This is a genomic window from Pseudomonas sp. H3(2019) (assembly GCF_007713465.1).
In the GTDB taxonomy this organism is placed as follows: domain Bacteria; phylum Pseudomonadota; class Gammaproteobacteria; order Pseudomonadales; family Pseudomonadaceae; genus Aquipseudomonas.
Map to the genome: position 1 here is coordinate 57,672 of NZ_VMSG01000019.1, position 57,502 is coordinate 115,173.

Genomic DNA, 57,502 nt, shown 5'->3' on the forward strand with positions numbered 1-57,502 from the left:
AAGGGGATGCGCCTGCGAGCCATGTGGCGGCTGTATCAGTTTTGCCGAAAAGAAAAGTTTGATGTGGTCATCTGCAACCGCTTCAAACCGGTGAACATGCTGTTACAACTCAATCGCTGGCTGAAAATACCATTGTGTATCGGCATCTCCCATGGCTTCGGCGAGTACGACCGTTTTTACCGGCGGCGTCAGGCCCAGAGCCTGGTCGACGGTCACTGGCGTTTTGTCGGTGTGTCACCAGCGGTCAAGCAGTACTTGCTCGATTGTGATTGTGGCTTCACTGACCTCAATACCTATGCCATTACCAATGCCATCGATATCGAGCAGGCTGAAGGTTTGCAGCACTCCCGTGAGCGTTCGCGTGAGTTGTTGGGGCTTGATCCATCGGTACGCTTGATCGGCGCGCTTGGGCGTTTGGTGCCCGTTAAAGGTCATACCTACTTATTGCAGGCTTTTGCCACGCTCAAAGACAAATATCCCCAGACGCAGTTGGCGATCATCGGTGCCGGTCGCGAAGAAGCCCGTTTGGCCAGCGAAATTGAACGATTGGGTTTGAGCGGACGCGCACATCTTCTGGGGTTCAAGGAAAACGCCCTGCAGTATGTTCGCGCATTCGATATCTGGACCATGCCCTCGTTGGCCGAGGGATTGGGCCTGGCATTGCTCGAAGGCATGAGCGGCCATTTGCCGGTGATTGCCTCGAATGTGCCAGCCATGCTTCCGCTGGTTCAGGGCGCGGGTGGTCTTGCTGTCGAGCCGGCGAATGTCCCGTCTCTTGCCAAGGCGCTGGATACCTATCTGGGGCTTTCGGATGAGGAACTCAAAGCCAAAGGTGAGCAGGCCTACCGTTATTTGCAAGAACAGCACGATATCGACGTGTTCCGTCAGGAGTATCTGCAATTGATCGACTCAGGGCTGAATCAGGCGCACAAGGGGGAGGTATGAAAGACGATCAACCTGTGGTGACGGTGATCATCGCTTCTTATAACCACGGCCCGTACATTGAGCAGAGTATTCTCAGCGTCCTGAATCAGACCTATTCGAATATCGAATTGCTGGTCATCGATGATGGCTCCACAGATGACAGTGTCGAGCGTATCCAGCGACTGCAGGAACAGCACTCGTTCGATTTCCGGGTTCAGCAGAATCAGGGGCTGACCAACACGCTCAATGGTGCGATTGCTCGCTCCAAAGGCAGCTTGATCGTCCCGTTCGGTTCTGACGACATCATGTTGCCGGAGCGTATAGCGATTCAGGTCGCTTACATGGATGGCAAGCCCGAGGTTGGGATTTGCGCCGGCAACATCGAGCTGATCGACGCCGATGGAAACCTCTTTCCCGAGAAGCGTCAACGCCGGGATGTACCGTTCCGACGCCTCGACTTCGATGACATGTTCCTCGAGCGAAAACCCTATCCGCCGGCCCCGACACTGATGATTCGGCGTGAGGCGCTGGAGAAGGTAGGTGGTTTCGACCCGAACATTCGTCTGGAGGACCTGCTGATCGAGTTGAAGGTGACTCACGCCGGTTACTTCATCGATGGTCTGAATGTACTGATGGCGCGCTACCGCAAGCACGCGACCAACTCGTACAAGAATCATCGTTTCATGGTCGACAACATTCTGCGGTCCTACGCGCTGTTCAGCGATCATCCGTTGTATGACGAGGTGCGTTACAAGTTTCTCAACTCGATGTTCCTCAAAACAGCTAATCGCGATCGGGTGCTGGCTCGTGAGCTGCTGGCACAGATCCCTTTCAAAGCCTGGTCTGCAAAGACCTGGCGCGGATTGGGACGGTTGTATTTTTCCCCTCTGGAAAAAAACTGAGGGGCAATGCAATGGGCTGGATTCAACGCTTTCTGGAAAAGCGCGCCATTGGGGCTCGCTTGACGAAGGACTATGGTAACTGTCTATTGGGGGCGGCATGATCCCGGATGTTTCTGGCAACCGCTGGGCCGATAAGGCTCATGCCCTGGACCGCTATCGCTGGCGGCGATTGCGCGAGCGCCATTCCTGGTTGGGCAGCCTCTTGCGCTTTGGCCGGGATGCTTGCATAGACTGGTTGTTCGGCTGGAGGGCGCGGGCGCGCCTGGCGGTGGAGGTCGTGGCCGAGCCCTGCGATTTCCTGTTGCTGCAGTCAGCATCCAAAGTCATTCCCTTGCAGCGCAAGAAACTGCTGATTGCGGCCCTGCGCGCCAGCGGTCACTCACTGGTGGAAACCGCGCTGCAGGTGCCTGGGTCTATTCTTGCCCAGCGTCTGCTCAAGCATCCGCAGCAGGCGGTGCCACTGCGCTATTTTGGCTATGCCGCGCATGCCGAATGGCTGGTGGCTCGCCACCAGCCGAAGATTCTGCTCAACGACCGTAACGGTAGCCTGTATGCGCCTTTCCTGCGTCTGGCGCTGAACCGGCATCATCACCTGCTTGTGCATCTGGCGCACGCGACCACGGTAGAGTCTTCGAGTCGTCTGGGCATGAACGACTACGACTATTACTTCATGTTCGGCCGCAGTTCGCTGGAGGCTCTGCAGTCACGGCCGCTACGCTTCGGCAGTTCGAATGCGGTGCTGTCCGGTTCGCACATGATTGACGCAGCCTACGACCTGCCACCGCCCGATCCTGAGCGGCAGGTGCTGCTGGTCCTGGGCGTTGGCCCGGACAAAGAGAAGGAGCGCAGCTACCAGCGAACCTACGCTCTGCTGCGCGACTGGGCGGCGCAGCACCCTGAGTACCAGGTGCTGATCAAGGCGCATCCGCGTAGCGAGGTGTCGTTTTGGCACGGCGCGGCCGCGGTCCTGTCCAATGTGCAGGTTCTGGACCGTGGAGTCGGTCTGGCCGCTGCGCTGGGGCAGGCTTCGATCGTTGTGAGCATTATGTCTAACGCAGTTATCGAGGCGGCGCTGGCGCGGCGCCCGGTCATTTATGTCAATGTTGGTGAACATCACGACATTTTCTCTCAGGAGCGCTTCCTGGGCGAGCGCATCACCACGACTGCAGAACTGGCCGCGCGGGTAGTCTGGATTCAAGGCAACTATCTGCAGTGCCAGGAGCGGGCCCGGCAATTCGCCGAGTTTCACTTGGCGCACGGGGTAGAAGGGCTGGATACCACCGTCGGCTTGTTGGTTGACCTGTTGCAGGCAGAGCCTGTGCCTTCTCTGGTGCTTGACAGCACCGTCCAGTAGGGGCTGGCAGTCAGGCCTGGCACTTTAATAATCACGGTTGCGGTGGTGAACGGAAAATGATTTGGCCTTTTGCACATGCCTGCGTTATCAATCTCGACAGCAGGAAGGATCGCTGGGCTCGCATACAGGCACACTTGTACGGTCTGGGGCTGCAGGCCGAGCGTTTCAGTGCCGTGTCGATGCATCGGCTGGACGATGATCTGCCATCGCCGCAACTGCGCGAGTTTTTGCTGCGCGTCGATGGCGACAGCGACAGGTTCGAACACAAGTTGCGCGCTACTTGGGCCTGCATGCGCAGCCATCTTGCGGTGATTGCCATGGCCAAGGCTCGCGGCTGGCCGCAGGTGCTGGTCCTGGAGGACGATTGCGAGTTTGAGTCCTATGCGCCTGCGGTCTTGCGTCGGGTGCCGGCACAGTTGTTGTCACGGGATTGGACCCTGCTGTACCTGGGGGGCACGCTGAAAAAGGGCGGGCAGGCGCGCAAGGTTTCAGCCAATCTGGTGGCGGTGAATCGGGTGCGCCTGGCTCATGCTTACGTGGTCAAGGCAGAGCTCTATGATCGGATCCTGCAGGAGGCGCCTCTGAGTGGGCTGCCGCTCGACTGGTATTACTCGGAAAACCTCCTGCCCACGACTCGCGCGCTCCTTGTGCGCCCCCTGCTGGCCCGGCAGAGCCTGATGGTCATGAGTGATATCGAGCAGGTAGTACGCAAGCCCAAGCTCAAGACCCGACAACTCCTGGGCCGGCTGGCTGCGCGCCTTCGCTACGGCCTGCTCGGATAATGTGCCGGCAGTAGCTGGGGAGGCGCCGCAGGTTCCATCAGCTCGCCAAACCAAGGGAATGCACTTGCTTGTGCACGCATTTGACGGCGTTGTCTGGTGCCAGGAGGGCATAGCCCTGAAGCAGGTCGGTAAAGTGCGCGTCGAACAGCCAGCGTCGGTCTTCCGTATAGCGCTGCATATGGCGCAGGTTGCGTCGACGAAGCTCCAGGTTCAGAGGTGAGGGCAGGAGGCGCAAGTCGGCCAGATCAATCAGGCCGAACTCGCCGTCCTCCAGCAAAAGAACATTACCAAGGTGCAATGAGCGGAAATAGACCCCGCGTTCGTGCAATTCCGCCAGGAAGCGCCCAAAACGGTGCACCAGTGCCTGGCGCATACTCACGCTGGGCATGGCTTGCAGCACCTGGCGCAGGGTTCTGCCTGGCAGGGGTTGGTAGCGTACGGCGCTACTGCCATTGGGCATGCGGTACAGATCGAGGATCGGTGGAGTGTTCAGGCCTGTACGGGCCAGGCGTTGGCTGTTTTCGGCGAAGCGCTCGGAATAGGGATACAGGCTGCCATAGGTATGCCAACGGCGGGCACGGAACAGCTTCAGAAAACTGCCATCCTCGAGTTTGAGGACTTTGGGTCCAAGGCCGTCTTCTTCGACCACCTGAGCGTTGACGGTCATGCGTTGGGCGTCGTCGTCAGAGAGGCTGCGAACCGAAAGCTTCGACAGACGGTTTGTGCGCTGGGCAATGCTCAGCGCAGCCATCAGTGCCAGCGGTATCCACAGCAGGAACCAATGCTCCCGGGGGGTGTACAGGATGTCGCCACCCTCTGCCAGGCTGGCCCCTATACCGAATACCATCAGGGTCGACGCCAGGATAAACAGCGGTTGCGAGCGCTGGCGCCAGCAGTTGAACAGCCCTAGAAGCTGCATGGCCAGCCAGGGCAGGAACCCGATGATGCCGACATAGAAGAGCACGCCCAAGGCAAAGCTATGAGGTTCGCGGAAGGGATACCCAACCCCCGGATCGATGCTCAGCGTCGCGTCATAACCATGGCCAGTCCAGGGCGCATCAGCGATCAGATGCAGCGCCTGTTTCCAGATTTCGAAGCGGTAAGAGTCACCGCGGGCCAGGAGCATGTCCGGGAAGGCGGCCAGCAAGCTTGCGCCAAGGATGCCGATGATGGCCAGTAGCAACAATGAACGACGGTTCCAGCAAATGAATGCCAGCCAGAGGCCTGCCATGGCGATGGCAACCAGGGGCGTTCTGGAACTGGTTGCAAGGGCGGCCGCGAACATGATCAGAAAGGCCGGGAAAATGCCGAGCAGCAGCTTCGGATTGCGCACGGTCATGCCCAGAAAAAACCAGTAGGTGCAGAAAAAGCCGAACAGGTGGGAGCTGAGCAAGGGGTTGTCAAAGACACCCCCGCCAATCATTCGGTCGCCCGGTGCATAGTGCGACAGGAAAATATAAAGATTGAATACGCTGGCGACCAACGCTACCAGGGCTGCGGCCAGCAGGACGAGTTTGAAGCTTTCGGCACGGTAGCGCAGCAGCAGGCTGGCACCAGCAAAGAGCATGAAAATATACAGCGGTGGTTTTGTCAGGCTGAACAGGCTGTCTGGCGTAGGGCTCCAGTTCAGTGACAGCAGCGCCCAGCCGGAATAAAGCAGGAATACCTGAACCAGCGGCTCTCGCAGGACGTTCTTCAATTCACTGGGGCGAATGCACAGGGCTATCAGGGCGGGGGTGCTCACGAGGCCGTAAAACAGCTTTTGGTAGCTGCCGCGTGTAGGCAGAAAAAACAGTCCGCAAAGCAAAAGAAAAAAGCCCAGCGGCAGCATCCACAGGCAAATGAAATCGAAAACCCGGGTCGCTCTGGTATTGATGCTGCTGAATGGCATACTGAACTGTATTCCGATTAAGGGTCGGTAATACTATCGTATCCGTCTACCCTGGTCCTGTGGAATATTACCGCCGGGTAACTCGTTCGAACGATCCCGGCTGAGACCGGAAGAAGCTGTGATAAAGTCAGCATCCTTTTTTTGAATACTTCGCGTGATATGACCGACTCCAGTCTCTCCGCAGGCCCTTCGAGCTTGAAAATCTATTTCCGACTCCTTGGTTATGTGCGGCCATATATCGGCCTGTTCACTCTGAGTATTGTCGGGTTTCTGATTTTCGCGTCGACTCAGCCGATGCTTGGCTACGTGCTCAAGTATTTCGTTGATGGCTTGTCCAATCCCGAGGCCGTACTGTTCCCCTCGATACCTTATCTGCGCGATCTGTCATTAATGCATGCTGTCCCCTTGCTGATCATCCTGATCGCCGCGTGGCAGGGCGCCGGTTCATACCTGGGCAACTTCTTCCTGGCCAAAGTCTCGCTGGGCCTGGTACATGATTTGCGCGTGCAGCTGTTCAACAACCTGCTGGTGTTGCCGAATCGTTACTTCGATCAGCACAACTCCGGGCACCTGATCTCACGCATCACCTTCAACGTGACCATGGTCACGGGTGCTGCGACAGATGCGATCAAGGTCGTGTTCCGGGAGGGCATGACGGTTATTTTCCTGTTTGTCTCCCTGCTGATCATGAACTGGCGCCTGACGCTGGTGATGGTTGCCATCCTGCCGCTGATTGCATTCATGGTGAGTCGCGCCAGCTCCAAGTTCCGCAAGCAGAGCAAGAAGATCCAGGTGGCGATGGGCGACGTGACCCATGTGGCCTCCGAGACCATTCAGGGGTATCGCGTGGTCCGCAGCTTCGGCGGTGAAAGCTATGAGCGTGCGCGATTCAAACGCGCGAGCCAGAGCAACACCGACAAGCAACTGCGCATGACCCGTACCGGCGCCATCTACACACCGATGCTGCAGTTGGTGATCTACACCGCCATGGCGGTGTTGATGTTCCTGGTGTTGGCCCTGCGCGGTGATGCGTCGGCGGGCGACATGGTGGCGTACATCACCCTTGCCGGCTTGCTGCCTAAACCGATTCGGCAGCTTTCGGAAGTCAGTTCGACGATTCAGAAGGGCGTTGCCGGGGCCGAGAGCATTTTCGAACAGTTGGATGTGACACCCGAAGTCGACAGAGGCAGTGTCGAGCGTGACTCCGTTACGGGGCGACTCGAGGTGCGTCACCTTAGCTTCACCTACCCGGGGACCGACCGTCAGGTGCTCGATGACATCAGCTTTTCTGTCGAGCCCGGGCAAATGGTTGCCCTGGTGGGGCGTTCAGGAAGCGGAAAATCGACCCTGGCCAATCTGATTCCGCGTTTCTATCACCACGATAAAGGCGAGATTCTTCTCGATGGGCTTGAAGTCGAGGAGTACAAACTGCTGAACCTGCGTCGGCATATCGCTCAAGTGACGCAGCATGTCACCTTGTTCAGTGACACCGTCACCAACAACATTGCCTATGGCGACCTCGCTGGCGCTCCCCGTGAAGATGTCGAGAAAGCCGCGAAAGATGCCTATGCCATGGACTTTATTGCGCAGTTGCCTCAAGGCCTGGACACCCAGGTCGGCGAGAACGGCGTGCTGTTGTCCGGCGGCCAGCGTCAGCGTCTTGCGATTGCCCGGGCGCTGTTGAAAAACGCCCCGTTGTTGATTCTCGACGAAGCGACGTCGGCCCTTGATACCGAATCCGAGCGGCATATTCAGGCCGCCCTGGATCAGGTAATGAAAGGCCGTACAACGCTGGTGATAGCCCACCGTTTGTCGACCATCGAGAAGGCCGATCTGATCCTGGTCATGGATCACGGCCAGATTGTCGAGCGCGGTACCCATTCCGAACTCCTGGCGAAGAATGGCTATTACGCTCGATTGAATGCACTGGGCCTCGATGAGCCCGCACCGCAAGGTATCGTCTGATTCCCATTTCAGGGTGAGCCATGCTCACCCTGAAGCCGCCTCGGCGTGCAGTGCGCTCAGGGTGTTTGTGTCCAGATCTTTACAGTCTTGACTATGTCTAAATAAATTTCGGTATTTCGCCTGCTACGGTTCGAGCATGAATCATTGGCTTCGGGGTGGCTGTTCGCCTCGCGTGGGTACCGGAATGTTGCAGCGCTTTTTATGGAAGCTATTACCCAAACAGCAGCGAGCGTTCCTGCTGGGGCGTTTGTCGGTCAGGGATCGGCAAGTGGTGAACAAGGCGATGTCGGGCAATGTGCGCTTTCCTCAGGCCTTCCAGCAGCGCTCCTGTGTGTTCATCCACATCCCCAAGTGTGCCGGGAGCAGCGTGTGCTCCGCGTTATTCGACGGCTGGAAACCTGGGCATTTGCCGCTGTACTGGTACGAACAGCAATTTCCCGAGCAGTTTTCCAGCAGTTTCAAATTCACCTTCGTTCGTGACCCTTTGGAGCGGGCCTATTCGGCCTACGCTTTCCTGCGTGGCAACGAACTGGGGGCGCGCGACCGACAGGCCCAGGCGCTGGTCCGTCATTACCGTGACTTCGATGACTTCATCGGCGGCTGGCTGCATCCGGAGAACGTTCAGAAACAGATGCATTTCGTTCCCCAGACCGACTTCCTGGTCGACTCCATGGGGCATATGGCGATGGATTTCGTGGGGTATCAGGAACACCTGGGTCGTGACTTTCAAGTGCTTTGCGAGCATTTAGGGGTTGTCTCGTTATTACCCCATGTGAACAGCTCGCAGCATCGCCAATCGGCGCCCGCTCGTGATTTTTGCTCGGTACGCACTCGCCGTTTGGTGCGTCGGGTCTACCAACGTGACTATGAGATGCTCGGCTATGAGTAAATTGTCGTTTGTCTGCGAGCAGCCTCCACAGATCCGCCCTTACGCATTGTCGTTGTCACCCTCGGCCCGAGCAGCGCTCAAGCATCAACAACCGTGTTGCCTGTGGCTGACGGGGTTGTCCGGTGCCGGCAAGTCGACCTTGGCCAATGCGCTTGAGGTACAGCTCAATGAGCAGGGGCGCCACACCTTTGTGCTGGATGGCGACAACGTGCGCAACGGTTTGTGCAATGACCTGGGCATGGGAGCGGCAGCGCGCAAGGAAAACATCCGGCGTATTGCCGAAGTGGCGCGGTTGATGGTCGACGCGGGGCTGATTGTGATTGTCTCGGCAATTTCGCCGTTTCAGGCCGATCGAGCGTCGGCCAGAGCCTTGTTCCGCGAGGGCGAGTTTCTTGAGGTGTATGTCAGCACGCCGTTCGACATCTGCGCCCGGCGCGATCCCAAGGGTTTGTATCAAGCTGCACTGCAAGGGCGAATCAAGGACTTCACCGGTCTCGACAGCCCTTATGAAGCACCGCAGCAGGCGGACTGCGAAATCAATACCGACGAGGTCGAACTGACCGGCGCCGTGCAGCACGTCCTGAGTGTTTTGTTTAAAAAATGAACAATATAGCGGCGTGATACACACCTGTTGAAGCTGTCGAACTAGGCAGCGTTCACGCTGTGCTAATATCGCGCCCCTGTTCATTTTGTATGTGGGTTGCACCATGAAGTTGTCCATGCCGCGATTCGATCAAGCCCCTGTCTTGGTGGTCGGCGATGTCATGCTCGACCGTTACTGGCATGGTGGTACCTCACGGATTTCTCCTGAGGCACCGGTGCCGGTGGTCAAGGTCGAGCAAATCGAAGACCGCCCGGGCGGTGCTGCCAACGTTGCCTTGAACATTGCCGCGCTCGGCGCGCCGGCGTCCCTGGTCGGTGTGACCGGTGATGACGAGGCCGCCGACAGCCTGACCAATAGCCTCAAAGGCGCCGGTGTGCGTGCGTTGTTTCAGCGCATCGCGCATCAACCGACCATCGTCAAGCTGCGGGTCATGAGTCGTCACCAGCAATTGCTGCGTATCGACTTCGAAGAACCGTTTGCCACCGACGCACTGGCGCTCGGCGCTGAAGTCGACGGCCTGCTCGAAGGCATCAAAGTGCTGGTGTTGTCCGACTACGGCAAAGGCGCGTTGAAGAACCATCAGGTGCTGATCCAGGCCGCACGTGCCCGTGGCATTCCGGTGCTGGCGGATCCCAAAGGCAAGGATTTCTCGATTTACCGTGGTGCCAGCCTGATCACCCCGAACCTCAGCGAGTTCGAAACCATTGTTGGCGGTTGCGCCGATGAGCACGATCTGGTCAGCAAGGGCGCGAAGCTGATGCACGACCTTGATCTCGGCGCCTTGCTGGTCACGCGTGGCGAGCACGGCATGACCTTGCTGCGTCCTGATCATCCGGCGCTGCACTTGCCTGCACGGGCTCGTGAAGTATTTGATGTGACCGGTGCCGGTGACACGGTGATTTCTACGTTGGCGGCGGCGATTGCTGCTGGCGAAGAACTGCCGCACGCAGTGGCCCTGGCCAACCTGGCTGCTGGCATCGTGGTCGGCAAGCTGGGTACGGCAGCGATCAGTGCTCCGGAGTTGCGTCGCGCGATTCAGCGTGAAGAAGGTTCTGAACGGGGTGTTCTGGGCCTGGAGCAATTGCTGCTGGCCGTCGACGATGCGCGTGCGCACAAAGAGAAGATCGTCTTTACCAATGGCTGCTTCGACATCCTCCATGCGGGCCATGTGACCTACCTGGAGCAGGCGCGGGCGCAGGGCGATCGTTTGATCGTTGCGGTCAACGACGATGCATCGGTGAGCCGCTTGAAAGGTCCGGGGCGGCCGATCAACAGCGTTGACCGGCGCATGGCGGTACTGGCAGGTCTGGGTGCGGTGGACTGGGTGATCAGCTTCCCTGAAGGCACTCCGGAAAACCTCCTGGCGCAGGTCAAGCCGGACGTGCTGGTCAAGGGCGGCGATTACGGGATCGACCAGGTGGTCGGCGCCGACATCGTCAGCGCTTATGGTGGAACAGTGAAAGTGCTGGGGCTGGTGGAAAACAGCTCGACGACGGCAATTGTCGAGAAGATTCGCAAGACCTGAGTCGTTACACGGATCGTTCCCACGCAGAGCGTGGGAACGATCATCTAAGGGTTAGCGTGCGGCCTTGCGCGGCACAATTTTCTTCAGCAGCAGTCTGGCCTTGCCGGTCAATCGGCTGAAACCCGATGCCTTGCCCGGTTGGCTCAAGCCCTGCTGCCTGAGCCAGTCCTTCCAGCGAATCCGTTCGTCACGCACCAGCCAGCCTTCCTGCCGGGCAAAACTCTCTGCCAGATACAGTCCGCGTGTGCTTGCGGGGTAGAGCTGATCTTTTTTCAGGGTATAGAGCTCGGGCAACGGCTGGCCATCCTCAAGCGGCATCAGATACAGGTCGGGGTGCTTGCGATCCAGTCGCGCAACGAGTTGATCGCCTTCAAGGCGTTCATCGACATGGAACAGGCTCAGCGATTTGGTTTCCTTGGGCACGTCCAGGCGCAAATCGTAAATCAACTGCAACGAAGCCGTGGGCAGATGCACGTAGGCCCGTGGGCGTTCGATCAACTGCATATTGGCGCAGCGCACCGGGCGTGCAGCGCCAGACAGCGGCGTCAGGCGAAACGGCAGCGCCTCGCGGTAATGCAGCGCGCTGGCGTAGGGCGCTGGCAGCCAGGTGTCATTGAAGCGCCCGCCGAGCCAGCCTTCAGGGGTTTCCAACAGGCATTCTTCGGCGATCTCCTGAATGGCCGTGTGCAACGGCAGGTTCAGTTCGTGAGCCGGCACATAACCCGAGATCAGTTTGAGCACTACATCGCCACGGTCCTGACGGCGCTGGCGGACCAGCACCCAGTAATCGCGATTCTGCCAGTGCAGGGTCAGCCGCACCGAAACGCCCAGGTTAGCCAGCTCCAGTGAGAAGTGCTCTGGATTGGCTACTGTGACCGGGCGCCGACGTTGCAGGGTCTGGGAGAAATTCAGCGGCCTGCCGACACTCTGATAACTCAGGCCTTCGGGAGTCGCTTCGACGTATAACGGCAGGGTCTTGAAGTTGCTGGGGTTTTTTCTTATGAGCGTTCGCGGCATGTCGGCTCCTTCTTGCGTCGGGGTCGGCCGCCTTGGCGGCTGTTCAACGACTACGTAGGACTTGAGCAACAATCGCCACATTGTGGGCGAGGTGCAGCGGATTAATGGTCCCGACAATAGCACTGGCGACACCGGACTGCGCAAACAACAATTCGAAGCTGGCGCGTACCGGATCAACGCCCGGGCTGAGGCAGACGTGACCGCTGGCCAGAGCCTTCTTCACCAGGATCGCTTTGCCGTGGGCAGCAGCGTAGTCGATGACTGGCCGCTCGGCCTGTTCGTTGAGATTGTAGGTGATCATGGCGCAATCGCCTTGTTCCAGAGCCTTCAAGCCACCATCGACAGTTTTGCCGGAAAACCCGAACCCGCGAATCTTGCCTTCGCGCTTAAGCTCGGCGAGGGTCTGGTAGACCTCGCACTCGTTGAGGATCGCCAGGTCGTTTCCGTCCGAATGCACCAGCACCAGATCAATAAAGTCGGTTTCCAGGCGTTGCAGGCTACGCTCCACGGAAAAACGTGTGTGTGCAGCGCTGAAATCGTGGTGCGACTGGCCATCGGCGAACTCTTCACCGACCTTGCTGACAATCACCCACTCCTGACGCTGACCGCGCAGCAGCGGGCCGAGGCGTTCTTCGCTGCGGCCATAGGCGGGCGCGGTATCGATCAGGTTGATGCCCAGGTCACGGGTCAGCTTGAGCAGCCTGCGCGCTTCATCATCGTCCGGGATCTGGAAGCCGTTGGGATATTTCACCCCTTGGTCGCGGCCAAGCTTCACCGTGCCCAGGCCCAGTGGCGAAACCAGCAGGCCAGTACTGCCCAACGGGCGATGCAGGTCGTGCAGGGTGGCTTGGCTCATGGCAGCAGTTGCTCCCAGGCAGGCACGCCCATCGGCGGTTTTGGCAGGGTTGGCAGCGGGGCCGGGTGGCTTGGCTGGATGCCGTCGCGTTGCAGCGACGCCATTACCCTGTCAGCGAAGTCCGGTGCCAGCGCCAGTTTGGTCGGCCAGCCCACCAGCAGGCGATCCTGCTCGGCGAGGAAGGCGTTGTCGGGGCGGCTCAGGCCTGATTGCAGCGGTTCGGCGCGCTCGACCCGCAAGGTCGCCCATTGCGCCTGGCTGAGGTCGACCCAGGGCAACAGGTTGCCGAGTTCTTTCTGGGCGGCAGCAATTTGCGCGGCAGGTTCGCGAGCCACGCCTTCGGCTTCGGCGATATCACCGCCCAGGTACCAGACCCATTGACCATTGGCGGCCGGATGGGTGGTGACGGTGATGCGCGGTTTTGGCCCGCCGCCCAGGCAGTGGGCGTAGAGCGGTTTCAGGCTCGGGCCTTTGACGATGACCATGTGCAGCGGCCGACGTTGCATGGCCGGCTGGCTCAGGCCGAGCGCCGTGAGCAAGTCAGCGTTGCCAGCGCCAGCGCTGAGGACGATGCGCTGTGCGCGGATCTCGCGCTCGTCGACGCGCAGGCCGACCAGTTCGCCGTTTTCCAGCAGTGGCTCGATCTTCTGCCCGGCCAGCAGGCCGTCACCGGCCAGCTCGGCCAGACGCCCGATCAGGCTTGGCACATCGACCACCAGTTCCGCCAGGCGATAGACCTTGCCCTTGAAGCGTTTGTCTTGCAGGGCCGGCGGCAGTTGCTCGCCCTTGACCTGATCGACCCGGCCGCGCACCGCTTTGCTGGCGAAGAAACTGGTGAGGTTGCCGGCGAGGGTGCCGGGGGACCACAAATAGTGGGCTTCGGACAGCAGACGCACGCCGGACAGGTCCAGCTCGCCGTCACCGGCCAGCGCTTCACGCCAACGGCGCGGCATGTCGGAAATCGCTTCGGAGGCCCCGGTCAACGCGCCATGCAGCGCGTACTTGGCGCCGCCGTGGATGATTCCCTGAGACTTCACGCTCTGCCCGCCGCCGAGGCTGGCGCATTCCACCAGTACAGTCGAGAAACCCTGTCGACGCAGGCGTGCGTTCAGCCAGAGGCCGGCGACACCAGCGCCGACAATCAGTACGTCGGTGGAAATAACGGATGGCATGCAGCGACCTCGGAGTTCAGGACTAGAGGCGCAGTATACAGCCAAGCGGCAAGCTTCAAGCCTTAAGCTGCAAGAGGACTGCTGCTCTTGCCGCTTGTAGCTTGAGGCTTGAAGCTGCTTTTAGTGTCCCGCAGTTTTCGAGAACAGCTGGATGACCACCACGCCCAGAACGATCAGCGCCATGCCAAGCATGGCCGGGATGTCGAGTTTCTGGTCGTAGAGGAACAGCGCCGCGATGCTGACCATCACGATGCCCATGCCGGCCCATATTGCGTAGGTGATGCCAACCGGGATGGTGCGCACCACCAGGGTCAGCATCCCGAAGGCGATGCTGTAACCGACGATGATCAGCAGCAGCGGAATGGGCGTGCTCAGGCCCTTGACCGCTTTCATCGATACGGTGGCGATCACTTCGGCGCAGATGGCGATAGCCAGGTAGTAGTAAGCGTTCATGGTGTGATCCTCGTATTTTGGCCTGCTTGATGAGGTCGGCATTCTAGAGACTTTCGAGATGGGGTAAAGTCATTACCTATCTGATTTTGAGATGGGTTGAGCCATGAGTGTGCAATGGAATCTGGAGCAGATGCGTTTGTTCGTCAGTGTGGCCGAGCAACGTTCGTTTTCGGCGGTCGCGCGGAATCAACGCAAGGCGCAATCGGCGGTCAGCAGTGCGATTGCACTGCTTGAAGCCGACCTTGGCCTGAACCTGTTTGATCGCAGTAGCGGCCGCCAGCCGCGCTTGACTGAAGCGGGCAGCGCGTTGCTCGAAGAAGCGCGAGAGGTGCTGCGCCAGTGCGAGCGTCTCAATGGTCGGGCGCAGGCGTTGATGCGGGGTCAGGAAGCGCGCTTGCGTCTGGCGCAGGATGAGGCCATGCCTTATCAGCCGGTGCTCGACAGCCTTGAAGCATTGGCCGAGCAATTTCCCAGCCTGGAAGTGCAACTGGCCAGCGCTGCGCAGGGCGATGTGGCGCGCAAACTGGTGGAGCGCCGGGCCGATCTGGGCTTGCTGTTTTATCACGAACAGATTCCAGAAGCCCTGGAACGTCGGGTGCTGGGCAGTGTCGAGATGGTCACGGTGTGCGGAGTAGGGCATCCGCTGGCCGCAGAAGGGCAGGTCAATTGCCAGCAGATGGCGCAGCATCGACAACTGCTGATGGCCACGCATTCCAGCGTCTATCCCGGCAGTGAGCAAGCCAGCCCGCAAGTCTGGCGCGCCGACAGCTTCTATGTGCTCGCCGAGTGGCTGATGCGCGGACTGGGCTGGGGCTGGTTACCGAGACACGTGGTGCAGTACCCGGCGTATCAGGGGCAGATGGTCGAACTGGTCAGCGAGTGGACCCCGCCAGCGTTGGTGGTGGAACTGGTCTGGCGGCGTGATGAACCGTTGGGGCCGGCGGCCCGTTGGTTGGCGGAACGTTTTGCCGTGCACTTGCAGGCGATCGGTTAAAAAAGCCGATAAACTCCGCCGCCATGAATAGAACTCTCTACACCGCGCTGTTTTACCTGGGGCTGCCACTGGTAGCGATTCGGCTGTGGTTGCGCTCGCGCAAGGCGCCGGCGTACGCCAAGCGTATTGGCGAGCGCTTCTCCATCGGCTTGCCGGTGATGAAGCCCGGCGGCATCTGGGTGCATGCGGTGTCGGTTGGCGAAAGCATTGCTGCTGCCCCCATGATTCGCGGGTTGCTCGAACGTTATCCGCAGCTGCCGATCACCGTGACTTGCATGACCCCAACCGGCTCCGAGCGGATTCACGCAATGTTCGCCAATGAGCCACGCATCCAGCACTGCTACCTGCCTTACGATCTGCCGTGTGCGGCGGCGCGGTTCCTCGACCGGGTTCAGCCGAAACTGGCGGTGATCATGGAAACCGAACTCTGGCCGAACCACATTCATCAGTGCGCCAAACGCGGGATCCCGGTGGCGCTGGCCAATGCCCGGCTCTCGGAACGTTCGGCCAAAGGCTACGGTCGTTTCGGTAAATTGACGCAACCGATGCTCGCCGAAATGAGTCTGTTCGCAGTGCAGACCGAAGCCGAGGCCGAGCGTTTTCGACGGTTGGGCGCGCGCGCCGAAACGGTCGAAGTGACCGGCTCGATCAAGTTTGATTTGCGCATCGACCCCCAGTTGCTGCAGCGTGCCGCCGAGTTGCGCCAGCAATGGCAAGCGGTCGAGCGTCCGGTATGGATCGCCGCGAGTACCCATGAAGGTGAAGACGAAGTGGTGCTGGCGGCGCATCGACAATTGCTCGCCAGCCATCCGGATGCGCTGCTGATTCTGGTGCCGCGTCACCCCGAGCGTTTCAATCCGGTGTTCGAACTCTGCCAGCAGCAAGGTTTCAACACGATCCGTCGTTCGACCGGCGAAATGGTCAGCGCCAGCACCTCGGTGCTGCTCGGCGACACCATGGGCGAGTTGCTGTTTCTTTATGCCTTGGCCGACAGCGCGTTTGTTGGTGGTAGCCTGGTACCGAATGGTGGGCATAACTTGCTGGAGCCGGCAGCGCTGGCCAAACCGGTGCTGAGCGGGCCGCACCTGTTCAACTTCCTTGAGATCGCCGCACTGATGCGCAACGCCAAGGCGCTACAGGAAGTGGATGACGCCCACGGGCTGGCGGTGGCGGTGCAGCGACTGTTTGAATTGCCACGCGATGCGCAGCAGATGGCAGAGGCGGGGCTTACGGTGATGCGCGCCAATCAGGGCGCCTTGCAGCGATTGCTGGATGGGTTGGGGCGGTTGATCAACCGTTAGATCGCGGTGCTTCAAATAAAAAGATCGCAGCCTGCGGCAGCTCCTACGCGGGATTTGTATTCCTCCGTAGGAGCTGCCGCAGGCTGCGATCTTTTGCTTTTTACTGACCCGGATTAGCTTTTAGCTGCTCCGCTGCAGCCTTGGCCAGGTCCGGTGGCAGGAAGTCCTTGTCCGGGTTGTAGTCGGCCTTGAGGTAGCGCTTCAGGTCCTGCAAGTCGCCCGGGCTCAGGGTGCCGGCCGCCTGCTTCAGGCGCAGGTTGTCGAGAATGTAGTCGTAGCGGCTGTTGTTGTAGTTGCGCACCGAGGTGTACAGCTGGCGCTGGGCGTCGAGCACGTCGACGATATTGCGCGTGCCTACCTGATAACCGATCTCCGTGGCTTCCACCGCGCTCTGGTTCGAGATGATCGACTGGCGGCGTGCCTGCACCTGCTCGACATCGCTGTTCACCGCACGGTGCAGGTTGCGGGTGTTTTCCACCACTTGCCGGCGCAGTGCTTCGCGTTGCTGTTCGTTTTGGTCCAGGCGCGAGTACGACTCGCGAACCTGCGAGCTGGTCAGCCCACCACTGTAGATCGGAATGTTCAATTGCAGGCCGACCGAGCTTTGCGAGACGGTGCCGCCGTACGGTTGACCAAAGGCGCTCGGGTTACTGAAGCCCAGCGCATCGTTGTCACCGGTCTTGTACTGCGCCACGGCGTCGAGGGTCGGTGCGTGGCCGGCCTTGCGCTGCTTGAGCGTTTCTTCGGCGGCGCTGACCGCGTAGTTGCTGGCCAGCAGGTTGAGGTTCTGTTTGGCGGCAGTGTCGACCCAGGCCTTGGCGTCGTTCGGCGCTGGCGGCAGGACCGGCAAGGTGTGGACGATGCCCTGAATCGAGTTGTACTGATGGTTGGTCAGGGTGATCAGTGCTTCGAACGCATCATCCACCTGGCGCTGGGCGAGAATCCGGTTGGCGCGCGCGGTGTCGTAACTGGCTTGCGATTGCAGCACGTCGGTCTTGTCCGAGAGGCCGACATCGAAACGCTCATTGGACTGATCGAGCTGGCGCTTGAACGCGGCTTCCTCGGCCTTGGTCGAGGCAAGGTTGTCCTGACTGCGCAGCACGTTGAAGTAGGTTTCGGCGCTTTGCAGGATCAGGTTCTGCTCGGTCGCCGAAAGTTGCAGCGCCGCTTGCTCGTTGACATCCTTGGCTGCCTGAAGCTGGAACCAGCGATCGGCGCGGAACAACGGCTGGGCCAGCGTTGCTTGATAGAAGTGAGCACTGCGATTGGCAATAGCCGATGGCTGGTCGATTTTCGTCCGGACATCGGCGACCTCGGCGCTACCCGAGAGGTTCGGCAGCAGGCCGGCGCGGGCCTGGGGCACGACTTCCTTTTGCGCACCATATTGGGCGCGGGCGGCGGCCAGGTCAGCGTTGTTGTCGACAGCTTCCTGGTAGACGCTAACCAAATCGGTATTGGTCGATAATGGCGCTTCTGCTGCCCAGGCCATTCCGTTGGACGCACAAGACACGGCAAGAGCCAGTGAGAGTTTGCGCAGCATGAGGCGATCCCTAAATTTTATTACGTCGATAATTTGAGCGCCAAGGCTACGGCGCACGCCCGGCAGCGTCAAGGCGCAGCATGGCGTAGCGAGTGTAGATGCACCAACCTGCGGCAACAATCCTGTAATGACGCCATTCATCACGCTGTTTGCACCGGTGTTGGCGTTCTTTGCCGGTTGTGTCTAGACTGGCCGGGTTCTTGTCGGGGTGCCTTGCTATGAGGCTGAGATCGAATAATTTCGGATCCCGTTGAACCTGATCAGGTTTAAGCCTGCGTAGGGAACAAGATTTCTCGTCACCCGGCGAGTCCTCTTGTGCTTCGTCCGGGATGTTGTTCGACAATCGAACAACCCTCGTGCACTCAGCACAGCACTCATCCAGCTGGAATTTTCACTGGTGGGCTGCGTCCATTCGTTACAGGTTCGCTCCGACAAAATTCCACTGCCTGGATGATGTCTGGAGAGCCCGTGATGACTACAAAATCAAAAAATGCGATCAATCTGAGTGACTCGGCCAAAGTCGATCAGCAATCGGTTCAGCCCTTTACCCGCTCGCAAAAAATTTATGTTCAGGGCTCTCGCCCGGACATCCTCGTGCCGATGCGCGAAATCAGCCTAGACGTGACCCCCACCGACTTCGGCGGTGAGATCAACGCGCCGGTCGTGGTCTACGACACCTCGGGTCCGTACACCGATCCCAACGTCATCATCGATGTGCGCAAAGGCCTGGCCGATGTGCGTTCGCCGTGGATCGAAGCCCGTGGCGATACCGAGCGCCTGGCCGGCCTGAGTTCGAACTTCGGCCAGGAACGCCTGGCCGATGCCGAGCTGACCAAGCTGCGCTTCGCTCACGTGAACAACCCGCGCCGCGCCAAGCCGGGCGCTAACGTCAGCCAGATGCACTACGCCCGCAAAGGCATCATCACCGCCGAGATGGAATACGTCGCCATCCGCGAAAACATGAAACTCGAAGTGGCCCGTGCCGCAGGCCTGCTGGATCAGCAGCACGCCGGTCACAGCTTCGGCGCCAGCGTGCCGAAAATCATCACCCCGGAATTCGTCCGTGAAGAAATCGCCCGCGGTCGCGCGATCATTCCGGCGAACATCAACCACACCGAACTGGAACCGATGATCATCGGCCGTAACTTCCTGGTGAAGATCAACGGCAACATCGGCAACAGTGCGCTGGGATCGTCCATCGAAGAAGAAGTGGCGAAACTGACCTGGGGCATTCGCTGGGGTTCGGACACGGTCATGGACCTGTCCACTGGCAAGCACATTCACGAAACCCGTGAGTGGATCATCCGCAACTCGCCAGTGCCGATTGGTACCGTGCCGATCTATCAGGCCCTGGAAAAAGTTGGCGGCGCCGCCGAAGACCTGACCTGGGAGCTGTTCCGCGACACGCTGATCGAACAGGCCGAGCAGGGCGTCGATTACTTCACCATCCACGCCGGCGTGCTGCTGCGCTACGTGCCGCTGACCGCCAAACGCGTGACCGGCATCGTCTCCCGTGGTGGTTCGATCATGGCCAAGTGGTGCCTGGCGCACCACAAAGAGAACTTCCTCTACACGCATTTCGAAGACATCTGCGAAATCATGAAGGCCTACGACGTCAGCTTCTCGCTGGGCGATGGCCTGCGTCCGGGCTCGATTGCCGACGCCAACGACGAAGCGCAATTCGGTGAGCTGGAAACCCTCGGCGAGCTGACCAAGATCGCCTGGAAGCACGACGTGCAAACCATGATCGAAGGCCCGGGCCATGTGCCGATGCAGTTGATCAAAGAGAACATGGACAAGCAGCTCGAGTGCTGCGACGAGGCGCCGTTCTACACCCTCGGCCCACTGACCACCGACATCGCACCGGGTTACGACCACATCACCTCGGGCATCGGCGCGGCAATGATCGGCTGGTTCGGTTGCGCCATGCTCTGCTACGTCACGCCGAAGGAGCACTTGGGCCTGCCGAACAAGGATGACGTGAAGACCGGGATCATCACCTACAAGATCGCCGCCCACGCGGCAGACTTGGCCAAAGGGCATCCGGGCGCACAGATCCGCGACAACGCCTTGAGCAAGGCGCGTTTCGAATTCCGTTGGGAAGACCAGTTCAACCTCGGTCTGGACCCGGACACCGCGCGTTCGTACCACGATGAAACCCTGCCGAAGGATTCGGCCAAGGTCGCGCATTTCTGCTCGATGTGCGGGCCGAAATTCTGCTCGATGAAAATCACCCAGGAAGTCCGCGAGTATGCGGCCAACCAGCGGATCGAAACCGTCGATGCCGAAGTCGCCCAAGGTCTGGCCGAACAGGCTGAGCGCTTCAAGCAGGAAGGCAGTCAGCTGTACAAGAAGGTTTGATCTGACCTGAGGTCGGCGGTGCCTGCACCGCCGCCATCGCGAGCAAGCTCGCTCCCACATTGGATCTCTGTCGTCCACATACCTTGTGTCCAGAGCAGATCTCATGTGGGAGCGAGCTTGCTCGCGATAGCGCCAGACCAGACACCCGCGATCTCAATGACACACTTTATCCCTCCGAGATAACACCCTTGAGTATTCAACCCGGTACCTATTCCCCCGACCACGCCGTGCCTCTGGCCCAGCGCGTATTCGGTGCCCGCGATTTGTTCTCCCTGTGGTTTTCCCTTGGCATTGGTCTGATGGTCTTGCAGACCGGGGCCTTGCTGGCGCCGGGGCTGGGGTTGTCGGGCTCATTGCTGGCGATTTTTCTGGGCACGCTGGTCGGCGTTCTGCTGCTGGCATGCGTCGGGGTGATTGGCTGCGATACCGGCCTGTCGGCCATGGCCGCACTCAAACTCAGTCTCGGTGCTCGCGGTGCGAGCCTGCCGGCGCTGTTGAACCTGCTGCAACTGATCGGTTGGGGGTCGTTCGAAATCATCGTCATGCGTGACGCGGCCAGCCTGCTCGGCGCTCGTGCGTTCAGCGACGCTAGCCTGATGGCCAATCCATTGCTCTGGACCCTGGTGTTCGGCGCCCTGGCCACCTTGCTCGCCGTTAGCGGTCCGTTGACGTTCGTCCGCCAGATCCTGCGCAAGTGGGGCATCTGGTTGTTGCTGGCGGCCTGCCTCTGGCTGACCTGGAACCTCTTCGCCAAAGCTGATCTGGCCGCGTTATGGAAGCAGGCCGGTGACGGTTCGATGCCGTTCGCCGTGGGGTTTGATATTGCCATCGCGATGCCGCTGTCGTGGCTGCCGCTGATTGCCGACTACTCGCGTTTCGGCAAGCGTGCGAAAAGCGTATTCGGCGGCACGGCGCTGGGCTTCTTCATCGGTAACTTCTGGCTGATGAGCCTGGGCGTTGCCTACACCCTGGCGTTTGCCCCGAGTGGTGAAGTCAATGCCTTGCTGTTGGCGCTGGCCGGTGCCGGTTTGGGCATTCCGCTGCTGCTGATCCTGCTTGACGAGTCGGAAAACGCGTTCGCCGACATTCACTCGGCGGCGGTCTCCAGCGGGATTCTGTTACGGATGAAAGTCGAGCACCTGGCCTTGGCCATCGGGGTGATCTGCACCTTGATCGCGTGCCTCGCGCCATTGGCCCAGTACCAGAACTTCCTGCTGTTGATCGGCTCGGTGTTTGCGCCGCTGTTCGGCGTGGTGCTGGTGGATCACTTCATCCTGCGCAAGCGCAGTGCCCAAATTGCGTCAGCCGCCTTGCGCTGGCCGGCATTGCTCGCCTGGCTGGGCGGGGTGAGCACCTATCACTTGCTGGCGAATCTGTATCCGGAGGTCGGCGCAACCCTGCCATCGCTGGTAGTGGCAGGGCTGCTGCAACTGCTGCTGGGTCGGGTCTTCAGCTACGCTCAGGCACCAGCTCAGGCTTGATCTGGCCCTTCAGGCGAGCGTAGGGGATGGTCATTTCGATGAGGCCACTCGAATAGGGTGCGATGGTCGCAACGTTGTACTTGAGCACCACCCCGGCGCTGGTCAAGGCCACGTTCGGGGTTTTCTGGAAGGGCCAGCTTTTGACGAAGTCGGGGTCACGATCCAGCTGCGAGTTGATCAGCCAGCTATTGTGCGCGACTTGCGCGGTCTTCCAGAACGCCACTTCCTGCCCCGGCAAGAGCATGTCGCTCAGGCTCAGCTCTTTTTGCTGCTGGCGCGAGTAGTTGATAAAGCCCCGTCCCGGCGTGCCATTGGCCGCGCCCGTGTCCAGATAGCTGGACACTTCAATGATCACCAGTCCGTCATGCTGCTCACGTACCTTGGCTTGCAAGTAGACACTGTTGCGATCGCCTGATTCACGCAAGAACTGTTCGCGGTAGGCGTTGAGGGACGCCGGTAGCGCCGCGCCCGGTGAGGTGCGGGTCATTTGCAGCAGGCGCTGTTCGACGGTCCGGTCCAGTTGCGGCTCGGTCGGGAAATGCACCGTGTCGATATTCACCAGCGGGCAGTCGGGGCCGTCGCAACCCGGCTTGACCTGCTCGGACGCATCGCGAGTGGATGTCACCTGTGCCCGATAGCTGGGTTGGAACAGGCTTTGGCAAGCGCCGAGCGTGAGGGCAATACAGGCCACGGAGGCGATTTTCAACAGCGACATGGGCGTCCTTCATGAATCAGTGAAAGGCAAAATTCAGGGTCTTCGACTGCCAGCGGTGCGGTCGGTTCGCCACTAAGCTAATTAGAGTCAATTAGAGTTGTTTTCACCCCTTGCCGTCTATCCCGCTGACGGCAAAGAGGCTGCATCAAACGATGTGGGCGCGTTAGGATGGCGCGAAGCCTGGGGGGAGCCCCGGACGGATTGACAGTAAACGAGGATTGTTATGACTGATTTTGCCAATGCCACCCCGACCATCGTAGACGTCGTACGCCGCGAAAACTGCTTCAAGGGTTTTTACCAGCTTGATCGCGTGCACCTGCGTCATGAGCTGTTTGCCGGTGGCATGAGTCGCGAGATCAGTCGCGAGTTGTTCGTTCGTCATGATGCAGTGTGTGTCCTGCCTTACGATCCGCAGCGGGACGAAGTGGTATTGATCGAGCAATTTCGCGTTGGTGTATTGGGCAAGACCGATAACCCGTGGCTGATCGAACTGGTCGCCGGTCTGATCGATAAGGATGAAATACCGGAAGAAGTTGCTCACCGCGAAGCGCAGGAGGAAGCTGGACTTGTATTCACTGCGCTGTGGCCGATGCTCAATTATTTTCCGTCGCCCGGTGGCAGTACCGAATACGTGCACTTGTATCTGGGGCGGTGTAACAGTAACGGGGCCGGCGGCATTCATGGGCTGGTGGAGGAAGCAGAAGATATTCGCGTGACGGTCTGGGATTTTGAAGATGCCCTGCAAGCCGTACGTGATGGACGGATTTCCAACGCGGCGAGCATTATTGCCTTGCAATGGCTGGCTTTGAACCGCGTTGAAGTGAGGGGGTTATGGTCGTAAACAAACAGCGCGATCGTTATCGGGTCGATCTTGTGGGGCTGCAAAGCGCCTGCGAGGCCAACTACGCCCGACTGATGCGCCTGTTACCGGAGATGCGCAACCAGCCAGCTGCCCGGCGCATTGCCATGACCCAGGGTGAGCAGATGCTGGGCGTGCTGATGCTGGAAGTGTTGCAGGCATGTCCGTACACCACGACCCTGCGAGTGCGCCAGGAACACAGCCTGCCATGGCTGCCGGTGCCGCAACTGGAAGTGCAGGTCTACCACGACGCGCGCATGGCCGAAGTCATCAGTGCCGAACATGCGCGGCGCTTTCGCGGCATCTATCCTTATCCGAATGCGTTGATGCACCAGCCGGATGAAAAGGCCCAGCTCAATGTGTTCCTCGGCGAGTGGCTGAGTCATTGCCTGGCCTGCGGGCATGAGTTCGAAGTTGTGCGTTAGTTGTGAACTGCGTCTGGTTCACGGGTTTCCTCTTTTCAATTTCCCCCAGCATAATTGCGCCATTCATCCATTTCCGTGATCACGCCTTGGGAGAACGCCTTGCCGAGCGTATCCACTCTGACTGCCAACGATGCCGTATTGCTGGTGCAGCTCTCTGACAGCCACCTGTTCGCCGAGGCAGATAAGACGTTGCTGGGCATGAACACCCGCGACAGTCTGCAAAAGGTTATCGAGTTGGTACTGGCACAACAGCCGCAGATCGACCTGATGATCGCCAGTGGCGACGTGTCCCAGGATGGCACGCTTGAATCGTATCAGCAGTTTCGCGAGATGACCCGGCAGATCGATGCGCCCGCGCGCTGGATTCCCGGCAACCACGATGAGCCGCAGATCATGGCCCGGGCCGCGGTCCAGAGTCAGTTGCTGGAGCCCATCGTGGACATCGGTAACTGGCGGATCACCTTGCTGGATTCGGCTGTACCGGGCTCGGTGCCAGGGTATTTGCAGGACGATCAACTGCAATTGCTCGTCCGCGCCCTGAGCGAAGCGCCGGAGCGCCATCATCTGGTGTGCTTGCACCATCATCCGGTGTCCATCGGTTGTGCCTGGATGGAACCGATTGGCCTGCGCAACCCGGACGCCTTGTTTGCCGTGCTCGATCGATTTCCACAGGTGCGGGCAGTGCTCTGGGGTCATGTGCATCAGGAAATCGATCAGTTGCGCAACGATGTGCGGCTGATCGCTTCGCCATCGACGTGCATCCAGTTCGAGCCCGGCAGCGTGGATTTCAAGGTCGATACCCTGGCACCAGGCTATCGCTGGCTACGGTTGCTGCCGGACGGACGGCTGGAAACCGGGGTCGAGCGTGTGACCGGCTTCGATTTCCAGATCGATTACGGCTCGAACGGCTACTGACTTCCGCGTTCGATCGTACCCACGCTCCGCGTGGGAATGCAGCCAGTGACGCTCCGCGTCACCCGCCAAAGCGGACGCAGAGCGTCCGGTGAGACATTCCCACGCAGAGCGTGGGAACGATCACCACCAAACCCCGCTCGACTCCCTGTAAACTGCGGCATCTTTGCCCGCCTCACAGGGAGCTCGCATGTCTGGTTCGATCCTTTATATCCACGGTTTCAACAGCGCACCCGCGTCGAAAAAGGCCTGTCAACTGGTCAACGTGATGGATCGTCTGGGGCTGGGCGACCAGTTGCAGGTGCCGGCCTTGCATCACCATCCGCGCGAGGCCATCGGTCAGCTGGAGCAGGCGATTGCCAGGCTGGGGCGGCCACTGCTGGTCGGCAGCTCCCTCGGCGGCTACTATGCCACTCACCTTGCCGAGCGCCATGGCCTCAAGGCCCTGTTGATCAACCCTGCCGTCAGCCCGCACCGGATGTTCGACGGATACCTGGGCCCGCAGAAGAACCTGTATACCGAAGAGACCTGGGAATTGACCCACGACCACGTGACGGCCCTGGCCGAGCTGGAAGTGCCGGCACCCCAGGACCCGCAGCGGTTTCAGGTGTGGTTGCAAACCGGGGACGAAACGCTGGACTATCGCCTCGCCCAGCAGTATTACCGAGCCTGTGCCTTGCGTATCCAGGCCGGCGGCGACCATAGTTTCCAGGGGTTCGCCGGGCAATTGCCGGCCCTGTTGAGTTTTGCCGGCATCGGCGCAGATGTGTACCAGGCGATCGATTTCACAGCAGTGTGAACCTTCGCCCCTATTTTCATGAACGACTGACGACGAGACCCCATGGCCACTCCCAGCGCTAGCTCTTATAACGCAGACGCCATCGAAGTCCTCTCGGGCCTCGACCCGGTGCGCAAACGCCCCGGCATGTACACCGACACCAGTCGGCCGAACCACCTTGCCCAGGAAGTCATCGACAACAGCGTCGACGAAGCCTTGGCCGGACATGCAACATCGGTGCAGGTCATCCTCCATGCCGACCACTCTCTGGAAGTCAGCGATGACGGCCGTGGCATGCCGGTGGACATTCACCCCGAAGAGGGCGTCTCGGGCGTCGAGCTGATCCTCACCAAGCTGCACGCTGGCGGCAAGTTCTCGAACAAGAACTACCAGTTCTCCGGCGGTTTGCACGGGGTGGGTATCTCGGTGGTCAACGCCCTGTCGACCCAGGTCCGGGTGCGCGTCAAACGCGATGGCAACGAGTACCAGATGACCTTCGCCGATGGCTACAAAGCCACCGATCTGGAAGTGGTCGGCACCGTTGGCAAGCGCAATACCGGGACCAGCGTGTACTTCGCACCGGACCCGAAATACTTCGATTCTCCGAAATTCTCCATCAGTCGCCTCAAGCACGTCCTCAAGGCCAAGGCCGTGTTGTGCCCGGGGCTGCTGGTCAGCTTTGAAGACAAGGCCACCGGCGAAAAAGTCGAATGGCATTACGAAGACGGTCTGCGCTCCTACCTGGTGGACGCGGTCAGCGAATTCGAACGTCTGCCCGACGAACCGTTCTGTGGCAGCCTGGCCGGTAATAAAGAAGCGGTCGACTGGGCGTTGCTGTGGCTGCCTGAAGGTGGCGACAGCGTGCAGGAAAGCTACGTCAACCTGATCCCGACGGCCCAGGGCGGTACTCACGTCAACGGTTTGCGTCAGGGCTTGCTCGACGCCATGCGCGAATTCTGCGAATTCCGCAGCCTGCTGCCGCGTGGCGTGAAGCTGGCACCGGAAGATGTCTGGGAGCGCATTGCCTTCGTCCTGTCGATGAAAATGCAGGAACCGCAATTCTCCGGCCAGACCAAAGAGCGCCTGTCGTCCCGCGAGGCGGCGGCGTTTGTTTCCGGCGTGGTCAAGGACGCTTTCAGCCTGTGGCTCAACGCGAATCCCGAGTTGGGCCTGCAACTGGCCGAGCTGGCGATCAACAACGCTGGCCGCCGTTTGAAGGCCAGTAAAAAGGTCGAGCGTAAACGCATCACCCAAGGACCGGCCTTGCCGGGCAAACTCGCCGATTGCGCCGGGCAGGACCCGATGCGTTCCGAGCTGTTCCTGGTGGAAGGTGATTCCGCCGGCGGTTCGGCCAAGCAAGCGCGGGACAAAGAGTTCCAGGCGATCCTGCCGCTGCGCGGGAAAATTCTGAACACCTGGGAAGTCGACGGCAGCGAAGTGCTGGCCAGCCAGGAAGTGCACAACATTGCCGTGGCCATTGGTGTTGATCCGGGTGCTGCGGACATGAGCCAGCTGCGCTACGGCAAGATCTGCATCCTCGCCGACGCCGACTCCGACGGTCTGCACATCGCGACCTTGCTGTGTGCCTTGTTCGTCCAGCATTTCCGGCCGTTGGTGGACGCCGGTCACGTCTATGTGGCGATGCCGCCGCTGTACCGCATCGACCTCGGCAAAGAGATTTACTACGCCCTCGATGAAGCCGAGCGCGATGGCATTCTCGATCGCCTGGTGGCCGAGAAGAAACGCGGCAAGCCGCAGGTCACCCGATTCAAGGGTCTGGGTGAAATGAACCCGCCGCAGCTGCGTGAAACCACCATGGACCCGAACACTCGACGTCTGGTGCAACTGACGCTGGATGATTTCGAAGCCACCTCGGAAATGATGGACATGCTGCTGGCGAAAAAACGCGCTGGCGACCGCAAGTCCTGGCTGGAATCCAAAGGCAACCTGGCCGAGGTTCTGGGCTGATGCGGAGCGGTTTCGCCCTCGCGTTGCTGTTGTTGGCGTCCACCGTTGCGGCGGAGCCTGCGCCGGAACTGACGCTGGTTGCCGAGCACGCCGTGGACGGCATGCGCGGCGGTAACCTGTCGGGGCTGGCGCAATGCGGCAAAGACCTGTGGACGGTTTCCGATCGTGATGATGATCAGATCTACCGGCTCGATACCAGCGAGCGCGTCTGGCAGGCCGAAACCGTGCGCATCACTGTGCCGCCGGTGCCTGACAGCGGGTTGCCCTGGGGGCTGAAGTCGCGCACCTGGGCGGCATCGTTCGTGCGCGGTGGAAACCTGGATTTCGAGGGAATGACTTGCGACAAGGCTGGTAACCGCTACATCGTCAGCGAAGCCCATGCGGCGGTGCTGCAAGTGCCGGTACAGGGGCCAGTCGCGTGGCTGAAAATTTCACCAATCATGGTTCGCGAAGCGCGAGCCAGTGGCATGTTGCAGCACTTCAACGCGCTGTTCGAAGGGCTGGCGATCAGTCCGCAAGGTGATCAGCTATGGCTGGCGGCCGAGCGCGAGCGGCGCGGTCTGTTACTGATCAAGCGCCAACAGACCGTCTGGGATTGTGACGGCAGCTGTGTGCTGTTGAGCGAAGCTGGCAAGGAAATGCAGCCCGCGCCATTTCCCAACGCCAAGCCGGTATCCAAAGATTTTGCGGATCTGGCGCTGTTCAACGGCAAGCTCTTCACCCTGGAGCGCAATGCTTTTCAAATCTGTCGTCGCGATGCTCTGAGCGCCAAGGTCGAGCGCTGCTGGTCATTCGCGGCTGAAGCCTTGCAGGAGCATCGACGCTATCCACAGCCCTATGGTCTTGCCGAAGCACTGGTGGTCGACGCTGATGGCGCCTGGATCGGCATCGACAACAACAATGGTGCTCGCGCGGATGGCGAAGCCCGGCCGATTGTCTGGCGCTTTGCCGCGCCGCAAGGCGGCTGGGACGCCAAGTCGTGAGCATCCTGCTGAAAAAACTTGAATTTACCCAGCGCAGTGGCACCTTGTTGCTGCGCCAGACAACGAACTGATGAGGCCCGCATGAGCGACTCCCTGGATCTCAGCCTGGACGGCGTTGAACGCCGTTCACTGGCCGACTTCACCGAAAATGCCTACCTCAACTACTCCATGTACGTGATCATGGACCGTGCTTTGCCGCACATCGGCGACGGCTTGAAACCTGTACAGCGGCGTATCGTCTACGCCATGAGCGAGTTGGGGCTGGACGCTGACTCCAAGCACAAGAAGTCCGCGCGTACGGTCGGTGACGTGCTCGGCAAGTTCCACCCGCACGGCGACTCGGCGTGCTACGAAGCCATGGTGCTGATGGCCCAGCCGTTCAGCTACCGCTACACGCTGGTGGACGGGCAGGGTAACTGGGGTGCGCCGGACGATCCGAAATCCTTCGCCGCCATGCGTTACACCGAGGCGCGCCTGTCGCGTTATTCCGAAGTGCTGCTCAGCGAACTGGGCCAGGGCACAGCGGATTGGGGCCCGAACTTCGACGGCACCCTCGACGAACCGCTGGTATTGCCAGCGCGTTTGCCGAACATCCTGCTCAACGGCACCACCGGCATCGCCGTGGGTATGGCCACTGATGTCCCGCCGCACAACCTGCGGGAAGTCGCCACGGCCTGCGTGCGTTTGCTCGATGAACCGAAAGCCACGGTCGAGCAGCTCTGTGAACACATTCAGGGCCCGGATTATCCGACCGAAGCGGAAATCATCACACCGCGCGCCGACTTGCTGAAAATCTACGAAACCGGTCGCGGTTCGGTGCGCATGCGCGCCGTGTACCACATCGAAGACGGCGACATTGTCGTCACCGCGCTGCCGCATCAGGTCTCCGGTGCCAAAGTGCTGGAACAGATTGCCGCAATGATGCAGGCCAAGCCGTCCAAGGCGCCGCAAGTGGCGGACCTGCGCGATGAGTCGGACCACGAGAACCCATGCCGTATCGTGATCATTCCGGTCAACAGCCGGGTCGATCATGAAGCGTTGATGCAGCACCTGTTCGCCAGCACCGAGCTGGAGTCGAGCTACCGGGTCAACATCAACATCATTGGCCTGGACGGCAAGCCGCAGCTGAAGAACCTGCGGGCGTTGTTGGTGGAATGGCTGGAGTTCCGGGTTCAGACCGTGCGTCGCCGCTTGCAATTTCGCCTGGACAAGGTCGAGCGTCGCCTGCACCTGTTGGACGGTTTGCTGATCGCCTACCTCAACCTGGATGAAGTGATCCACATCATCCGTACCGAGGAACACCCTAAAGCCAAGCTGATCGAGCGCTTCGCCCTGAGCGAAATCCAGGCCGACTACATTCTCGACACTCGCCTGCGTCAGTTGGCGCGACTCGAAGAAATGAAGCTGCGCGATGAGCAGGATGAACTGCTCAAGGAACAAGCCAAGCTGCAAGCCTTGCTGGGCAGCGAAACCAAGCTGAAGAAGCTGGTGCGCAGTGAGCTGATCAAAGACGCCGAAACCTATGGCGACGACCGTCGCTCGCCGATTGTCGAGCGTGCCGAAGCCAAAGCGCTGACCGAACACGATCTGCTGCCGAACGAAAAAGTCACCGTGGTGCTGTCGGAGAAAGGCTGGGTGCGCTCGGCCAAGGGCCACGACATCGACGCCACCGGGCTTTCATACAAGGCCGGGGACGGCTTCAAGACCGCGGCGGCCGGTCGTTCCAACCAGTTTGCGGTGTTTATCGATTCCACCGGTCGCAGTTATTCGGTGCCGGCGCACACACTGCCATCGGCTCGCGGCCAGGGCGAACCGCTGACGGGGCGTCTGACGCCACCACCCGGGGCAACCTTCGAATGCGTGTTGATGCCTGAAGACGATGGGCTGTACGTCATCGCCTCGGACGCCGGTTACGGTTTCGTGGTCAAGGGTGAAGACCTGCAAGCCAAGAACAAGGCCGGCAAGGCGCTGTTGAGCCTGCCGAACAACGCCAAGGTGATTCTGCCGCGTCCGGTCACCGACCGTGAGCAGAACTGGTTGGCCTCGGTCACCACCGAAGGTCGACTGCTGATCTTCAAGATCAGCGACCTGCCGCAGTTGGGCAAGGGCAAAGGCAACAAGATCATCGGTATATCCGGCGAACGTGTAGCCAGCCGCGAGGAATATGTCACCGACATCGCGGTATTGCCGGAAGGCGCGACCCTGGTCTTGCAGGCCGGTAAACGCACGCTGTCGCTCAAAGCCGACGACCTCGAACACTACAAAGGTGAGCGCGGACGCCGCGGCAACAAGCTGCCGCGGGGCTTTCAGCGTGTCGATGCACTATTGGTAGAAACTCTCAATCAAGCGGTCTAGAGCGCTCGATCTACGATTTAACCCGTAGATCGATGCTTTCGCGCTGGAGTCGGAGGCCATATTCACGGATGATATGGCCTTTCAAACGTGGGCGTGGTCCTGCGTTCTTCATATGGGTTGAGTATTTTTCACTGTGGCCGGCCTGTTGGCCGTCACTTGGATGGGATGATGACTGTTCTGCGCCTTCCTCTAATTTTGTTGCTCGCTGGCGTATTTGGCCTGGCGGGTTGCAGCGTTCACCAGCCGGTGTCGCTGTATCAGCTGGACAGTGGAAGTCCGGCTCAGCCTGCGCAAAGCGCGGGCATGGCGGTTTTGTTGGGCCCGGTATCGATCGCCGATTACCTGCAACGTGAAACCCTGTTGCAGCGCCAGCCTGATGGCAGCCTGCAAGCGTCCACCGACGGTCGTTGGGCGGGCAGCCTGTCTTCGGACATCAATCAGCTTTTGTTGCGCCAGGTGGCCGGCCATCTGGACAGCCAGCGCGTAGTGCTGGCACCGGCGACCTTGGGTTTCACCCCGGATGTACAGGTTTTGCTGTCGATCACCCGCCTGGATTCGGGTGAGTCGCAACCGGCGATCCTCGATGCCCAGTGGCGTTTGATCGACCGTCGCGGCCAGGTGCGTGACAACCGCATCATTCATCTGCAAGAGCCACACGCCAGCGGTACGGCGGCCCAGGTGCAGGCCCAGGGCATATTGCTGCAACGTTTGGCCGAACAGCTGTCGGTCGCGCTCAAGCCGCTGGCCAATCAGCCACCGGTTGTCGAAGCACCGCGTAAACCTGCGTCCAAACCAGCGGCGCCGACAGAACCGGAGAAACCGAAGATCCCGATGGCTTCACCGATTCGCACGGACATGGAAGTGTTCAGGTTCTAAGGTGAATGCCGTACAGACAAAGCCCGCGTTGATGCGGGCTTTGTTGTTTCTGCCGTTTGGTTGGTGCTCGGACAGGTCTAACGCGTGTAGCAGCTGCCGAGCCTGCGAGGCTGCGTTCGAGGCGGGCCGCGTTCGGGCGAGGTTCTCGCAAATCCTGTGCACGCGGTTTGGCTGAAAGAACGAGTTGCCTGATTTCACGACCGCTTCGCGGCCGAGCGCAGCCTCGCAGGCTCGGCAGCTGCTACGGATATGGATACGGTTTCTATGCCGCAGGCAACAAAAAAGCCCGCAGACAATCTCTCGTCTGCGGGCTTTTGGGTTTACGGCCGGGTTCAGCTCTTGGCGCGTGTCTCATGCATGCGCGCCAGTTGTCGCTCCAGCATCGACGGGTAAGGCTCCATCAACCGTTCGACGCAGCAAGCGCCTTCAGGGCTGGCAATCGGGCGGATCCGGGCGCGTTGGCGGATCAGTACGTCGTCGCTGATCTTGCGCTCCACCAGCAGCAGGTTTCGACTGTGTTGGGACAATGCGAGAGCGTCCTGAGCGGTTTCGGTCAGCAGCAGATCAATCTGACTGAGGCCGAAGAGCCCATCGCCCAAGGTCAGGCCCAACTGCAACTGCAGGGTGATGCCGCTGTCGGCGACTTCGATCTGCAATTGGTGGCCGAGCGCACGCAGCAGCTCACCGCAGCAAATGGCGTTGGTCAGGTAGTCGTCACCGCTGTCTTCACTGTGGAACAGCATCAGCGTGCTGCCATCGTTCAGGGTGTGCAGTTCGCTTTCATACAGCGAAGCTGCCTGGTCCAGGCAGTCGCGATAACGCTCCAGCAGCTCGGTCAGGCGCGCACGCGGCAGGCGGCGCAGTTGCTCCTGAGCACCCAGCTGCACCGCCAATACCGCGCTGTGCTGTGGTTGCGCCGGGGCAACAGGCTTGTTGAGTTGCGGCTTGGCAACGGGCGCGGCGGCAGCGGTGTCGCGCAGGTCGGCAAACGGATCTTCTTCGTCCAGTTCGTCTTCTTCAGCGCTGACCACGTGCCGTGGCGCCGGTTTCAGGCCGGCCACCGGGGCACTCTCGTCGAAGCTCGGATCGCGCAGATTACGCACTTCGAAGGTCGGCTCGGCCTCTTCGGTGTCTTCGTAATCGTCGAATTCAGGCTCTGGCTCGGGTTCAGGCTCGACCTTTTCAGGTGCATAACTGCTATGGAGCTGGCGGGCCAGGTCACCGATTTCGTCCTGGCGCTGAGTTGCCGGGGTGTGTTCGTCAATGTCACGCAGCCACACCCGCAATTGCAGCAGCGGCGTGGAGATGTGCCGACCCAGGCGCAAGCTCAGGGCCAGGGACAACGCGAGCAGGATGGCGCTGAGAATGCCCATGCTTTGCAGGCTGATGGTCATTGGCTGCTGGAACTGCGCCATGTCCAGGCTGATCCGCAGTTGACCGGCCGTCACGTCCTGAAAGGTGATCTTGCTCTCGTACATGCCTTCGGCTTCGCCCAGCAAGCCATGCTTGGGACGCTGTCCGGCCTCGGCGAGAATCCGGTTGTCCACGCTATAAATAGCCGCGTGAGCCACCAACGGATTCTTGGTCAGGTTGTTCAGCAGCACGTTGAGGCTGAGGATGTCGTTGGACACCAATAGCTCGGTCGCTGACATCGCTGTCTGGGTGGTCAGGCTCTGGCCGAGGGCATCCGCTTGCTCGTGCATGGCCTGTTTGAACTGCAGACCCATCACGCAGGCGTAGATCACCAGGGCCAAGGCGACCAGGATCACGTTATGGCTGGCAATGCGCAATGCAATCGGTACACGGCGATGGCGCAGTGCCCGGAAGATCAGCAGAAAGAAGTTATCGGTTTTGACTGGCGTAGGCCGGTTCACTGAGCTCGGCTCTTTTGTCCGTGAAGTTGACGCGCAGTATAGCGACAGGCCCCAGACCGGCAAAGCGCTCGCTGTGCCCGATGGTCACTGAAAGTGGGTAGAATGCGGTTTTTTTCCACTTGCGGGGGTGCGCCTTGCGCGAAATCGTCCTGATAAACATCACGGGAGTCGACCGTCCGGGTCTGACTGCGGCCATTACCGGTGTACTGGCCCAGGGTGGTGTGAACATTCTCGACATCGGTCAGGCGGTGATTCACGACACGTTGTCGTTCGGCATCCTGGTTGAAATTCCCGACACCGAACAGGGTTCGTCGGTGCTCAAGGACATTCTGTTCAAGGCTTATGAGCTGGGGCAGCAGGTGCGTTTCACGCCGGTCTCCGAAGAGGATTACCAGCAGTGGGTCGGCGCTCAAGGCAAGAAACGCCACATTGTGACCTTGCTGACCCGCAAAGTGACGGCCGAGCAGTTGCAGCGCGTGAGCTCGATCACCGCCAAATACGGACTGAATATCGATCACATCGACCGTCTGTCCGGGCGTATGCCGCTGGACACTCCGGCCGACAAGGGCAAGGGCTGCATTGAATTTTCCGTGCGTGGCGAAGCGGCCGATCCGCAGGCCCTGCGTGCCGAATTCCTCAGCGTGGCCCAGGAACTGAACGTCGATATCGCCTTCCAGGAAGACTCGTTGTTCCGTCGCAACCGCCGTCTGGCGGTGTTCGACATGGACTCGACACTGATCGAAGCCGAAGTCATCGACGAACTGGCCAAGGCCGCCGGGGTGGGCGAGAAGGTGTCGGAAATTACCGAGCGGGCGATGGCCGGCGAACTGGATTTCCGTGCCAGCTTCAAGGAACGCCTGGCCTTGCTCAAAGGGCTGGACGTCAGCGTGCTGGACTCGATCGGGGCGTCCTTGCGCCTGACCGAAGGCGCTGAAACCTTGTTCGCCGAACTCAAGCGTCTGGGCTACAAGACGGCCATTCTGTCGGGCGGCTTCACCTACTTCGCCAAACAGCTGCAAGCCAAGTTGGGCATCGACTACGTGTTCGCCAATGAACTGGAAGTGGTCGACGGCAAAGTGACCGGTGTGGCTGTCGAGCCGATCGTCGATGCGCAGCGCAAAGCCGATTTGTTGCGTGAACTGGCGCACAAGGAAGGCTTGCGTCTGGAACAGACCATCGCTGTCGGTGACGGTGCCAACGACTTGCCGATGCTGGCGATTGCAGGTCTGGGGGTGGCGTTCCGTGCCAAGCCGCTGGTCAAGCAGTCGGCCAAGCAGGCGATTTCGACCCTGGGGCTGGATGGCGTGCTGTATCTGCTGGGCTTCAGAGACCGCGACGGTCAGCTGTAACACCGCATGGCCTGCCCGAGTGCAGGCTTTTGTGGGAGCGAGCTTGCTCGCGATACAGGCACCTCGGTCTATCTGATAAACCGAGGTGATGCTATCGCGAGCAAGCTCGCTCCCACATTGGATTTCCGTACAGATCAGGCTTTCGGCAAGCCCATGCCTTGACCCATCTGTACCGGCGAGCCAGCCGCCAGCTCTTCAGCCCACTTCACTTGATTCGGGCCAAACAGCACGACTGCCGTCGAACCCAGTTTGAAGCGACCCAGCTCGGCACCTTTTTCCAGGTGAATCGGTGCGCGGGCGGCTTCGTCGTAGCGGAAGGTTTTCAGTTCGCGCTTGGGCGGCGTTACCAGCCCGGCCCAGACAGTTTCGATCGAGGCAACGATCATCGCACCCACCAATACCACGGCCATCGGGCCGCGCTCGGTGTCGAAGATGCACGCGACGCGTTCATTACGGGCGAACAGCTCCGGAACGTTTTCCGCGGTAGTCTGGTTGACCGAGAAGATCCGGCCCGGAATGTAGACCATTTCGCGCAGGGTGCCGGCCAGCGGCATGTGTACGCGGTGGTAGTCTTTCGGCGACAGGTAAATAGTGGCGAAATCGCCGCCCATGAACGGTGCAGCGTTCGCTGTGTCACCACCGAGCAATTCCAGCACGCTGAAACTGTGGCCCTTGGCCTGGAACACGCGACCGTGCTCGATCGGGCCAAGCTGGCTGACGGCACCGTCGGCCGGGCTGAGGATCGCGCCCGGGGTTTGGTCCAGTGGGCGTGCGTCGTCTTTCAACGCGCGGGTGAAGAATGCGTTGAAGTGTTCGTAAGCGGTCAGGTCCTCGACCAGCGCTTGCGACATGTCGACCTGATAACGCTTGGCGAACCAGGCGGTGAAGGCGTTCTTGAACCAGCGCACGCGGCATTCGGCAATGCAGCCGGCCAGACGCGACAGCAGGTGATGGGGCAGCAGGTATTGGCTGAGGATAAACAAACGCTTTTTCATTAACTGTCCTTAAGAACCTTGAATCTCAACAGGCGTGTCGGGGTGGTTGCCCCATTCGCCCCAGGAGCCGGCGTAGCCTTTGACCCGCGGATAACCGAGCGCCTTGGCCACCAGATAGGTGAAGCCAGAGCGATGGTGGGTCTGGCAGTGGGTAATCACTTCTTTGTCTTTGCTGATCCCCAGCTGTTCGAGGATCTGTGGCATGTCGGTGCGGATGCGCAGGTTGCGCGTCTTGTCCATGCCGGCGGTCCATTCGAAATTGACCGCGCCAGGGATGTGTCCACCCTTGGCCGCCAGGACCTTCTCGCCGGAGTATTCCAGCGGTCCGCGTGCATCCCAGATCGCCAGATCGGCGGCGCCGAGACGGCTTTGCAGGTATTCGCGGGTAGCGGTGGGCTCGTCGTGCAGGGTCAGGGCGACCGGGCCACCGACCGCTGCCGGGATTTGGATCGACATTGGCAAGCCTTCCGCCAGCCAGGCCAGCAGGCCACCGTCGACATAGTGGTAGTTACTGTGACCAATGACATCCAGCAGCCAGATGAAGCGTCCGGCCCAGCCACCGCCTTCGTCGTCGTAGACCACGTAGACGGCGTCCGGGTTATGCCCCAGTTCGCCGAACAGAGCTTCAAGCGCAGCCTGTGGCGGCAGCAGGCCCGGCGCCGGCGCATGACCCAGTTGAGTACGTTTGGGGTCGACGAAGCGCGCGCCGGGAATGTGGCCTTCGGCGTAACGGGCGCTGCTGGTCAGGTCGACCAGAATCAGTTCGCGAGCATCGAGACGGGCGAGCAGGTCGCTCGGCTCGATGACCAGCGACAAGCCAGAGAAGTCAGACATGTGAGGTCTCCAGAGCACAAAAGGGAGGATTGTAGCGCAGCGTTATTGTCCGCGGTTGCTAAAGCTGTGCAGCGCTTTTTCGATGCACTGTGCAGTTTTGCCGAAGGCTTGCACGGTGATTTCCGAAAAGGGACCGCCACCCTGATCCGCCACGACCAGCATGATCACCCGGCCATTGTTGACCAGTGAACGCAGCAGCAGGTGTTCGCCGCCGAACAGTGCGCGCAGGCTGGCAGGCAGCAAGGCTGAAAATTGTGCAGTGTTGGCTGGCGTCAGACGCACCTGAGCCTGTTGCGAGAGCAAGCGTTGCAGCACGGTGCTCTGGCTGACTACAAAGTTCAGCGTCGCGGCTTCTTTAGGCAGGCCGTGAATCTGGTGCACGCGCAATTGGCTATGCGTGCGATCAGCCATCAGAATCATCACCCGGCGCATGCCGCAGGCAACCAGCGCGTCCCGGGCGGAGGTGGTCAGGTGCATGGCGTTGGTAAAGCGGCTCGGCTCCATCAGCAGTTCTGCGCATTGTTTGCGCCACTTTGCCAGGTCTTCGGCGGTGGGGGCGGGCGCCGGAAGCTGGCCGCGATGAAGGCGCCGCTCGTCCCACGGCCAGAGCAATGCCCCGGCGGGATGCCAAAGGTCCGGCATGGCGTGGTTGCGGGCGCTGAGTGCGGCTTGCTGGTGCAGTTGCTGCTGGACCTCGTCCATCGGCATTTGCAGGTAGAGGCTGGTCAGAAACTGCCAGCGCAGGCAGTGAGGGCTGCTCCAGGCTTGCTGTGCCGATAACGCCAGACCGTTGGCCAGCATTACCGTGTTGGCGGGTTGATTGAGCCAGCGGCGCAGGGTCGGGTCGTCATCAAGGCGGTTTTGCTGGCGCAACGGGTGATCGGCGTCGCGGGCGATATGCACGACTTTCGCCAGTTCGCGTTGTTCATCCAGCAGCAATCGATAACCTTGTCCTACCCAGATTGGCAGGCGCCAGACTTCCACCAGTGCCTGGCCGAGTTCCAGCAGGCGTACACCGAACAATTCTTTTTCGACCTTGCTTGCTGGCTCGCCCTTGTGCAGAACCCGCAGTTCCCAGTCTTCCAGCAACTGCGGGAAGGTCAGGGCCAGAGGCCAGAACGGCGAGAGGAACAGCAGGCTACCCCAGTGGATGTCCTGCCAGAGCCGCGCCAGGCGACTGGCAAAAAAACCGTTGGCCTGTTGGGTCGCATGCTGGCTGATCAGTTGCAGCTGGCGCAGGGCCGGCGGGATTTCGTTCTCGGGCAGGGCGGGCAGGCGCGCAAGCAGTTCTTCGGTGCGTTTGAGACCGAGGCGATTGATTGCCACCTCGAGGCTCTCGCTGGGCTCGCTCATGCTGCCGTGGGTGTGGCGATTGGCTTCGCGAAGGACGCTGAGGGCCAGGGCCGGACTGCCCTGCATCAATTCGGCAATATCGCGCAAGGAGCTGCGATTGTCGGCGATTGCCTTGCAGACGCGATCATGGCTGGCTCGCGGCACGGGCAAGATCACACCATCGAGCAGCTTGACCCAGCCTTCGAGTGTGGTCGGTCTAGCAGTCGGAACGGTCGTTTCATTAGCCATGGTTGGGCGCGATCATCGTCTGCATTAAACACGCCCGGAGCGGGCCAAATTAGCTTTTCGCCTTAACTGGCTATAGTCTGGCGCAGTTTTGCCGATAAGTAGAAGAAGAGATTTTTTAACTTCCGAATATGACCTTGAACCCGACTTAAGTAAGTACCTTCTACCTATGGCTAAAATTATCGGCATCATTGTCGTATTCGCGAGCGTGCTCGGCGGATACGTGCTTTCTCACGGCAAGATTGCCGCCCTGATCCAACCGTTCGAGGTGATGATCATTGGCGGTGCCGCGCTGGGTGCATTCCTTCAGGCCAACCCCGGCCCCACGACGATGCACGTGCTCAAGAAGTCCTTGGGCATGTTCAGTTCGCGTTTCAATCACACCTTCTACCTGGAGGTGCTGGGCCTGGTCTACGAGATCCTCAACAAGAGCCGTCGCGAAGGCATGATGGCGATTGAAGGCGATATTGAAGACGCCGCTGCCAGCCCGATTTTCGCCAAGTACCCGGCAATCCTCAAAGACGACCGCATGACGGCGTTCATCTGCGATTACTTGCGCATCATGTCGTCCGGCAACATGGCGCCGCATGAACTTGAAGGCCTGTTCGACATGGAGCTGTACAGCCTCAAGGAAGACCTGGAGCACCCCTCCCATGCGGTCAACGGTATTGCGGATGCCATGCCCGGTTTTGGTATCGTCGCGGCGGTACTCGGTATTGTGGTGACCATGGCCTCGCTGGGTGACGGCGATCAAAAAGCTATCGGCATGCACGTAGGTGCCGCTCTGGTCGGTACCTTCTTCGGTATTCTCGCCGCCTACGGTTTCTTTGGCCCGTTGGCGCACTCCCTGGCTCACGATGCCAAAGAAGAGCTGAATGTCTACGAAGCCATCAAGGCGTCGTTGGTGGCTTCGGCTTCCGGTATGCCGCCATCGCTGGCTGTGGAGTTCGGGCGCAAGGTTCTGTACCCGGCGCACCGTCCGAGCTTCGCTGAGCTGGAACAAGCGGTTCGCGGTCGATAGTGCTTTGTCTTGCAAATACGTTCCTTTTTTGGCGAGTGCCTGTTGTTGCCAGACAAGGCGCCGCGACGAGTCATAGCCCGCTATGGCGAGGAGCGGCAACGCCGTATGGCGACAACAGGCACCGCCAGAAAGGAACAGTATTTGTGAGACAGAGCACTTAGTATGGAAAATAATCAGCCGATAATCATCAAGCGCGTCAAGCGCATTGCTGCCGGGCATCACGGGGGCGCGTGGAAAATCGCCTTCGCTGACTTCGCGACGGCGATGATGGCGTTCTTCCTGGTGTTGTGGCTGTTATCCACGGCTACACCGGAACAGAAGATCGCCATTGCCGGTTACTTCAAGGACCCGATCGGCTTCTCTGAAAGCGGTACGCCGTACATCATCGATCTCGGCGGCACCCCGGTGCTGGCGCCGGACAAGACCCTCAATCCCGAGGTCAAGTCTCAGCCGCAGCCGGACAAGGTCACTGTCGATACCGATCAGGTCGAGAAAATGGCCGAGGAAGTCGAGAAGGAGCGCCTTGAACTGTTGATGCAAGAGTTGCAGAACAAGGTTGAAGAGAACCCGCAGTTGAAGAAGTTCAAGGACCAGATTCTTTTCGACATCACGCCGGATGGTTTGCGCATCCAGATCATCGATTCCGAAAATCGGCCGATGTTCGACTCTGGCAGTGCGCGCTTGAAACCGTACTTCGAAGACATTCTGCTGGCCATGGCTGACACCATCAAAGCGGTGCCGAACAAGATCAGCATCGGTGGCCACACCGACGCCAAGCCTTATGCGGGCACCGGCGATTTCGGCAACTGGGAGCTGTCGGCCAACCGTGCCAGCGCCGCTCGTCGTGCGCTGGTTGCGGGTAGCTATCCGGATCAGCAAGTGGCGCGGGTGGTCGGTTACGCCTCGTCGGTGTTGTTCGATCGCAAAAACCCGCTCAATCCGGTCAACCGCCGTATCGACATTGTCGTGCTGACCAAGAAGGCCCAGCGCGCCATCGAGGGTGATCAAGGTGCAGAACCGGCACCGACACCGGGGCAGGGTGCTCCGGGTGAAGTGCCTGCCGTGCCCGCCGATCCGAACGCCTTGCCGGCGGACAAGGAACCCCTGCCGGCACATGAGCTTCGCGAGCGCTTGAACCTGTTCGACGCTCCGGCGCCGAAAGCCGGCGCCCCGGCCAAACCGGCTGAACCACCTAAACAGTGACCCAATAAAAAGCCGCGATGATCGCGGCTTTTTCGTCTCTGCGGGAAGCAGCTTAATAGCTGGTTTCGGGCAGGCTGGCGATGATCGAGCGGTAGCTGTTCATGCGCTGCTGTTGCACGCGGCCTTCTTCCAGTGCCTTGAGCAGGGCGCAACCGGGTTCGCGGTCGTGCTTGCAGTCGCGGAAGCGGCAGGTGCCGATCAAGTCGTTGAACTCGATGAAACCGGCTTCGACGTCGGCGCGACTGACGTGGCCCAGGCCGAATTCCCGAATACCCGGGGAGTCGATCAGCTCACCGCCGCCGGGGAAGTGGAACAACCGCGCGGTGGTGGTGGTGTGGGTGCCCTGGCCGGACAGCTCGGACAAAGGGCCGACACGGGTTTCGACTTCCGGCAGCAGGCTGTTGACCAGCGAAGACTTGCCGACGCCGGACTGACCGACGAACACACTGATGCGCCCGTCCAGTTGCTCCTGCAGTTTCTCCATGCCGTTGCCGTGGTGCGCCGAGACTTCCAGCACCGGGTAACCCAGCGTGCGGTAGACCGCCAGCAAGGCATTCAGCGCCGGGGCATTCTGCTCGTCGATCAGGTCGAACTTGTTGAGCAGCAGCAACGGGCGAATGCCGGCGTGTTCGGCGGCGACCAGGTAACGGTCGATCAGGTTGGCGTGAGGTTCTGGCAGCGGGGCGAAGACGATCACGATCATGTCGACGTTGGCCGCTACCGGTTTGAGCTGGCCGCGGCTGTCGGGGCGGCACAGCTCGGTGTTGCGCGGCAATTGCGCAACGATCACGCCGATACCCTGGTTGCCGGCGCGCCAGACTACCTGGTCGCCGGTCACCAGCGCAGGCAGGTTGGCCCGCAAGTGGCAGCGGAACACCTGGCCGGCGAGTTCACCGTCGCGGGCTTCGACCTCGACCTGAACGCCGAAGTGAGCGATCACCAGGCCCGTTTGCTCAGGGCCAAGGTCACCGCCCTCGAGCGCTTCGACGGCGGAGGATTCGCGTTTGGCGGCGCGGGCAGCGCGCTCACCTTGAATCTTTTCGATGCGCCAGTTTTGACGACGATTGAGTTGGCGTTTGGCCATGGGTGTTCCGTGTGGATAATGCAGCGATTAGGTAAAACGGCCGCGAGTTTAGCACGCCCCGAGAGTCCTCTAGGCTAAACTGCATGCCTACGCCGAGGAGCCGACACATGCAAAACCCGCAGAACCTGATTTGGATCGATCTGGAAATGACCGGTCTGAACCCTGACACCGATGTCATCATCGAGATGGCCACCATTGTCACCGACAGCAATCTCAACACCTTGGCCGAAGGCCCGGTAATCGCCATTCACCATAGCGACGAGATCCTGGCGGGCATGGACGAGTGGAACACCCGTCAACACGGTGGCTCCGGCCTGACCCAGCGGGTACGCGACAGCCGCATCAGTATGGCTGAAGCGGAAGCTCAGACCATCGCCTTCCTGGAAAAGTGGGTGCCGAAGGGCAAGTCGCCGATCTGCGGCAACAGCATTTGCCAGGACCGGCGCTTCCTTTATACGCACATGAAGGCGCTGGAAAGCTACTTCCACTACCGCAACCTCGACGTCTCTACCTTGAAGGAGCTGGCCGCACGCTGGGCTCCTGAAGTGCGAGACAGCTTCAAGAAGGGCAGCACGCACCTGGCGCTGGACGACATCCGCGAGTCGATCGCCGAGCTGCAGCACTACCGCCAGCATTTCATCAAGTTCTGATCCTGCGGCGCCAGTTCCGGCCCCATCGCGAGCAGGCTCGCTCCCACACTGGATTGCGTTGTTCCTGTGGGAGCGAGCCTGCTCGCGATGGTGTCCGCCCAGCCGCGGGGGATGGAACGGAGGTAGATTCTACTGCGCCCCCTTTTGGTGCCCAGACGATCTGAGTAGACTGCGCGCCTTCTCGTAAGGACCGCCGCCATGTTGTTGATGCTCTACCTGATTGCCATTACTGCTGAAGCCATGACTGGCGCGTTGTCTGCCGGTCGGCGTGGCATGGATTGGTTTGGCGTGGTGCTGATCGCCTGCGTGACGGCTCTGGGCGGTGGTTCGGTGCGTGACGTGCTGCTCGGGCACTACCCGCTGACCTGGGTCAAACACCCGGAATACCTGGTGTTGACCTCGGCTGCGGCAATGCTCACGGTCTTTACCGCACGCTGGATGCGCCATCTGCGCTCGCTGTTCCTGGTACTCGACGCCGTAGGGTTGGTGGCGTTCACCCTGATCGGCTGCATGATTGCGCTGGAAACGGGCCACGGCATGTTGGTGGCGTCGGTCAGCGGAGTGATCACTGGAGTGTTCGGCGGCATCCTGCGTGACATCTTCTGCAACGACATCCCGCTGATCTTCCGTCGCGAGCTCTACGCCAGCGTCTCGTTCGCTGCCGCGTGGTGCTACATGCTCTGCCTTTACCTGCAATTACCCGGCGAACAGGCGATCCTGATCACCTTGTTTGGCGGCTTCCTGCTGCGCTTGCTGGCGATTCGTTTCCACTGGGAAATGCCCAAGTTCGTCTATAACGACGAAGCCTGACACCACAAACCCACAAGGAGCTGGCGCAGGCTTCGCCAGCTCCTACGAGAGTCCGTGTTGTTTCAGGGCCCATTGCACATGCTCACGTACCAACTCCGATGGGTAATCGGCCCGTGCCTTCAGGGCTTCCAGTACCGGAATCGTTGAAGGCGCATTGCCAAGCCCGACGGCCAGGTTGCGCAGCCAGCGCTCATAACCGGCACGGCGCAGCGGCGAGCCTTCGGTGCTGCTGAGGAATTTGTCTTCATCCCACATGAACAGTTCCGCCAACTCGGCGTTGTCGAGGTTGTGTCGCGGTTTGAAATCGCTTTCGCCGGACGGGCGGGCGAAGCGGTTCCACGGGCAAACGATCTGGCAATCATCGCAACCGAACACCCGATTGCCGATCAGCGGCCGCAAGTCTTCGGGAATTGCCGTTTTCAGCTCGATGGTCAGGTACGAAATGCAGCGGCGGGCGTCCAGCACATAGGGGCCGACAAAGGCCTTGGTCGGGCAGATGTCCAGACACGCCGTGCAGCGCCCGCAGTGTTCGGTGCTGTGAGGCGGGTCTACCGGCAGCGGCAGGTCGACGAACAGCTCGCTCAAGAAGAAGTAACTGCCGGCCTTGCGGTTCAGCACCAGGGTGTTTTTGCCGATCCAGCCGAGACCCGCCTGTTCGGCGATGGCTTTTTCCAGCACCGGGGCGCTGTCGACGAAAGCCCTGTAGCCGAAGGGGCCGATGACCTGCTGAATCTTTTCGGCCAGCTGCTGCACGCGTTTGCGGATCAGCTTGTGATAGTCGCGGCCCAGGGCATAGCGCGAGACGTAGGCTTTTTCCGGTTGGCCCAGACGCTTGGCCATTTCAGTGTCGCCCGGCAGGTAGTCCATGCGCAGCGAAACCACCCGCAGCGTGCCCGGCACCAGTTCTTCCGGATGTGAGCGTTTACTGCCGTGGGCACCCATGTAGTCCATCTCACCGTGGTAGCCGGCTTCGAGCCAGCGCTCCAGGTGTTGTTCATGCTCAGCCAGGTCCAGACCACTGATGCCGACTTGTTGAAAGCCCAACTCGCGGCCCCAGTCTTTGATCGATTGGGCGAGAGCAGGAAGATCTGTGGTAATTGCGGGCATGAGACAGGGGAAACCGGAGCTGAGGTGCGTATAATTCTGCCAGACATCGGAGCCCGAAGACGCATGCCGCAGACAAAACACCATTTACCCGACGCGCTGTACAGCGCCGCCCAGGTCCGGGCGCTCGATGCACGGCTGATTGCGGCCGGGACAACGGGTTTCGAATTGATGCATCGGGCGGCTCGTGCCACTTGGCGGGCGATGGTCCGGCACTGGCCGACGGCCACTGAACTCAGCGTGTTGGCGGGCCACGGCAATAATGCCGGGGACGGTTATCTGGTGGCGGTGCTGGCCTTGCGAGCCGGCTGGCAGGTGCGAGTGCTGGCGGTGGTCGAACCGTCGCGCCTGCAGGGCGATGCCGCGCTGGCGTATGCCGAAGCGCTGGCCGCCGGGGTTGTCGTCGAGGCTTGGTCACCTGCCATCGAGTTGCGTGGTGTGGTGCTGGATGCGCTGTTGGGCACCGGTCTGAGCGGCGAGGTGCGCGAACCTTATGTTGCCGCGATCGAGGCGATCAATGCCTGTGGCCTGCCCGTTGCAGCGGTGGATATCCCGTCCGGCCTGTGCGCCGATACCGGGCGAGTCCTCGGGGTTGCGGTTCGGGCCGACCTCACCGTGACGTACATCGGCCTCAAGCTTGGGCTGTTTACCGGCGATGCGGCGGATCAGGTGGGGGAGTTGCAGTTCAACAATCTGCAAGCCGACCCGCAGATCGTCGCTGAAAGCACCGTCAGTGCTTATCGTCTGACCCCCGGCAACCTGCCGCGCCCGGCTACTCGGGCGCCGAGCGCTCACAAAGGCCGATTCGGTCACGTCCTGCTGATCGGTGGCGATCGAGGTTTCGGTGGTGCCATTCTCTTGAGCGCCCAAAGTGCCCTGCGCAGTGGCGCGGGCATGGTGTCTCTGGCCACCCGTAGCGAACATGTGCCGGCCGCATTGGCGCGGGTGCCCGAAGTCATGGTGCTGGGCGCTCACTCGGCCAACCAACTGATGGGCCCGCTCGGGCAAGCCAGTGTGCTGGTGGTCGGGCCGGGCCTCGGCAAGGGCGCGTGGGGTCGTAGCTTGTTGTCGGCGGCGGCCAATGCCCCGTTGCCGCAGGTGTGGGACGCCGACGCGCTGAATCTGCTGAGCCTGGGTGACGTACGTCTGCCGAAGGATTGCGTGATCACCCCGCATCCAGGCGAGGCGGCGCGATTATTGGGGATTTCCACGGCTGAGGTCCAAGCCGATCGCCCTGCTGCGGCCCATGCCTTGAGCAAAAAATACACAACCACCGTCATTCTCAAAGGGGCCGGCAGCCTGATTGCCAGTCCCGATGGTCGTTTGGCGCTGTGCCATCAAGGCCATCCGGCCATGGCCTCCGCGGGTCTGGGCGATGTACTGGCCGGACTGGTCGGCGCCTTGCTGGCTCAGGGCCTGAACGCATTCGATGCGGCTTGCCTGGCGGTCTGGTTGCACGCCAATGCCGGCGAACGTGAAGGTAAATCTGGCCGGGGGCTGGCGGCCAGCGATCTGATTCCCGCCATTCGTCAGTTGCTGGAGGAGCAAGCACCGTGTCTGAAGTAACCCTGTATCTGGCCAATGAAGACGCCATGGTCACGTTGGGCAACCGTATCGCTCAAGTGACTGAAGGGCACGGCATCATCTTTCTGGACGGTGACCTGGGGGCGGGTAAAACCACCCTGTCGAGGGGCATTATTCGTGGCTTGGGGCATGTTGGGTCGGTAAAAAGTCCGACCTTCACTTTGGTCGAACCCTACGAGATCGGTGACATTCGCGCCTTCCACTTTGACCTGTATCGACTGGTCGATCCGGAGGAGCTGGAGTTTCTTGGCATTCGTGACTACCTCGAAGACGATGCACTGTGTCTGATCGAGTGGCCCCAGAAGGGTGCAGGCTTTTTGCCAAAGCCCGACCTGACCATTACCATTAGCCCGCATGACAGCGGGCGTTCGCTGAATCTGTCGCCCCAGGGTTTGCGTGGCGAGTCTTGGTGTGCCGCTTTGGCATTGGAATTCAAATAAATGATGGGGTTAGGTATGCGCTTTCGCGCGTTGGTTGCTGTCGTAGGAATGCTGCTTACGGCACTGGCCGTCGACGCTGTGGCCGCGACAAAGGTCAACAGTGTTCGTTTGTGGCGGGCGCCGGATAACACCCGACTGGTGTTTGATCTGTCTGGCCCGGTCCAGCACAGCGTCTTTACCCTGACGGCTCCGGATCGTCTGGTGATCGATATCAATGGCGCCGTCCTTGGCGCACCGCTGAAGGTCTCTACCGCCAATACCCCGATTACCGACATGCGTTCGGCTCAGCGCACGCCGACCGATCTGCGGGTGGTCATAGACCTGAAAAAAGCCGTCACCCCGAAAAGCTTCGTGCTGGCGCCGAATGCGCAGTACGGCAACCGACTGGTGGTCGATCTGTTCGACAACGCCGCCGATGCCGCTCCGCCACCGGCGCCGACCCCGGCCCCGACTGTTGCCACCGTGCCCGCGGTGCCGGTTGCTCCGGTTGAGCCGGAAATCAAGCTGCCACCTGCCCCGGCCGGCAAGCGCGACATCATCGTGGTCATCGATGCCGGTCACGGTGGCGAAGACCCGGGGGCTTCCGGTTCCCGTGGTCAGCACGAAAAAGACGTGGTGCTGGCTATCGCTCGCGAACTGCAGCGTCAGGTCAACGGCATGAAAGGCTTCCGGGCCGAGCTGACCCGTACCGGCGACTACTTCATTCCATTGCGTGGCCGTACCGAGATCGCCCGCAAGAAGGGCGCCGACCTGTTCGTCTCGATTCACGCCGATGCGGCACCCTCCGCCGCAGCGTTCGGCGCTTCGGTATTCGCCTTGTCCGAGCGCGGCGCAACGTCCGAGACCGCGCGTTGGCTGGCCGACAGCGAAAACCGCTCCGACCTGATCGGCGGTGCCGGCAACGTCAGTCTCGACGACAAGGACAAGATGCTTGCCGGCGTACTGCTTGATCTGTCGATGACCGCGTCGCTGACTTCCAGTCTGAACGTCGGCCAGAAGGTATTGAGCAACATTGGCCGGGTCACCTCGTTGCACAAGCAGCGCGTCGAGCAGGCCGGATTCATGGTGCTGAAGTCGCCGGACATTCCGTCGATTCTGGTGGAAACCGGGTTTATCTCCAACGCCAACGAAGCTTCGAAACTGGCGGCGTCCGGCCACCAGCAAGCGCTGGCCCGTTCGATCAGCGCGGGCGTGCGCCAGTTCTTCCAGCAGAACCCGCCACCGGGCACCTACATCGCCTGGCTGCGTGATTCCGGCAAGATTGCCCAAGGTCCGCGTGACCACACGGTGCGGCCGGGTGAAACCCTGGCGATGATCGCGGTGCGTTATCAGGTTTCGCCGGCGACCCTGCGCAGCGCCAACGGCCTGCAGTCCGACGAGCTGAAAATCGGCCAGCACCTGAACATCCCGGGCACCGAATTGGCGGCCAAGGAATGAACGATGCCGTGAACACCGCAGCGCGTATCGAGCTGCTCAGCCCGCGACTGGCGAACCAGATTGCCGCCGGTGAGGTGGTTGAGCGCCCGGCTTCGGTGATCAAGGAGCTGCTGGAAAACAGCCTCGACTCCGGTGCCAAGCGTATCGACGTCGATGTCGAACAGGGCGGCGTCAAGCTGCTGCGGGTTCGCGACGATGGCAGCGGCATCTCCTCCGATGATTTGCCGCTGGCGCTGGCGCGACATGCCACCAGCAAGATTCGCAATCTCGAAGACCTTGAGCAGGTGATGAGCCTCGGGTTTCGCGGTGAGGCACTCGCGTCGATAAGCTCCGTGGCGCGTCTGACCCTGACGTCCCGTACTCGAGGTGCCGATCAGGCCTGGCAGGTCGAGACCGAAGGCCGGGACATGGCGCCTCGCGTCCAGCCAGCGGCCCACCCGGTGGGTACTTCGGTTGAAGTGCGCGACTTGTTCTTCAACACCCCGGCGCGGCGCAAATTCCTCAAGACCGAAAAAACCGAATTCGATCACCTGCAAGAAGTGATCAAGCGTCTGGCGCTGGCGCGTTTCGACGTGGCATTCCATCTGCGCCATAACGGCAAGACCATCCTCAGCCTGCACGAAGCCCATGACGACGCGGCTCGCGCCCGGCGTGTGGCGGCGATCTGCGGTGCGGGCTTCCTGGAGCAGGCGCTGCCGATCGAGATCGAGCGCAATGGCCTTCATCTGTGGGGCTGGGTCGGGTTGCCGACCTTTAACCGCAGCCAGGCAGACTTGCAGTATTTCTTTGTGAATGGCCGTGCGGTGCGCGACAAACTGGTGGCCCACGCGGTGCGCCAGGCCTATCGCGACGTGCTGTTCAACGGTCGGCACCCGACGTTCGTGCTGTTTTTCGAAGTCGATCCGGCGGGCGTCGACGTCAACGTGCATCCGACCAAACACGAAGTGCGCTTCCGTGACGGGCGCATGGTCCACGACTTCCTCTATGGCACCTTGCACCGCGCCTTGGGCGACGTGCGTCCGGAAGATCATTTGGCTGCGCCCGTCGCGACGGCCGTGGTCAGGCCGACCGGCATCGAAGCCGGCGAGTTCGGCCCGCAAGGTGAGATGCGTCTGGCAGCCAATGCGTTGCTGGAGCAGCCGCAGGCACAGCCGTCCTTTAATACGACGGCGGGCTCGGGCGCCGGCGCTGGTTATCAGTATCAATACACGCCGCGTCCGCAGTCGGGGGTGCCGGTGGCCGAAGCACAGGCTGCCTATCGCGAATTTTTTGCGCCGCTGCCTGAAGCCAATGCCACGGCACTACCTGACGGTCAGGGCGATATCCCGCCGCTGGGGTATGCGCTGGCGCAACTCAAAGGCATCTACATTCTTTCGGAAAACGCCCAAGGGCTGGTGCTGGTGGACATGCACGCCGCGCATGAGCGAATCATGTACGAACGGCTGAAAGTCGCGATGGCCAGCGAAGGCCTGAGTGGCCAACCGCTGTTGGTGCCGGAGTCGATTGCGGTCAGCCAGCGTGAAGCCGATTGCGCCGAAGAGCACGTCAGCTGGTTCCAGCGCCTCGGCTTCGAACTTCAGCGTCTGGGCCCGGAAACCCTGGCGATCCGGCAGATTCCGGCGTTGCTCAAACAGGCTGAAGCCAATCGCCTGGTTCATGATGTGTTGGCGGACCTGATGGAATACGGCACCAGCGACCGGATTCAGGCACACCTGAACGAACTGCTCGGGACCATGGCCTGCCACGGCGCTATTCGCGCCAACCGGCGCCTGGCCTTGCCGGAAATGAACGGTCTGCTGCGGGACATGGAAAACACCGAACGCAGCGGTCAATGCAACCATGGCCGACCAACCTGGACCCAACTGGGCCTGGATGATCTGGACAAACTGTTCTTGCGCGGTCGTTGATGAGCCAACTCCCTCCAGCGATATTCCTGATGGGCCCGACCGCTGCGGGCAAGACCGATCTGGCTATCGAGCTGACCAAGGTCCTGCCGTGCGAGTTGATCAGCGTCGACTCGGCGCTGGTTTACCGCGGCATGGACATCGGCACCGCCAAGCCTTCGAAGGAACTGCTGGCCGAGTTTCCTCATCGGTTGATCGATATTCTTGATCCAGTCGAGGCTTATTCGGCGGCTGATTTTCGCCGGGATGCCCTGCAGGCCATGGCCGAGATCACCGCGCGTGGCAATATTCCGCTGCTGGTCGGCGGCACAATGCTCTATTACAAGGCTTTGCTCGAAGGACTGGCCGATATGCCGGCGGCCGATCCGCTGGTCCGCGCTGAAATCGAGGAAGAGGCTGCACGCCTTGGCTGGCAAGCCCTGCACGATCAGTTGGCGGTCATTGATCCGGTGTCGGCGGCGCGAATTCACCCCAATGACCCGCAGCGACTCAGTCGGGCGCTGGAAGTTTATCGGGTCAGCGGCCAGAGCATGACTGAACTCCGCGCGCGACAATCTGCGCAAAGTACTGAAGCAGGCGCTTCGGGTCGCCCACAATTGCCCTATACTGTCGCGAACTTGGCTATCGCTCCGGCGAATCGTCAGGTACTGCATGAGCGTATTAAACAAAGATTCACACAAATGTTGGAACAGGGATTCATTGACGAGGTCGTAGCCCTGCGTAAAAGAAGTGACCTGCATGCCGGGTTGCCGTCTATACGCGCTGTAGGTTACCGACAAGTCTGGGATTACCTGGATGGCAAGCTGACGTCAGCCGAGATGCAGGAGCGTGGGATCATTGCCACGCGCCAATTGGCGAAGCGCCAGTTCACCTGGCTGCGCAGTTGGGCTGATTTACACTGGTTGGACAGCCTCGATTGCGACAATCTGTCACGCGCCTTGAAATACCTTGGAACGGTCTCCATATTGAGCTGAGTCCTTGCAATTGCCGTCTATCCTTGGGGGTGTGACGGCCTAAGCCACCTGTTTACCTATTTTTTATTATTGAATCCTTAAAGGAGTGCGGCACATGTCAAAAGGGCATTCGCTACAAGACCCTTACTTGAACACATTGCGTAAAGAGAAAGTTGGGGTTTCCATCTATCTGGTCAACGGAATCAAACTGCAAGGTACGATCGAGTCGTTCGACCAGTTCGTTATCCTGCTGAAAAACACCGTCAGCCAGATGGTTTACAAACACGCGATCTCTACAGTGGTGCCGGTTCGTCCAATTCGTCTGCCTAGCGCAACCGAAACCGAACAAGCAGACGCTGAGCCAGGTAACGCCTGATAGGAGTCTCCTTTGTTCTTTGAGCGCCACGGTGGTGGTGAGCGAACCATTCTCGTTCACTTGGATGGTCAGGACCCTGAGGCGCGCGAAGATCCGCAGGAGTTTCAGGAGTTGGCAATTTCGGCCGGCGCCGAGACCGTCGCGTTTGTTAACGTGCCGCGTCATCGGCCAACCGCCAAATACCTGATTGGCAGTGGCAAGGTCGAGGAACTGCGCGACCAGGTCAAAGCCGAGAAGGTCGATCTGGTGATTTTCAATTCCGTCCTCACGCCCAGTCAGGAACGTAACCTCGAACGTGTTTTCGAGTGTCGCGTGATTGACCGTACCGGCCTGATTCTCGATATCTTCGCCCAACGCGCCCGCACCCATGAAGGCAAGCTCCAGGTCGAACTGGCCCAGCTTGATTACATGAGTACGCGACTGGTTCGCGGCTGGACTCACCTTGAGCGGCAGAAAGGCGGTATCGGTCTGCGCGGCCCGGGTGAAACCCAGCTGGAAACCGACCGGCGTCTTCTGCGGGTTCGCCTGCGGCAGATCAAGGGGCGTCTGGAAAAGGTCCGCAGCCAGCGTGATCAGGCTCGTCGTGGTCGTCAGCGTGCGGATATCCCTTCGGTTTCTCTGGTGGGTTATACCAACGCCGGCAAGTCGACGCTGTTCAACTCGGTCACCGATTCCGACGTGTTCGCGGCAGACCAGTTGTTCGCCACTCTCGACCCGACCTTGCGCCGGCTTGAACTCGCCGACCTCGGTCCGATCGTGCTGGCTGATACCGTGGGTTTCATTCGTCATCTGCCGCACAAGCTGGTCGAGGCATTTCGGTCTACGCTCGAAGAGTCGAGCAACTCTGACCTGCTGTTGCATGTGATCGACGCCCATGAGCCGGAACGCATGGCCCAGATCGAACAGGTCATGCTGGTGCTCGGCGAGATCGGTGCGCAAGACTTGCCGATCCTTGAGGTCTATAACAAACTCGATTTGCTCGAGGGCGTAGAGCCGCAGATCCAGCGTGATGCCGACGGCAAGCCGCAGCGGGTCTGGTTATCAGCGCGTGACGGTCAGGGTCTGGACCTGCTCAAGCAGGCGATTGCGGAATTGCTCGGCAACGATTTGTTCGTTGGCACCTTGCGCTTGCCGCAGCGTTTTGCTCGACTGCGTGCACAGTTCTTTGCACTCGGTGCCGTACAGAAAGAAGAACACGACGAAGAAGGCATCTGTTTGCTGGCCGTTCGTTTGCCGCGAGTCGAGCTCAATCGACTGGTGAGCCGCGAGGGAATGCAGCCGTTGGAATTCATCGAGCAACACACTTTGCAATAAAAGCCTGAAAAAGCGGTTGTGCCGCTGTGGCAGGCATTCTGTAGCATTGGTCGGCGCGCCGTGGGTGCGTCTTTGCTTTATCAGATGGAGAGCGCTATGGCTTGGAATGAGCCGGGTGGCAACTCGAATAATCAGGATCCTTGGGGTGGTAAGCGCCGCAATAATGGCGACCGCAAGGGGCCACCAGATCTCGACGAGGCCTTCCGAAAGCTGCAGGAAAGCCTGAATGGGTTGTTCGGTGGTAGCAAGAAACGCGGTGATGATGGCGGTGGTTCGGGCAAGGGTGGCGGTTACGGCCTGCTCGGTATCGGCCTTGTCGTGCTGGCGGCCGTCTGGCTGTACAGCGCGGTTTATGTCGTCGACGAGCAGGAGCAAGCCGTGGTGCTGCGCTTCGGCAAGTACTACGAAACCGTCGGCCCGGGTCTGAACATCTACTTCCCGCCGATCGATCGCAAGTACATGGAAAACGTCACGCGTGAGCGTGCCTACACCAAGCAGGGTCAAATGCTCACCGAAGACGAGAACATCGTCGAAGTGCCGCTGACCGTGCAGTACAAGATCACCAATCTGCAGGACTTCGTGCTGAACGTCGATCAGCCGGAAATCAGTCTGCAACACGCGACCGAGAGCGCCTTGCGCCATGTGGTGGGTTCCACCGCCATGGACCAGGTGCTGACCGAAGGTCGTGAATTGATGGCCAGCGAAATCAAGGAGCGTCTGCAACGCTTCCTCGATACCTATCGCACCGGTATCACCGTCACTCAGGTCAACGTTCAGAGCGCAGCGGCACCGCGTGAAGTCCAGGAAGCCTTCGATGACGTGATCCGCGCTCGTGAAGATGAGCAGCGTTCGCGCAACCAGGCTGAAACCTATGCCAACGGCGTCGTGCCGGAAGCCCGTGGTCAGGCCCAGCGCATCATTGAAGATGCCAACGGTTACCGTGACGAAACGGTATCGCGCGCCAAGGGTGAGGCGGATCGCTTTACCAAACTGGTCGCCGAGTATCGCAAGGCGCCGGAAGTCACTCGTCAGCGTCTGTACCTGGACACGATGCAGGAAGTCTTCAGCAATACCAGCAAGGTTCTCGTGACCGGCAACAAGAATGGCCAGAACAATCTGCTGTACTTGCCGCTGGACAAGATGATCGACAGTGGTCGTAGTGGTGCAGCGCCGGTAACCAGCGCGGCCGCGACCAGCAATGAAGGGCATACGCGTTCGGCAACTGATCTGCAGCAGCCGGCACGTACCAGGGAGAGTCGCTGATGAGCAATAAATCGCTGATCGCCCTTATTGTCGGCGTCGTCGTGGCGATCGCTGCCTGGAACTGTTTCTACATCGTGGCTCAGACCGAGCGTGCGGTGTTGCTGCAGTTCGGTCGTGTGGTTCAGACCGATGTTCAGCCGGGCCTGCATGTGAAAGTGCCTTACGTTAACCAGGTGCGTAAATTCGACGCACGCCTGATGACGCTGGATGCACCGACACAACGCTTCCTGACACTGGAAAAGAAAGCGGTCATGGTTGATGCCTACGCCAAGTGGCGCGTCAAGGATGCCGAGCGTTTCTACACCGCGACTTCCGGCCTCAAGCAGATTGCTGACGAACGCCTCTCGCGTCGTCTGGAATCGGGCCTGCGCGACCAGTTTGGCAAGCGCACCCTGCACGAGGTGGTTTCCGGTGAGCGTGATGCGCTGATGGCTGACATCACCGCTTCGCTGAACAAGATGGCGGAAAAAGAGCTGGGCATCGAAGTTGTCGATGTTCGGGTCAAGGCCATCGATCTGCCGAAGGAAGTGAACCGTAGCGTGTTCGAGCGCATGAGCACCGAGCGTGAGCGTGAAGCGCGCGAGCACCGTGCCAAGGGTAACGAGCTGGCCGAAGGCATCCGTGCCGATGCTGATCGTCAGCGCCGCGTACTACTGGCTGAAGCCTATCGTGAATCTGAAGAGGTTCGCGGTGACGGTGATGCCCAGGCCGCAGCGATCTACTCCAAGGCCTATGGTCAGGACCAGGAGTTCTACGGTTTCTACCGTAGCCTGCGCGCCTACCGTGAAAGCTTCGCGAACAAAACCGACGTCATGGTTCTGGACCCAAGCAGTGACTTCTTCCGTTACCTGGAAAAAGCCAAGCCTTGATCCGACACTGATCTCGAGGGACCCCGCCGGGCGGCTAAAGCCTCTCGCGGGGTGATCCTTTGAGAAAACGTGTGTATGATGCGGCAGCCGGGAAATTCCCGGCTTTTTTGCGTCTGCACGTTTGATTGCGGTTTTTTATTGCAAGACTCGGGTTGAACGACTCGACAGGTTTTTCGAGGAAAGTGTTTGGCGAGGCCGGTTCCAGGCCGATCGCCGCGTTGTTCATGCGCGCGGCCCAGACATATTCTGCTTCACTCTAGGCTTGCCCGAGGGCTGGCCGCCCGGATCATAGGGGAATGGCGTAATGGCAACGGTAGACCGCTGGCTGCTGCCAGATGGCATCGAAGAAGTACTGCCACCAGAGGCGGCGCGCATTGAAGTTGCGCGTCGTCAGGTGTTGGATCTGTTCCAGAGCTGGGGTTACGAGTTCGTCGTGACCCCGCATATCGAGTACCTGGAATCCTTGCTGACTGGCGCGGGCCAGGACCTCGATCTGCGGACCTTCAAGGTCATCGACCCACAATCGGGCCGGCAGATGGGTTTCCGTGCCGACATTACGCCGCAAGTGGCGCGCATCGATGCGCACACCTTGCGTCGTGAAGGCCCAAGCCGTCTGTGCTACGCCGGTAGCGTGCTGCATGCGCAGCCGCGGGCCTTGTCGACCTCGCGCAGCCCGATTCAGCTGGGCGCCGAGTTGTACGGCGATGCGAGCCCGAGCAGCGACGTGGAAGTCATCAGCCTGATGCTGGCCATGCTGCAACTGGCCGATGTGCCGGATGTACACATGGATCTTGGTCATGTCGGCATCTACCGTGGCCTGGCGCGTGCCGCCGGTTTGTCCGGTGAAGTCGAGCAGCAGTTGTTCGATGCCCTGCAACGCAAGGCCATCGATGAGGTCATTACCTTGACCGAAGGCCTGCCTGCCGATTTGTCGGGCATGCTGCGGGCGCTGGTTGATCTGTGTGGCGGCCGTGAAGTGCTGGTTGCTGCTCGCGAGCGCCTGGCCAATGCGCCGGCGCCCGTTTTGGCGGCGCTGGACGACTTGCTGGCAGTTGCCGAGCGTTTGTCCGTGCGTTTCCCGGATCTTGCGCTGTACTTCGATCTGGGCGAGCTGCGCGGTTACCACTACCATACCGGTGTGGTGTTCGCGGTGTTTGTACCAGGTGTTGGCCAGTCCATCGCTCAGGGCGGTCGTTACGACGACATCGGCGCCGACTTCGGTCGCGCCCGCCCGGCAACCGGCTTCTCTACCGATTTGAAAACCCTGGTGACCCTGGGGCGTGCTGAAATCGAGCTACCGTCTGGCGGTATCTGGATGCCTGACAGTACGGATGCAGCACTCTGGCAGCAGGTTTGCCAGTTGCGCAGTGAGGGTCAGCGTGTCGTTCAGGCATTGCCTGGGCAACCATTGGCCGCCGCCCGTGACGCGGACTGCGACCGGCAATTGATTCAGCAGAACGGGCTTTGGCAAGTATTGCCGCTGGCTTCTTGAGTTTTCCTGCCGGCGGCTGCCGGCACCAAGTTTGCGCGAATGAGGACAAGTGTTATGGGTAAGAATGTCGTAGTCCTGGGCACCCAATGGGGTGATGAGGGCAAAGGCAAGATCGTTGATCTGCTGACCGAACATGCTGCCGCCGTAGTGCGCTACCAGGGTGGCCACAATGCTGGCCACACGCTGGTGATTGACGGCGAAAAAACCGTCTTGCACCTGATTCCGTCGGGCGTACTGCGCGATGGCGTGCAGTGCCTGATCGGCAACGGCGTGGTGGTTGCACCTGACGCCCTGCTGCGCGAGATCATCAAGCTGGAAGAAAAAGGCGTACCAGTGCGCGAGCGCCTGCGTATCAGCCCGTCCTGCCCGCTGATCCTGTCTTACCACGTAGCGCTGGACCAGGCTCGTGAAAAGGCCCGTGGCGAGCTGAAGATCGGCACTACCGGTCGTGGCATCGGCCCGGCCTACGAAGACAAGGTTGCACGTCGTGGCCTGCGCATCGGTGACCTGTTCCACCGCGAGCGTTTCGCCGCCAAGCTGGGCGAGTTGCTGGACTACCACAACTTCGTACTGGTCAATTACTACAAAGAGCCGGCCATCGACTTCCAGAAGACTCTGGACGAGTGCATGGAATACGCCGAGCTGCTGCGTCCGATGATGCTCGACGTCACCGCCGAACTGCATAACCTGCGTCGCGACGGCAAAGACATCATGTTCGAAGGCGCCCAAGGCTCCCTGCTGGACATCGACCACGGTACCTACCCGTACGTCACCAGTTCCAATACCACCGCTGGCGGCATCGCGACCGGTTCGGGTTTTGGCCCGATGTACCTGGATTACATCCTCGGCATCACCAAGGCTTACACCACTCGCGTTGGCTCGGGTCCGTTCCCGACCGAGCTGTTCGACGACGTTGGTGCGTTCCTGGCCAAACGTGGCCACGAGTTCGGTGCGACCACCGGCCGTGCCCGTCGTTGCGGCTGGTTCGACGCCGTTATCCTGCGTCGCGCCATCGACGTCAACAGCATCTCGGGCCTGTGCCTGACCAAGCTGGACGTGCTGGACGGTCTTGAGACCATTAACATCTGCGTGGGCTACAAGAATCAGGAAGGTGCCGTGATCGACGCACCGACCGACGCCGACAGCTACATCGGTCTGGAGCCAGTGTACGAACAAATGCCGGGCTGGACCGAGTCGACCCTTGGCGCCAAGACCCTGGAAGAGCTGCCTCAGGCTGCTCGCAACTACATCAAGCGCGTCGAAGAGTTGGTCGGTGCGCCGATCGACATTATTTCGACAGGCCCGGACCGCAACGAGACCATCGTTCTGCGTCACCCGTTTGCTTGATAAGTCGTTGATGTAAAAAACAAAGGGCCCTTGATCGGGCCCTTTGTCGTTTATGCCTGTTGGACGGCATGACCTTTGCTGTGAATCTCTGTTCCAGAGTGCCATCAATTTAATGGCGTGCAAGTAGAGGGATTTCCTG

The 57,502-nt window shown here is 60.3% G+C and carries 50 protein-coding genes and 1 riboswitch (2 of these 51 only partly in view); of the genes, 37 read left to right on the top strand and 13 right to left on the bottom strand.

Annotated features, from left to right (window positions below):
- From FPT12_RS19110 to FPT12_RS19125, 4 genes are all read left to right on the top strand, one after another.
- Positions 1–945, top strand: the 3' portion of a protein-coding gene (locus FPT12_RS19110; protein ID WP_145018538.1) for a glycosyltransferase. 210 nt of this gene lie to the left of the window's left edge; only the last 945 of its 1,155 coding nucleotides appear in the window; its start codon lies off the left edge, out of view; the stop codon is at positions 943–945.
- Positions 942–1,826 carry a glycosyltransferase gene (locus tag FPT12_RS19115; protein ID WP_145018541.1) on the top strand — a complete coding sequence of 295 codons (885 nt, stop codon included), beginning with the start codon at positions 942–944 and terminating at the stop codon, positions 1,824–1,826. Before FPT12_RS19110 ends, FPT12_RS19115 begins: the two co-directional genes overlap by 4 nt.
- 97 nt (positions 1,827–1,923) lie before the next feature.
- Positions 1,924–3,180: a capsule biosynthesis protein gene (locus FPT12_RS19120; protein WP_145018544.1), complete on the top strand. Its 1,257-nt coding sequence runs from the start codon at positions 1,924–1,926 to the stop codon at positions 3,178–3,180.
- 56 nt (positions 3,181–3,236) lie between these two features.
- Positions 3,237–3,962: a glycosyltransferase family 25 protein gene (locus FPT12_RS19125; protein WP_145018547.1), complete on the top strand. Its 726-nt coding sequence runs from the start codon at positions 3,237–3,239 to the stop codon at positions 3,960–3,962.
- A gap of 37 nt (positions 3,963–3,999) precedes the next feature.
- On the opposite strand, the gene FPT12_RS19130 is transcribed toward FPT12_RS19125, so the two are convergent.
- A complete protein-coding gene (locus FPT12_RS19130) occupies positions 4,000–5,853 on the bottom strand; it encodes a bifunctional O-antigen ligase/aminoglycoside phosphotransferase family protein (RefSeq protein WP_145018550.1) in 1,854 nt (617 codons plus the stop codon).
- A 159-nt stretch (positions 5,854–6,012) separates the two neighbouring features.
- On the opposite strand from FPT12_RS19130, the gene msbA reads away from it, so the two are divergent.
- The 4 genes from msbA to hldE all read left to right on the top strand — a co-directional run bounded on the left by msbA (position 6,013) and on the right by hldE (position 10,836).
- Positions 6,013–7,818 carry a lipid A export permease/ATP-binding protein MsbA gene (gene msbA / locus FPT12_RS19135; RefSeq protein ID WP_145018697.1) on the top strand — a complete coding sequence of 602 codons (1,806 nt, stop codon included), beginning with the start codon at positions 6,013–6,015 and terminating at the stop codon, positions 7,816–7,818.
- Positions 7,819–8,002: 184 nt separating this feature from the next.
- Positions 8,003–8,707: a sulfotransferase family 2 domain-containing protein gene (locus tag FPT12_RS19140; RefSeq protein ID WP_145018700.1), complete on the top strand. Its 705-nt coding sequence runs from the start codon at positions 8,003–8,005 to the stop codon at positions 8,705–8,707.
- Entirely contained in the window at positions 8,700–9,311 is a 612-nt protein-coding gene (gene cysC, locus FPT12_RS19145) for an adenylyl-sulfate kinase (protein ID WP_145018553.1), read from the top strand. Before FPT12_RS19140 ends, cysC begins: the two co-directional genes overlap by 8 nt.
- Positions 9,312–9,414: 103 nt before the next feature.
- On the top strand, positions 9,415–10,836 hold the full coding sequence (gene hldE, locus FPT12_RS19150) for a bifunctional D-glycero-beta-D-manno-heptose-7-phosphate kinase/D-glycero-beta-D-manno-heptose 1-phosphate adenylyltransferase HldE (RefSeq protein ID WP_123581913.1): 1,422 nt from the start codon (positions 9,415–9,417) through the stop codon (positions 10,834–10,836).
- Positions 10,837–10,887: 51 nt separating this feature from the next.
- Here the strand turns inward: hldE and FPT12_RS19155 are convergent, their stop codons facing one another.
- From FPT12_RS19155 to FPT12_RS19170, 4 genes are all read right to left on the bottom strand, one after another.
- Entirely contained in the window at positions 10,888–11,853 is a 966-nt protein-coding gene (locus tag FPT12_RS19155) for a metal ABC transporter ATPase (protein WP_145018556.1), read from the bottom strand.
- Between the two features lie 43 nt (positions 11,854–11,896).
- Positions 11,897–12,709, bottom strand: coding sequence for an aldo/keto reductase (locus FPT12_RS19160; RefSeq protein WP_145018559.1), 813 nt, complete (start codon positions 12,707–12,709; stop codon positions 11,897–11,899).
- The gene (locus tag FPT12_RS19165) at positions 12,706–13,881 is read right to left on the bottom strand and encodes an FAD-binding oxidoreductase (protein ID WP_145018562.1); all 1,176 of its coding nucleotides are present in this window, start codon (positions 13,879–13,881) and stop codon (positions 12,706–12,708) included. Before FPT12_RS19165 ends, FPT12_RS19160 begins: the two co-directional genes overlap by 4 nt.
- 120 nt (positions 13,882–14,001) lie before the next feature.
- Positions 14,002–14,334 (bottom strand): multidrug efflux SMR transporter, encoded by a 333-nt coding sequence (locus tag FPT12_RS19170; RefSeq protein ID WP_145018565.1) that lies wholly within the window; start codon positions 14,332–14,334, stop codon positions 14,002–14,004.
- A 103-nt stretch (positions 14,335–14,437) separates the two neighbouring features.
- Between FPT12_RS19170 and FPT12_RS19175 the strand changes: the two genes are divergently transcribed.
- Together FPT12_RS19175 and waaA are read left to right on the top strand one after the other, a co-directional pair.
- Positions 14,438–15,328, top strand: coding sequence for a LysR family transcriptional regulator (locus tag FPT12_RS19175; protein ID WP_145018568.1), 891 nt, complete (start codon positions 14,438–14,440; stop codon positions 15,326–15,328).
- Positions 15,329–15,351: 23 nt separating this feature from the next.
- The gene (gene waaA, locus FPT12_RS19180; protein ID WP_145018571.1) at positions 15,352–16,629 is read left to right on the top strand and encodes a lipid IV(A) 3-deoxy-D-manno-octulosonic acid transferase; all 1,278 of its coding nucleotides are present in this window, start codon (positions 15,352–15,354) and stop codon (positions 16,627–16,629) included.
- A 100-nt stretch (positions 16,630–16,729) separates the two neighbouring features.
- Here the strand turns inward: waaA and FPT12_RS19185 are convergent, their stop codons facing one another.
- Positions 16,730–18,169, bottom strand: a complete 1,440-nt coding sequence (locus tag FPT12_RS19185; protein WP_145018574.1) for a TolC family outer membrane protein — start codon at positions 18,167–18,169, stop codon at positions 16,730–16,732.
- A gap of 194 nt (positions 18,170–18,363) precedes the next feature.
- Positions 18,364–18,469, top strand: a riboswitch (TPP riboswitch).
- Between the two features lie 171 nt (positions 18,470–18,640).
- On the opposite strand from FPT12_RS19185, the gene thiC reads away from it, so the two are divergent.
- A complete protein-coding gene (thiC, locus tag FPT12_RS19190) occupies positions 18,641–20,530 on the top strand; it encodes a phosphomethylpyrimidine synthase ThiC (RefSeq protein WP_145018577.1) in 1,890 nt (629 codons plus the stop codon).
- A 188-nt stretch (positions 20,531–20,718) separates the two neighbouring features.
- Complete coding sequence (gene cytX, locus FPT12_RS19195) at positions 20,719–22,011, top strand: putative hydroxymethylpyrimidine transporter CytX (RefSeq protein WP_145018580.1); 1,293 nt, start codon at positions 20,719–20,721, stop codon at positions 22,009–22,011.
- On the opposite strand, the gene FPT12_RS19200 is transcribed toward cytX, so the two are convergent.
- Positions 21,980–22,726 carry an RsiV family protein gene (locus tag FPT12_RS19200; protein ID WP_145018583.1) on the bottom strand — a complete coding sequence of 249 codons (747 nt, stop codon included), beginning with the start codon at positions 22,724–22,726 and terminating at the stop codon, positions 21,980–21,982. The two genes, cytX and FPT12_RS19200, sit on opposite strands and share 32 nt — an antisense overlap.
- Positions 22,727–22,949: 223 nt before the next feature.
- On the opposite strand from FPT12_RS19200, the gene FPT12_RS19205 reads away from it, so the two are divergent.
- From FPT12_RS19205 to FPT12_RS19240, 8 genes are all read left to right on the top strand, one after another.
- Positions 22,950–23,567, top strand: a complete 618-nt coding sequence (locus FPT12_RS19205) for an NUDIX domain-containing protein (RefSeq protein ID WP_145018587.1) — start codon at positions 22,950–22,952, stop codon at positions 23,565–23,567.
- Entirely contained in the window at positions 23,558–24,010 is a 453-nt protein-coding gene (locus tag FPT12_RS19210) for a DUF1249 domain-containing protein (RefSeq protein WP_019691483.1), read from the top strand. Before FPT12_RS19205 ends, FPT12_RS19210 begins: the two co-directional genes overlap by 10 nt.
- A 99-nt stretch (positions 24,011–24,109) precedes the next feature.
- Positions 24,110–24,925: a 3',5'-cyclic-AMP phosphodiesterase gene (gene cpdA / locus FPT12_RS19215; protein ID WP_145018590.1), complete on the top strand. Its 816-nt coding sequence runs from the start codon at positions 24,110–24,112 to the stop codon at positions 24,923–24,925.
- A 187-nt stretch (positions 24,926–25,112) separates the two neighbouring features.
- Positions 25,113–25,721: a YqiA/YcfP family alpha/beta fold hydrolase gene (locus FPT12_RS19220; RefSeq protein ID WP_145018592.1), complete on the top strand. Its 609-nt coding sequence runs from the start codon at positions 25,113–25,115 to the stop codon at positions 25,719–25,721.
- A gap of 42 nt (positions 25,722–25,763) precedes the next feature.
- The gene (gene parE / locus FPT12_RS19225) at positions 25,764–27,668 is read left to right on the top strand and encodes a DNA topoisomerase IV subunit B (protein WP_054595333.1); all 1,905 of its coding nucleotides are present in this window, start codon (positions 25,764–25,766) and stop codon (positions 27,666–27,668) included.
- Complete coding sequence (locus FPT12_RS19230; protein ID WP_145018595.1) at positions 27,668–28,651, top strand: esterase-like activity of phytase family protein; 984 nt, start codon at positions 27,668–27,670, stop codon at positions 28,649–28,651. Before parE ends, FPT12_RS19230 begins: the two co-directional genes overlap by 1 nt.
- 81 nt (positions 28,652–28,732) lie before the next feature.
- Entirely contained in the window at positions 28,733–31,006 is a 2,274-nt protein-coding gene (gene parC, locus FPT12_RS19235) for a DNA topoisomerase IV subunit A (RefSeq protein ID WP_145018598.1), read from the top strand.
- A gap of 168 nt (positions 31,007–31,174) precedes the next feature.
- Positions 31,175–31,882 (top strand): membrane integrity-associated transporter subunit PqiC, encoded by a 708-nt coding sequence (locus tag FPT12_RS19240; protein ID WP_145018600.1) that lies wholly within the window; start codon positions 31,175–31,177, stop codon positions 31,880–31,882.
- 332 nt (positions 31,883–32,214) lie between these two features.
- Here the strand turns inward: FPT12_RS19240 and FPT12_RS19245 are convergent, their stop codons facing one another.
- A complete protein-coding gene (locus FPT12_RS19245; protein WP_145018602.1) occupies positions 32,215–33,756 on the bottom strand; it encodes an AhpA/YtjB family protein in 1,542 nt (513 codons plus the stop codon).
- Positions 33,757–33,890: 134 nt separating this feature from the next.
- Between FPT12_RS19245 and serB the strand changes: the two genes are divergently transcribed.
- Positions 33,891–35,105: a phosphoserine phosphatase SerB gene (serB, locus tag FPT12_RS19250; protein WP_019691491.1), complete on the top strand. Its 1,215-nt coding sequence runs from the start codon at positions 33,891–33,893 to the stop codon at positions 35,103–35,105.
- 134 nt (positions 35,106–35,239) lie between these two features.
- On the opposite strand, the gene asd is transcribed toward serB, so the two are convergent.
- The 3 genes from asd to FPT12_RS19260 are packed head-to-tail and all read right to left on the bottom strand — an operon-like array spanning position 35,240 to position 38,515.
- The gene (gene asd / locus FPT12_RS27685) at positions 35,240–36,100 is read right to left on the bottom strand and encodes an archaetidylserine decarboxylase (protein ID WP_178098810.1); all 861 of its coding nucleotides are present in this window, start codon (positions 36,098–36,100) and stop codon (positions 35,240–35,242) included.
- Positions 36,101–36,109: 9 nt separating this feature from the next.
- Positions 36,110–36,934 (bottom strand): rhodanese-like domain-containing protein, encoded by an 825-nt coding sequence (locus tag FPT12_RS27690; RefSeq protein WP_178098812.1) that lies wholly within the window; start codon positions 36,932–36,934, stop codon positions 36,110–36,112.
- A gap of 42 nt (positions 36,935–36,976) precedes the next feature.
- Entirely contained in the window at positions 36,977–38,515 is a 1,539-nt protein-coding gene (locus tag FPT12_RS19260; protein WP_145018605.1) for an HDOD domain-containing protein, read from the bottom strand.
- Positions 38,516–38,681: 166 nt separating this feature from the next.
- On the opposite strand from FPT12_RS19260, the gene motA reads away from it, so the two are divergent.
- Positions 38,682–39,533, top strand: a complete 852-nt coding sequence (motA, locus tag FPT12_RS19265) for a flagellar motor stator protein MotA (protein WP_145018608.1) — start codon at positions 38,682–38,684, stop codon at positions 39,531–39,533.
- Between the two features lie 162 nt (positions 39,534–39,695).
- Complete coding sequence (gene motB, locus FPT12_RS19275) at positions 39,696–40,736, top strand: flagellar motor protein MotB (protein ID WP_145018611.1); 1,041 nt, start codon at positions 39,696–39,698, stop codon at positions 40,734–40,736.
- A 52-nt stretch (positions 40,737–40,788) separates the two neighbouring features.
- Here motB and rsgA read toward each other — a convergent pair whose 3' ends face one another.
- Positions 40,789–41,820 carry a small ribosomal subunit biogenesis GTPase RsgA gene (rsgA, locus tag FPT12_RS19280; protein WP_145018614.1) on the bottom strand — a complete coding sequence of 344 codons (1,032 nt, stop codon included), beginning with the start codon at positions 41,818–41,820 and terminating at the stop codon, positions 40,789–40,791.
- Between the two features lie 107 nt (positions 41,821–41,927).
- Here rsgA and orn point away from each other — a divergent pair, with 107 nt between their 5' ends.
- A complete protein-coding gene (gene orn / locus FPT12_RS19285; protein ID WP_145018618.1) occupies positions 41,928–42,470 on the top strand; it encodes an oligoribonuclease in 543 nt (180 codons plus the stop codon).
- A 198-nt stretch (positions 42,471–42,668) separates the two neighbouring features.
- A complete protein-coding gene (locus FPT12_RS19290) occupies positions 42,669–43,280 on the top strand; it encodes a trimeric intracellular cation channel family protein (RefSeq protein ID WP_145018621.1) in 612 nt (203 codons plus the stop codon).
- 42 nt (positions 43,281–43,322) lie between these two features.
- Here the strand turns inward: FPT12_RS19290 and queG are convergent, their stop codons facing one another.
- Positions 43,323–44,387 (bottom strand): tRNA epoxyqueuosine(34) reductase QueG, encoded by a 1,065-nt coding sequence (gene queG / locus FPT12_RS19295; RefSeq protein ID WP_145018624.1) that lies wholly within the window; start codon positions 44,385–44,387, stop codon positions 43,323–43,325.
- Between the two features lie 63 nt (positions 44,388–44,450).
- On the opposite strand from queG, the gene FPT12_RS19300 reads away from it, so the two are divergent.
- The 12 genes from FPT12_RS19300 to FPT12_RS19355 form a co-directional block, all read left to right on the top strand.
- The gene (locus tag FPT12_RS19300) at positions 44,451–45,950 is read left to right on the top strand and encodes an NAD(P)H-hydrate dehydratase (protein ID WP_145018627.1); all 1,500 of its coding nucleotides are present in this window, start codon (positions 44,451–44,453) and stop codon (positions 45,948–45,950) included.
- Complete coding sequence (gene tsaE, locus FPT12_RS19305; protein ID WP_145018630.1) at positions 45,938–46,408, top strand: tRNA (adenosine(37)-N6)-threonylcarbamoyltransferase complex ATPase subunit type 1 TsaE; 471 nt, start codon at positions 45,938–45,940, stop codon at positions 46,406–46,408. The genes FPT12_RS19300 and tsaE overlap by 13 nt, the downstream gene beginning before the upstream one ends.
- Entirely contained in the window at positions 46,409–47,845 is a 1,437-nt protein-coding gene (locus FPT12_RS19310; RefSeq protein WP_145018633.1) for an N-acetylmuramoyl-L-alanine amidase, read from the top strand.
- Between the two features lie 8 nt (positions 47,846–47,853).
- On the top strand, positions 47,854–49,752 hold the full coding sequence (mutL, locus tag FPT12_RS19315) for a DNA mismatch repair endonuclease MutL (protein ID WP_178098814.1): 1,899 nt from the start codon (positions 47,854–47,856) through the stop codon (positions 49,750–49,752).
- Positions 49,752–50,723, top strand: a complete 972-nt coding sequence (gene miaA, locus FPT12_RS19320; protein WP_145018640.1) for a tRNA (adenosine(37)-N6)-dimethylallyltransferase MiaA — start codon at positions 49,752–49,754, stop codon at positions 50,721–50,723. Before mutL ends, miaA begins: the two co-directional genes overlap by 1 nt.
- 94 nt (positions 50,724–50,817) lie before the next feature.
- Positions 50,818–51,078 (top strand): RNA chaperone Hfq, encoded by a 261-nt coding sequence (gene hfq, locus FPT12_RS19325; RefSeq protein ID WP_123423785.1) that lies wholly within the window; start codon positions 50,818–50,820, stop codon positions 51,076–51,078.
- 12 nt (positions 51,079–51,090) lie between these two features.
- Positions 51,091–52,392 carry a ribosome rescue GTPase HflX gene (gene hflX, locus FPT12_RS19330; RefSeq protein WP_145018644.1) on the top strand — a complete coding sequence of 434 codons (1,302 nt, stop codon included), beginning with the start codon at positions 51,091–51,093 and terminating at the stop codon, positions 52,390–52,392.
- Between the two features lie 96 nt (positions 52,393–52,488).
- Positions 52,489–53,655 (top strand): FtsH protease activity modulator HflK, encoded by a 1,167-nt coding sequence (gene hflK / locus FPT12_RS19335; RefSeq protein ID WP_145018647.1) that lies wholly within the window; start codon positions 52,489–52,491, stop codon positions 53,653–53,655.
- The gene (gene hflC / locus FPT12_RS19340) at positions 53,655–54,524 is read left to right on the top strand and encodes a protease modulator HflC (protein WP_019691508.1); all 870 of its coding nucleotides are present in this window, start codon (positions 53,655–53,657) and stop codon (positions 54,522–54,524) included. Before hflK ends, hflC begins: the two co-directional genes overlap by 1 nt.
- 304 nt (positions 54,525–54,828) lie before the next feature.
- Positions 54,829–56,016, top strand: a complete 1,188-nt coding sequence (locus FPT12_RS19345; protein ID WP_145018650.1) for an ATP phosphoribosyltransferase regulatory subunit — start codon at positions 54,829–54,831, stop codon at positions 56,014–56,016.
- A 54-nt stretch (positions 56,017–56,070) separates the two neighbouring features.
- Positions 56,071–57,363, top strand: a complete 1,293-nt coding sequence (locus tag FPT12_RS19350; protein WP_145018652.1) for an adenylosuccinate synthase — start codon at positions 56,071–56,073, stop codon at positions 57,361–57,363.
- A 138-nt stretch (positions 57,364–57,501) separates the two neighbouring features.
- Position 57,502, top strand: partial view of a methyl-accepting chemotaxis protein gene (locus tag FPT12_RS19355; RefSeq protein ID WP_145018655.1) — a 1-nt sliver only. It continues 1,934 nt past the right edge of the window; only 1 of the gene's 1,935 nt is visible here; the start codon is cut by the window's right edge — 1 of its three bases falls inside, at position 57,502; the stop codon falls past the right edge of the window.

Bases quoted from the DNA above. Each gene is read 5' to 3' on its own strand.
- FPT12_RS19115 (WP_145018541.1), top strand. From the start codon at position 942: ATGAAAGACGATCAACCTGTGGTGACGGTGATCATCGCTTCTTATAAC.
- FPT12_RS19120 (WP_145018544.1), top strand. From the start codon at position 1,924: ATGATCCCGGATGTTTCTGGCAACCGCTGGGCCGATAAGGCTCATGCC.
- FPT12_RS19125 (WP_145018547.1), top strand. From the start codon at position 3,237: ATGATTTGGCCTTTTGCACATGCCTGCGTTATCAATCTCGACAGCAGG.
- FPT12_RS19130 (WP_145018550.1), bottom strand. From the start codon at position 5,853: ATGCCATTCAGCAGCATCAATACCAGAGCGACCCGGGTTTTCGATTTC.
- msbA (WP_145018697.1), top strand. From the start codon at position 6,013: ATGACCGACTCCAGTCTCTCCGCAGGCCCTTCGAGCTTGAAAATCTAT.
- FPT12_RS19140 (WP_145018700.1), top strand. From the start codon at position 8,003: ATGTTGCAGCGCTTTTTATGGAAGCTATTACCCAAACAGCAGCGAGCG.
- cysC (WP_145018553.1), top strand. From the start codon at position 8,700: ATGAGTAAATTGTCGTTTGTCTGCGAGCAGCCTCCACAGATCCGCCCT.
- hldE (WP_123581913.1), top strand. From the start codon at position 9,415: ATGAAGTTGTCCATGCCGCGATTCGATCAAGCCCCTGTCTTGGTGGTC.
- FPT12_RS19155 (WP_145018556.1), bottom strand. From the start codon at position 11,853: ATGCCGCGAACGCTCATAAGAAAAAACCCCAGCAACTTCAAGACCCTG.
- FPT12_RS19160 (WP_145018559.1), bottom strand. From the start codon at position 12,709: ATGAGCCAAGCCACCCTGCACGACCTGCATCGCCCGTTGGGCAGTACT.
- FPT12_RS19165 (WP_145018562.1), bottom strand. From the start codon at position 13,881: ATGCCATCCGTTATTTCCACCGACGTACTGATTGTCGGCGCTGGTGTC.
- FPT12_RS19170 (WP_145018565.1), bottom strand. From the start codon at position 14,334: ATGAACGCTTACTACTACCTGGCTATCGCCATCTGCGCCGAAGTGATC.
- FPT12_RS19175 (WP_145018568.1), top strand. From the start codon at position 14,438: ATGAGTGTGCAATGGAATCTGGAGCAGATGCGTTTGTTCGTCAGTGTG.
- waaA (WP_145018571.1), top strand. From the start codon at position 15,352: ATGAATAGAACTCTCTACACCGCGCTGTTTTACCTGGGGCTGCCACTG.
- FPT12_RS19185 (WP_145018574.1), bottom strand. From the start codon at position 18,169: ATGCTGCGCAAACTCTCACTGGCTCTTGCCGTGTCTTGTGCGTCCAAC.
- thiC (WP_145018577.1), top strand. From the start codon at position 18,641: ATGACTACAAAATCAAAAAATGCGATCAATCTGAGTGACTCGGCCAAA.
- FPT12_RS19200 (WP_145018583.1), bottom strand. From the start codon at position 22,726: ATGTCGCTGTTGAAAATCGCCTCCGTGGCCTGTATTGCCCTCACGCTC.
- FPT12_RS19205 (WP_145018587.1), top strand. From the start codon at position 22,950: ATGACTGATTTTGCCAATGCCACCCCGACCATCGTAGACGTCGTACGC.
- FPT12_RS19210 (WP_019691483.1), top strand. From the start codon at position 23,558: ATGGTCGTAAACAAACAGCGCGATCGTTATCGGGTCGATCTTGTGGGG.
- FPT12_RS19220 (WP_145018592.1), top strand. From the start codon at position 25,113: ATGTCTGGTTCGATCCTTTATATCCACGGTTTCAACAGCGCACCCGCG.
- parE (WP_054595333.1), top strand. From the start codon at position 25,764: ATGGCCACTCCCAGCGCTAGCTCTTATAACGCAGACGCCATCGAAGTC.
- FPT12_RS19230 (WP_145018595.1), top strand. From the start codon at position 27,668: ATGCGGAGCGGTTTCGCCCTCGCGTTGCTGTTGTTGGCGTCCACCGTT.
- parC (WP_145018598.1), top strand. From the start codon at position 28,733: ATGAGCGACTCCCTGGATCTCAGCCTGGACGGCGTTGAACGCCGTTCA.
- FPT12_RS19240 (WP_145018600.1), top strand. From the start codon at position 31,175: ATGACTGTTCTGCGCCTTCCTCTAATTTTGTTGCTCGCTGGCGTATTT.
- asd (WP_178098810.1), bottom strand. From the start codon at position 36,100: ATGAAAAAGCGTTTGTTTATCCTCAGCCAATACCTGCTGCCCCATCAC.
- FPT12_RS27690 (WP_178098812.1), bottom strand. From the start codon at position 36,934: ATGTCTGACTTCTCTGGCTTGTCGCTGGTCATCGAGCCGAGCGACCTG.
- FPT12_RS19260 (WP_145018605.1), bottom strand. From the start codon at position 38,515: ATGGCTAATGAAACGACCGTTCCGACTGCTAGACCGACCACACTCGAA.
- motA (WP_145018608.1), top strand. From the start codon at position 38,682: ATGGCTAAAATTATCGGCATCATTGTCGTATTCGCGAGCGTGCTCGGC.
- motB (WP_145018611.1), top strand. From the start codon at position 39,696: ATGGAAAATAATCAGCCGATAATCATCAAGCGCGTCAAGCGCATTGCT.
- rsgA (WP_145018614.1), bottom strand. From the start codon at position 41,820: ATGGCCAAACGCCAACTCAATCGTCGTCAAAACTGGCGCATCGAAAAG.
- orn (WP_145018618.1), top strand. From the start codon at position 41,928: ATGCAAAACCCGCAGAACCTGATTTGGATCGATCTGGAAATGACCGGT.
- FPT12_RS19290 (WP_145018621.1), top strand. From the start codon at position 42,669: ATGTTGTTGATGCTCTACCTGATTGCCATTACTGCTGAAGCCATGACT.
- queG (WP_145018624.1), bottom strand. From the start codon at position 44,387: ATGCCCGCAATTACCACAGATCTTCCTGCTCTCGCCCAATCGATCAAA.
- FPT12_RS19300 (WP_145018627.1), top strand. From the start codon at position 44,451: ATGCCGCAGACAAAACACCATTTACCCGACGCGCTGTACAGCGCCGCC.
- FPT12_RS19310 (WP_145018633.1), top strand. From the start codon at position 46,409: ATGATGGGGTTAGGTATGCGCTTTCGCGCGTTGGTTGCTGTCGTAGGA.
- miaA (WP_145018640.1), top strand. From the start codon at position 49,752: ATGAGCCAACTCCCTCCAGCGATATTCCTGATGGGCCCGACCGCTGCG.
- hfq (WP_123423785.1), top strand. From the start codon at position 50,818: ATGTCAAAAGGGCATTCGCTACAAGACCCTTACTTGAACACATTGCGT.
- hflK (WP_145018647.1), top strand. From the start codon at position 52,489: ATGGCTTGGAATGAGCCGGGTGGCAACTCGAATAATCAGGATCCTTGG.
- hflC (WP_019691508.1), top strand. From the start codon at position 53,655: ATGAGCAATAAATCGCTGATCGCCCTTATTGTCGGCGTCGTCGTGGCG.
- FPT12_RS19345 (WP_145018650.1), top strand. From the start codon at position 54,829: ATGGCAACGGTAGACCGCTGGCTGCTGCCAGATGGCATCGAAGAAGTA.
- FPT12_RS19350 (WP_145018652.1), top strand. From the start codon at position 56,071: ATGGGTAAGAATGTCGTAGTCCTGGGCACCCAATGGGGTGATGAGGGC.